Source organism: Micromonospora sp. NPDC002389, from assembly GCF_040296095.1.
In the GTDB taxonomy this organism is placed as follows: domain Bacteria; phylum Actinomycetota; class Actinomycetes; order Mycobacteriales; family Micromonosporaceae; genus Micromonospora.
This window is the reverse complement of sequence record NZ_JBEOWP010000025.1, coordinates 1-49,027: the sequence shown is the minus strand read 5'-3', so window position 1 is coordinate 49,027 and position 49,027 is coordinate 1. Positions and strand designations below refer to the sequence as shown.

Annotated in this window: 44 protein-coding genes, 1 tRNA gene and 1 pseudogene; 21 read left to right on the top strand and 25 right to left on the bottom strand. The window is 72.1% G+C overall.

What is annotated here, in order from left to right; all coding sequences use genetic code 11:
* Positions 1-110 precede the first annotated feature (110 nt).
* The 8 genes from ABT008_RS29040 to ABT008_RS29005 all read right to left on the bottom strand — a co-directional run bounded on the left by ABT008_RS29040 (position 111) and on the right by ABT008_RS29005 (position 8,843).
* Positions 111-884, bottom strand: a complete 774-nt coding sequence (locus ABT008_RS29040; RefSeq protein WP_350700278.1) for a 2-keto-4-pentenoate hydratase — start codon at positions 882-884, stop codon at positions 111-113.
* On the bottom strand, positions 881-1,942 hold the full coding sequence (gene dmpG, locus ABT008_RS29035; RefSeq protein ID WP_350700291.1) for a 4-hydroxy-2-oxovalerate aldolase: 1,062 nt from the start codon (positions 1,940-1,942) through the stop codon (positions 881-883). The genes ABT008_RS29040 and dmpG overlap by 4 nt, the downstream gene beginning before the upstream one ends.
* A gap of 38 nt (positions 1,943-1,980) precedes the next feature.
* The gene (locus tag ABT008_RS29030; RefSeq protein ID WP_350700289.1) at positions 1,981-2,934 is read right to left on the bottom strand and encodes an acetaldehyde dehydrogenase (acetylating); all 954 of its coding nucleotides are present in this window, start codon (positions 2,932-2,934) and stop codon (positions 1,981-1,983) included.
* Positions 2,931-3,725, bottom strand: coding sequence for a 2-keto-4-pentenoate hydratase (locus ABT008_RS29025; protein WP_350700276.1), 795 nt, complete (start codon positions 3,723-3,725; stop codon positions 2,931-2,933). The genes ABT008_RS29030 and ABT008_RS29025 overlap by 4 nt, the downstream gene beginning before the upstream one ends.
* Before the next feature lie 76 nt (positions 3,726-3,801).
* Positions 3,802-5,283, bottom strand: a complete 1,482-nt coding sequence (locus tag ABT008_RS29020) for a 2-hydroxymuconic semialdehyde dehydrogenase (protein ID WP_350700287.1) — start codon at positions 5,281-5,283, stop codon at positions 3,802-3,804.
* Positions 5,284-5,303: 20 nt separating this feature from the next.
* Positions 5,304-6,638, bottom strand: a complete 1,335-nt coding sequence (locus tag ABT008_RS29015) for an FAD-dependent oxidoreductase (RefSeq protein ID WP_350700274.1) — start codon at positions 6,636-6,638, stop codon at positions 5,304-5,306.
* Positions 6,635-7,936 carry a kynureninase gene (gene kynU / locus ABT008_RS29010; protein ID WP_350700272.1) on the bottom strand — a complete coding sequence of 434 codons (1,302 nt, stop codon included), beginning with the start codon at positions 7,934-7,936 and terminating at the stop codon, positions 6,635-6,637. The genes ABT008_RS29015 and kynU overlap by 4 nt, the downstream gene beginning before the upstream one ends.
* 7 nt (positions 7,937-7,943) lie before the next feature.
* A complete protein-coding gene (locus tag ABT008_RS29005) occupies positions 7,944-8,843 on the bottom strand; it encodes a tryptophan 2,3-dioxygenase (protein ID WP_350700270.1) in 900 nt (299 codons plus the stop codon).
* Positions 8,844-8,989: 146 nt separating this feature from the next.
* Here ABT008_RS29005 and ABT008_RS29000 point away from each other — a divergent pair, with 146 nt between their 5' ends.
* From ABT008_RS29000 to ABT008_RS28990, 3 genes are all read left to right on the top strand, one after another.
* A complete protein-coding gene (locus ABT008_RS29000) occupies positions 8,990-9,430 on the top strand; it encodes an Lrp/AsnC family transcriptional regulator (RefSeq protein ID WP_350700268.1) in 441 nt (146 codons plus the stop codon).
* A 72-nt stretch (positions 9,431-9,502) separates the two neighbouring features.
* Positions 9,503-10,015: a hypothetical protein gene (locus tag ABT008_RS28995; RefSeq protein WP_350700266.1), complete on the top strand. Its 513-nt coding sequence runs from the start codon at positions 9,503-9,505 to the stop codon at positions 10,013-10,015.
* A gap of 12 nt (positions 10,016-10,027) precedes the next feature.
* The gene (locus ABT008_RS28990) at positions 10,028-10,861 is read left to right on the top strand and encodes a class F sortase (protein WP_350700264.1); all 834 of its coding nucleotides are present in this window, start codon (positions 10,028-10,030) and stop codon (positions 10,859-10,861) included.
* A gap of 147 nt (positions 10,862-11,008) precedes the next feature.
* Here ABT008_RS28990 and ABT008_RS28985 read toward each other — a convergent pair whose 3' ends face one another.
* Positions 11,009-11,542 (bottom strand): HNH endonuclease, encoded by a 534-nt coding sequence (locus ABT008_RS28985; RefSeq protein WP_117230470.1) that lies wholly within the window; start codon positions 11,540-11,542, stop codon positions 11,009-11,011.
* Between the two features lie 245 nt (positions 11,543-11,787).
* Here ABT008_RS28985 and ABT008_RS28980 point away from each other — a divergent pair, with 245 nt between their 5' ends.
* The 3 genes from ABT008_RS28980 (at position 11,788) to ABT008_RS28970 (ending at position 14,916) form a co-directional block, all read left to right on the top strand.
* Positions 11,788-12,849: a mechanosensitive ion channel family protein gene (locus tag ABT008_RS28980; RefSeq protein ID WP_350700263.1), complete on the top strand. Its 1,062-nt coding sequence runs from the start codon at positions 11,788-11,790 to the stop codon at positions 12,847-12,849.
* A 223-nt stretch (positions 12,850-13,072) separates the two neighbouring features.
* Positions 13,073-14,428 carry an MFS transporter gene (locus tag ABT008_RS28975; RefSeq protein WP_350700261.1) on the top strand — a complete coding sequence of 452 codons (1,356 nt, stop codon included), beginning with the start codon at positions 13,073-13,075 and terminating at the stop codon, positions 14,426-14,428.
* Positions 14,429-14,490: 62 nt separating this feature from the next.
* On the top strand, positions 14,491-14,916 hold the full coding sequence (locus tag ABT008_RS28970; RefSeq protein WP_350700259.1) for a globin: 426 nt from the start codon (positions 14,491-14,493) through the stop codon (positions 14,914-14,916).
* 64 nt (positions 14,917-14,980) lie between these two features.
* Here the strand turns inward: ABT008_RS28970 and ABT008_RS28965 are convergent, their stop codons facing one another.
* The 4 genes from ABT008_RS28965 to ettA all read right to left on the bottom strand — a co-directional run bounded on the left by ABT008_RS28965 (position 14,981) and on the right by ettA (position 18,530).
* Positions 14,981-15,565 (bottom strand): type III secretion system chaperone family protein, encoded by a 585-nt coding sequence (locus ABT008_RS28965; protein WP_131056278.1) that lies wholly within the window; start codon positions 15,563-15,565, stop codon positions 14,981-14,983.
* A 131-nt stretch (positions 15,566-15,696) separates the two neighbouring features.
* On the bottom strand, positions 15,697-16,395 hold the full coding sequence (locus tag ABT008_RS28960; protein WP_350700257.1) for a DUF8185 domain-containing protein: 699 nt from the start codon (positions 16,393-16,395) through the stop codon (positions 15,697-15,699).
* Positions 16,392-16,838, bottom strand: a complete 447-nt coding sequence (locus tag ABT008_RS28955; protein ID WP_350700255.1) for an acyl-CoA thioesterase — start codon at positions 16,836-16,838, stop codon at positions 16,392-16,394. The genes ABT008_RS28960 and ABT008_RS28955 overlap by 4 nt, the downstream gene beginning before the upstream one ends.
* A 15-nt stretch (positions 16,839-16,853) precedes the next feature.
* Positions 16,854-18,530, bottom strand: coding sequence for an energy-dependent translational throttle protein EttA (gene ettA, locus ABT008_RS28950; RefSeq protein WP_350700253.1), 1,677 nt, complete (start codon positions 18,528-18,530; stop codon positions 16,854-16,856).
* A 353-nt stretch (positions 18,531-18,883) separates the two neighbouring features.
* Here ettA and ABT008_RS28945 point away from each other — a divergent pair, with 353 nt between their 5' ends.
* The 3 genes from ABT008_RS28945 (at position 18,884) to ABT008_RS28935 (ending at position 24,307) form a co-directional block, all read left to right on the top strand.
* On the top strand, positions 18,884-20,284 hold the full coding sequence (locus tag ABT008_RS28945) for an alpha,alpha-trehalose-phosphate synthase (UDP-forming) (RefSeq protein WP_350700251.1): 1,401 nt from the start codon (positions 18,884-18,886) through the stop codon (positions 20,282-20,284).
* A 41-nt stretch (positions 20,285-20,325) separates the two neighbouring features.
* Positions 20,326-22,887, top strand: coding sequence for a trehalose-phosphatase (otsB, locus tag ABT008_RS28940; protein WP_350700285.1), 2,562 nt, complete (start codon positions 20,326-20,328; stop codon positions 22,885-22,887).
* 832 nt (positions 22,888-23,719) lie between these two features.
* Positions 23,720-24,307, top strand: a complete 588-nt coding sequence (locus tag ABT008_RS28935; RefSeq protein ID WP_350700250.1) for a hypothetical protein — start codon at positions 23,720-23,722, stop codon at positions 24,305-24,307.
* A 412-nt stretch (positions 24,308-24,719) separates the two neighbouring features.
* On the opposite strand, the gene cobA is transcribed toward ABT008_RS28935, so the two are convergent.
* From cobA to cobC, 3 genes are read right to left on the bottom strand one after another with little or no spacing between them, the layout of a single operon-like run.
* Positions 24,720-25,967 carry a uroporphyrinogen-III C-methyltransferase gene (gene cobA, locus ABT008_RS28930; protein WP_350700248.1) on the bottom strand — a complete coding sequence of 416 codons (1,248 nt, stop codon included), beginning with the start codon at positions 25,965-25,967 and terminating at the stop codon, positions 24,720-24,722.
* Entirely contained in the window at positions 25,964-27,046 is a 1,083-nt protein-coding gene (gene cobT / locus ABT008_RS28925; protein ID WP_350700283.1) for a nicotinate-nucleotide--dimethylbenzimidazole phosphoribosyltransferase, read from the bottom strand. Before cobT ends, cobA begins: the two co-directional genes overlap by 4 nt.
* Positions 27,046-28,128 (bottom strand): Rv2231c family histidinol phosphate aminotransferase CobC, encoded by a 1,083-nt coding sequence (gene cobC / locus ABT008_RS28920; RefSeq protein WP_350700246.1) that lies wholly within the window; start codon positions 28,126-28,128, stop codon positions 27,046-27,048. Before cobC ends, cobT begins: the two co-directional genes overlap by 1 nt.
* Before the next feature lie 121 nt (positions 28,129-28,249).
* On the opposite strand from cobC, the gene ABT008_RS28915 reads away from it, so the two are divergent.
* Positions 28,250-30,382: a transglycosylase domain-containing protein gene (locus tag ABT008_RS28915; RefSeq protein WP_350700245.1), complete on the top strand. Its 2,133-nt coding sequence runs from the start codon at positions 28,250-28,252 to the stop codon at positions 30,380-30,382.
* Between the two features lie 25 nt (positions 30,383-30,407).
* Here the strand turns inward: ABT008_RS28915 and ABT008_RS28910 are convergent, their stop codons facing one another.
* Positions 30,408-31,862 (bottom strand): cobyrinic acid a,c-diamide synthase CobB, encoded by a 1,455-nt coding sequence (locus ABT008_RS28910; protein WP_350700243.1) that lies wholly within the window; start codon positions 31,860-31,862, stop codon positions 30,408-30,410.
* Positions 31,863-32,098: 236 nt separating this feature from the next.
* On the opposite strand from ABT008_RS28910, the pseudogene ABT008_RS28905 reads away from it, so the two are divergent.
* Positions 32,099-32,905 (top strand): annotated as a pseudogene (locus tag ABT008_RS28905) (SURF1 family cytochrome oxidase biogenesis protein); the annotation flags it as partial.
* 109 nt (positions 32,906-33,014) lie between these two features.
* Here the strand turns inward: ABT008_RS28905 and ABT008_RS28900 are convergent.
* The 4 genes from ABT008_RS28900 to ABT008_RS28885 all read right to left on the bottom strand — a co-directional run bounded on the left by ABT008_RS28900 (position 33,015) and on the right by ABT008_RS28885 (position 36,943).
* Positions 33,015-34,583, bottom strand: coding sequence for an ATP-dependent DNA ligase (locus ABT008_RS28900; protein WP_350700242.1), 1,569 nt, complete (start codon positions 34,581-34,583; stop codon positions 33,015-33,017).
* 63 nt (positions 34,584-34,646) lie between these two features.
* Positions 34,647-34,853, bottom strand: a complete 207-nt coding sequence (locus ABT008_RS28895; protein WP_350700240.1) for a hypothetical protein — start codon at positions 34,851-34,853, stop codon at positions 34,647-34,649.
* 63 nt (positions 34,854-34,916) lie between these two features.
* The gene (locus ABT008_RS28890) at positions 34,917-36,272 is read right to left on the bottom strand and encodes a dipeptidase (RefSeq protein WP_350700281.1); all 1,356 of its coding nucleotides are present in this window, start codon (positions 36,270-36,272) and stop codon (positions 34,917-34,919) included.
* Between the two features lie 11 nt (positions 36,273-36,283).
* Positions 36,284-36,943: a uridine kinase family protein gene (locus ABT008_RS28885; RefSeq protein ID WP_502890516.1), complete on the bottom strand. Its 660-nt coding sequence runs from the start codon at positions 36,941-36,943 to the stop codon at positions 36,284-36,286.
* A 93-nt stretch (positions 36,944-37,036) separates the two neighbouring features.
* On the opposite strand from ABT008_RS28885, the gene ABT008_RS28880 reads away from it, so the two are divergent.
* Positions 37,037-37,438 carry a rhodanese-like domain-containing protein gene (locus tag ABT008_RS28880; protein WP_350700279.1) on the top strand — a complete coding sequence of 134 codons (402 nt, stop codon included), beginning with the start codon at positions 37,037-37,039 and terminating at the stop codon, positions 37,436-37,438.
* 63 nt (positions 37,439-37,501) lie between these two features.
* Here ABT008_RS28880 and ABT008_RS28875 read toward each other — a convergent pair whose 3' ends face one another.
* From ABT008_RS28875 to ABT008_RS28865, 3 genes are all read right to left on the bottom strand, one after another.
* The gene (locus tag ABT008_RS28875) at positions 37,502-39,040 is read right to left on the bottom strand and encodes a cobyric acid synthase (RefSeq protein WP_350700238.1); all 1,539 of its coding nucleotides are present in this window, start codon (positions 39,038-39,040) and stop codon (positions 37,502-37,504) included.
* Entirely contained in the window at positions 39,037-40,023 is a 987-nt protein-coding gene (locus tag ABT008_RS28870; protein WP_350700236.1) for a cobalamin biosynthesis protein, read from the bottom strand. The genes ABT008_RS28875 and ABT008_RS28870 overlap by 4 nt, the downstream gene beginning before the upstream one ends.
* Positions 40,024-40,095: 72 nt before the next feature.
* Positions 40,096-40,986, bottom strand: a complete 891-nt coding sequence (locus tag ABT008_RS28865) for a single-stranded DNA-binding protein (protein ID WP_350700234.1) — start codon at positions 40,984-40,986, stop codon at positions 40,096-40,098.
* 334 nt (positions 40,987-41,320) lie between these two features.
* Here ABT008_RS28865 and ABT008_RS28860 point away from each other — a divergent pair, with 334 nt between their 5' ends.
* The 9 genes from ABT008_RS28860 to ABT008_RS28820 all read left to right on the top strand — a co-directional run bounded on the left by ABT008_RS28860 (position 41,321) and on the right by ABT008_RS28820 (position 47,880).
* Positions 41,321-41,746, top strand: a complete 426-nt coding sequence (locus ABT008_RS28860) for an HPF/RaiA family ribosome-associated protein (protein WP_350700232.1) — start codon at positions 41,321-41,323, stop codon at positions 41,744-41,746.
* Positions 41,747-41,806: 60 nt separating this feature from the next.
* Positions 41,807-42,013 carry a hypothetical protein gene (locus tag ABT008_RS28855; RefSeq protein ID WP_350700231.1) on the top strand — a complete coding sequence of 69 codons (207 nt, stop codon included), beginning with the start codon at positions 41,807-41,809 and terminating at the stop codon, positions 42,011-42,013.
* 82 nt (positions 42,014-42,095) lie between these two features.
* The gene (locus tag ABT008_RS28850) at positions 42,096-43,115 is read left to right on the top strand and encodes an alpha/beta hydrolase (protein ID WP_350700229.1); all 1,020 of its coding nucleotides are present in this window, start codon (positions 42,096-42,098) and stop codon (positions 43,113-43,115) included.
* Between the two features lie 222 nt (positions 43,116-43,337).
* Positions 43,338-43,410: transfer RNA gene (locus ABT008_RS28845), tRNA-Arg, on the top strand.
* Between the two features lie 235 nt (positions 43,411-43,645).
* Positions 43,646-44,161 (top strand): RNA polymerase sigma factor, encoded by a 516-nt coding sequence (locus ABT008_RS28840; RefSeq protein ID WP_350700227.1) that lies wholly within the window; start codon positions 43,646-43,648, stop codon positions 44,159-44,161.
* 264 nt (positions 44,162-44,425) lie between these two features.
* The gene (locus tag ABT008_RS28835; protein WP_350700225.1) at positions 44,426-44,848 is read left to right on the top strand and encodes a hypothetical protein; all 423 of its coding nucleotides are present in this window, start codon (positions 44,426-44,428) and stop codon (positions 44,846-44,848) included.
* Between the two features lie 237 nt (positions 44,849-45,085).
* A complete protein-coding gene (locus tag ABT008_RS28830) occupies positions 45,086-46,594 on the top strand; it encodes an alpha/beta hydrolase (RefSeq protein WP_350700223.1) in 1,509 nt (502 codons plus the stop codon).
* A gap of 62 nt (positions 46,595-46,656) precedes the next feature.
* Positions 46,657-47,124 carry a winged helix DNA-binding protein gene (locus ABT008_RS28825; protein WP_350700221.1) on the top strand — a complete coding sequence of 156 codons (468 nt, stop codon included), beginning with the start codon at positions 46,657-46,659 and terminating at the stop codon, positions 47,122-47,124.
* Positions 47,125-47,148: 24 nt separating this feature from the next.
* Complete coding sequence (locus ABT008_RS28820; protein ID WP_350700219.1) at positions 47,149-47,880, top strand: helix-turn-helix domain-containing protein; 732 nt, start codon at positions 47,149-47,151, stop codon at positions 47,878-47,880.
* Positions 47,881-48,003: 123 nt separating this feature from the next.
* On the opposite strand, the gene ABT008_RS28815 is transcribed toward ABT008_RS28820, so the two are convergent.
* Positions 48,004-48,579: a dihydrofolate reductase family protein gene (locus ABT008_RS28815; RefSeq protein WP_350700217.1), complete on the bottom strand. Its 576-nt coding sequence runs from the start codon at positions 48,577-48,579 to the stop codon at positions 48,004-48,006.
* Positions 48,580-49,027: the final 448 nt, after the last annotated feature.

The following is a 49,027-nucleotide window of genomic DNA, read 5'->3' as shown; positions in this document are numbered from 1 at the left end:
ATTTCCGGGCAGCCCGACCGGCGCAGGGATCAAGCCTGACCGCCCGGAGCCGGTCGGGCTGCCCGGAACCCCCACCGCGCAACCAACGCCCGAACCCAAACCCACAGACATCACGACCCAGCCCGAACCGAAGCCCCACCAAGCTTCTCCACAACCGCCCGCACCCGAACCCCAGCCCGCAACGGCACCGCCGCCGTAGCCGCCCCCGCCAGGAACACCCACCCTTCCCGCAGCCGTACGCCGTGCCGACCGGCCAGCCGGATGCCCTCGTCGAGGGCCCGCCGCGGGTCGCCGAGGATGGCCGCCGTCGAGCCGACCTGGGCCACTCGTCCGTCGATCTCCAGCAGGACGCCGAGGTTCTCCAGCCCGTCGGGCACCGGTGACCAGGGGCCGATCACGAACGCGCCGGCCGAGGTGTTGTCGGCGATGACGTCCGGAAGCGAGAAGGTGAAGTTCGCGTACCGGCTGTCGATCAGCTCGATCGCCGGGGCGACCGCGCGGACCGCGTCGGTGAAGTCGCCGACCGGCTCGCCGGGTTCGGGCAGCCGGTCCAGCAGGAACGCCACCTCGGGTTCGACCCGGGGGTGGATGAAGCCGGTCACGTCGACCGTGCCGCCGTCGGGGACCCGCATCGCGTCGGTGAGCCGTCCCCAGATCACCTCGTCCACACCGACCTGGGCCATCTTCGCCTTGCTGGTGAGCCCCATCTTCAGCCCGACCAGCCGCTCGCCCCGGTCGAGCCGATGCTGCACCAGCGCGGCCTGCACCGCGTACGCGGCGTCGACGTCGAGACCGTTCTCGGCGGCGACCTGCGGTACGGCGGTGGCCGTGTCGGCCGCCCGGTCCAGTGTCGCCGCGATCTGCGCGATGTCCGGCCCAATCATGATTTCTCCTGCCCGGCGAGGTCCAGCGCCACGTCGACGATCATGTCCTCCTGCCCGCCGACCATCCGCCGCCGGCCGAGTTCGACCAGGATGGAGCGGACGTCCACGCCGTACCGGGCGGAGGCCCGTTCGGCGTGCCGGAGGAAGCTGGAGTAGACCCCGGCGTAGCCGAGGGAGAGGGTTTCCCGGTCCACCTGGACCGGCCGGTCCTGGAGCGGGCGGACGATGTCGTCGGCGGCATCCATCAGCGCGAACACGTCGCAGCCGTGCTTCCAGCCGTGCAGTTCGGCGACCGCGACGAAGACCTCCAGCGGCGCGTTGCCGGCCCCGGCGCCCATTCCGGCGAGCGAGGCGTCCACCCGGACGGTACGCCCGTGCGGGGCGTCCGGGCCGACCGCGTCGGCGCCCACGATGCGCCCGTGCTCGACGGCCAGCACGCTGTTGGCCACCCCGAGCGAGAGGTTGTGGTGGGCGTGGATGCCGATCTGCGTGGTCGGTTCCAGCACCTGCCGGTACGCGTCGACGCGCTGCGCCACGTCGGACATCAGCAACCGGCCGCCGGAGTCGGTGACGTAGACGCAGTGCGCCCCGTACGACTCCATCAGCTTGGCCTGCGCGGCCAGCCCGGCCGGGTCGTTCATGTGCGACATCATCAGGAAGCCGGAGACGTCCATGCCGTTCTCGCGGGCCCACGAGATGTGCTGGGCGGAGATGTCGGCCTCGGTGCAGTGGGTGGCGATCCGGACGCTGGTCACGCCGAGCGCGCGGGCCGCCTTGAGGTCAGCGATGGTGCCGATGCCGGGCAGCAGCAGGGTGGTCAGCTTCGCGGTGGTCATCACCTCGGCCGCCGCCGCGATCCAGTCGGCGTCGCTGGCCGCGCCGTGGCCGTAGTTGACGCTGGAACCGGCGAGACCGTCGCCGTGCGCCACCTCGATCGCGGCGACCCCGGCGGCGTCCAGCGCGGCGGCGATGGTGCGGACCTGGTCGACGGTGTACCGGTGCGCGATGGCGTGCATGCCGTCGCGCAACGTCACGTCCTGGATGTACAGCTCGGTCACCGGTCCGCCCTCCACGACCGCAGCGGCGTTCGTCGTCGTCACGCCCGCACCCCCTCGGCGCGCAGGGCGACCAGGCGCTGCGCGGTCCGCAGCGCGGCCGAGGTAATGATGTCCAGGTTCCCGGCGTACGCGGGCAGGTAGTGCCCGGCACCGGCGACCTCCAGGAAGACCGTCACCTGTACGCCGGTGAGCTGCCGCCCCAGCGTCGGCACGTACGCGTCCACCCGGTCGAACTGCACGTCCTGCTTGAGCCGGTAGCCGGGGACGTACTCCTGCACCTCGGCGACCATCGCGGCGACCGACTCGGCGATGGCGGCCCGGTCGGCGTCCGGGTCGGGGCAGAGGCAGTACACGGTGTCCCGCATCAGCAGCGGCGGCTCCGCCGGGTTCAGCACGATGATCGCCTTGCCGCGTTCCGCGCCGCCGACCACTTCGATCGCCCGGGCGGTGGTCTCGGTGAACTCGTCGATGTTGGCCCGGGTGCCCGGACCGGCGGACCGCGATGCGATCGAGGCGACGATCTCGCCGTACGCCACCGGGGTGACCCGGCGGACCGCCGCCACGATCGGCACGGTCGCCTGCCCGCCGCAGGTCACCATGTTCAGGTTCGTCTCGTGCAGGTGCTCGTCGAGGTTGACCGGCGGCACCACGTACGGGCCGATGGCGGCCGGGGTCAGGTCGACCACCGTGCGCCCGTGGCTGCGCAGCACCGCGTCGTTGTGTCGGTGCGCGCCGGCCGACGTGGCGTCGAAGACCAGGTCGACGTCGGCGAACTCGGGCATCGCGACCAGCCCGTCCACCCCCTCGGCGGTGGTGGCCACGCCGAGGCGTCGAGCGCGGGCCAGACCGTCGGAGGCCGGGTCGATGCCGGCCATCGCCACCATCCGCAGGCCCGCCGCGCCACCGTCGGCGTCACCGCCCGAGCGGAGCACCTTGATCATCAGATCGGTACCGATGTTGCCGGACCCGATCACCGCCACTCCGGCCATCAGGACGCCTCCTTCGCGAAGCAGGCCCGGACCGAACCGAGCCCGGAGATCCGTGCCTCGTACGCCGCGCCGGGCGTCACCGGCACCATCGGACCGAGCGCACCGGAGAGCACCACGTCACCGGCGCGCAGCGGGTCACCGGCGCGGGCCAGCGTGCCGGCCAGCCAGGCCAGCGCGTGCAGCGGGTTGCCGAGGCAGGCCGCCCCGGCACCGACCGACACCGGTTCCCCGGCGTGTTCCAACACCATCCCGGCCAGCCGCAGGTCCACGTCGCTCACCCGACGCGGTGAGGTGCCCAGCACGAACAGTCCGCTGGAGGCGTTGTCCGCCACGGTGTCCACGATGGAGATGTCCCACCCGGCCACCCGCGAGTCGACGACCTCGATGGCCGGCAGCAGGTGGTCGACGGCGCGCAGCACGTCCACGGTGGTGACCCGGGCGTCGGGCAGGTCGGCGCCGAGCACGAAGGCGATCTCGGCTTCGACCCGGGGCTGGAGCAGCCGGTCCAGGGCGATCTCGGCCCCGTCGGGCACCGCCATGACGTCGGTGAGCACACCGAAGTCCGGCTCGTACACGCCGAACGCCTCCTGCACCGCCCGGGAGGTCAGCCCGACCTTCGCGCCCACCCGGCGCTGGCCGGACGCCAGCCACTCGCGGACCTGGATCTGCTGCACCCGGTACGCCGCCTCGACGTCCCCTTCGGGCAGCAGCCGCCCGCGCAGCGGCGGGCACGGCTTCCCACTCGCCCGAGCCTCGATCAGTTCCCGGGCGGCCAGTTCGACATCAACGGTCATGACAGCTCCTCGCTGCGCTCGGACCCGCCACGAGCCTCGACCAGCACTGCATTGATGATTCGCTCGCTACGCTCGCTCATGAGAGATCCACACAGACGTTGGTGAGTTCGGAGTAGAAGTCGAGCGAGTGCACGCCGCCCTCGCGGCCGATGCCGGACGCCTTCACCCCGCCGAACGGGGTACGCAGGTCGCGCAGGAACCACGTGTTGACCCAGACGATGCCGGCGTCCAGCCGGGCGCCGGCCCGGTGCGCCCGACCCACGTCCCGGGTCCACACGGTCGCCGCCAGGCCGTACTCGGTGCCGTTGGCCAGGTCGTACGCCTCGTCCTCGGTGTCGAAGGGCGCGACGTGCACCACCGGTCCGAAGATCTCCTCGCGGTTGGTGCGGGCGTCCGGGCCGAGCCCGGTCAGGACGGTCGGCTGCACGTACGCGCCACCGTCGCGGACATCGCCGAACTGCGGCACCCCGCCGCCGGTCAGCACCTGCGCCCCCTCGGAGCGGGCCAGGTCGTAGTGGCCGAGCACCTTGTCCCGGTGGGTGTGCGAGATCAGCGGCATGTTCACGGTCGCCTCGTCGGCGGGCCAGCCGTACGCCAGCTCGGCGGCGCGGGCGGCCAGCCGCTCGGTGAACTCCTCGAACACCGGCCGCTGCACGAGGATCCGCTCGGTGCAGAGGCACACCTGGCCGCCGTTGGTGAAGCTGGACCGGACCGATCCGGCGACCGCCGCGTCCAGGTCGGCGTCGGCGAAGACCAGCCCGGCGTTCTTACCGCCGAGCTCGAAGCTGACCGCCTTCACGCCGTCGGCGGCGGCGCGCATGATGGCGCTGCCGGTGGCGGACTCCCCGGTGAAGGTGATCGCGTCGACGCTCGCGTGCCGGGTGAGGGACTCCCCGGCCGAACCAGGACCGAAGCCGTGCACCAGGTTGAACACCCCCTCGGGCACACCGGCCGCCGCCATCACCTCGGCGAGCAGCGTGGCCGAGGCGGGGGTCTCCTCGCTGGGCTTGACCACCACGGCGTTGCCGCAGGCCAGCGCCGGTGCGACCTTCCAGGTCAGCAGCAGCAGCGGCAGGTTCCACGGCACGATCACCGCGACCACGCCGACCGGCTTGCGGACCGCGTAGTTGAGTGCCCGGCCGCCGGTCGGGGTGACCGTGGTGAACGACTCGGTCGGCGCGGTCGCCACGATCTCGGCGAAGGCCCGGAAGTTGGCCGCGCCACGCGGGATGTCCAGGGTGCGGGCCTGCGAGATGGCCTTGCCGGTGTCGGCAACCTCGGCGGTGACCAGGTCGTCGAAGCGGCGCTCCAACTCGTCGGCGACCCGACGCAGGACCTCGGCGCGTTCCCGCTCCCCCATCCGGCCCCACGGCCCGCGCAGCGCCGCCCGGGCCGCCGCGACCGCGTCGTCCACCACCGACGCGCCGGCCTCGACCACCTCGAAGACCGGTTCGCCGGTGACCGGGCTCCGTCGGGTGAAGCGGGGGCCCTCGTCGTGGAACTCGCCGCCGACGAAGTTGCGCAGCAGGACAGGGCCGTCCGGCGCGTGCCCGGTCATCAACCGGGGGTCCCAGCGGGTCATCGACGTCTCCCGCGCCCGATCGCCACCGCCGCACCGGCCACCGCCGCCAGCACACCGGCGGCCACCGCGCCGAGCACCTGGTACTGCCGGCGAACCCGGCGGCGCACCTGCGCGTACGGGACGGTGGAGAAGGAGACCATCTCGTACTGGGAGACGTACCGTCCGGGCAGCGCCCGCTCCAGGGCGTGCTCGACCTTCTTGCGGGTCCGGAAAACCGGCGAGGCGACCTTGTCGCGCATCTCCACGAAGTTGGCCAGTGCCATCCGGGCGATCGCCTCGGCGTTGCCCTGCCGGCGCTGCTGGAACAGCGGCAGCGCGGCGGACCAGTCGTCGTCGCACTCGGACAGGCAGCGGTCCAGCTCCACCACGTCCTCGAAGGCACAGTTCGCGCCCTGGCCGTAGAACGGGACGATGGCGTGCGCCGCGTCGCCGAGCAGGCCGACGCGTCCGTTCACCTGCCACGGGTCGCAGCGCACCGTGCCGAGAACGCCGACCGGGTTGTGCTGGTAGTCGTCGACCAGGTCGGGGGCGAGCGGCAGCAGGTCCGGGTAGTGCTGGGCGAAGTGCCGTTCGATCGCCGCCTTGCTGCCCAGCGACGCGAAGCTCGCGGTGCCGTGGGTGGGCCAGAACAGCGTGCAGGTGAAGGAGCGGTCCGGGTTGGGCAGCGCGATCATCATCGAGGTGCCGCGCGGCCAGATGTGCAGCGCCCCCTCGTCGAGGGCGAAGTCACCACCGGCCGGCGGGATGCTCAGTTCCTTGTAGCCGTAGTCGAGGAAGTCGACGCTCTCGGTGAGCAGGCCGTGTTCGAGCAGTTGTCCGCGTACCGCCGAGCCGGCACCGTCGGTGCCGAGGACGACGCGCGCGTCCGCGGTGACCGCGCCCTGCGGGGTCTCGAAGGTCATCCGCGCGGTGTCCGGGTCCAGGCCGACCAGCCGGTGGTCGAAGGCGATCCGCACGCCGGGCAGCTTCGCGGCGGCCTCCAGCAGCGCGTTGTTCAGCGCACCCCGGCTGATCGAGTTGATCGCCCGGTCGCCGGAGACGCTGTACGACTGGAAGCCGGGCTCACCGAGCACCGGGTGCACCATCCGGCCGCGCATCGGCAGCGCGTCGGCCATCACCTGCTCGTCGAGCCCGATCCGGCGCAACGCGTCGAGCCCGCGCTCGGAGAGCGCCAGGTTGATCGACCGGCCCCGTTCGACGGTCCCGGTACGCGGGTCCGGCCGCCGCTCGTACAGCGCCACCGGATAGCCCCGGCGGGCCAGGAAACAGGCCAGCAGGCAGCCGGCCAGCCCGGCGCCGACCACGGCGATCTCGTCGCGTTCCCGGTTCATCCAGCTCTCCCAACGGTCGCGGCCAGCGCGTCGGCGACCCGCCAGCAGTCGTGGTACGTCGAGTAGAGCGGCACCGGGGCGAACCGGACGACGTCCGGCTCCCGGGCGTCGGCGATCACTCCGTGCTCGTACCGGAGCCGCTTGGTCAGCTCCCTGGCGCTGCCCTCGCCGAGTCTGACCGAGAGTTGGCAGCCACGGCGACCCGGGTCGCGCGGGGTGATCACGGTCAGCGGCCGGTCGACGGTCACCTCGTCCAGCAGCCGCTCCAGGTAGCCGGTGAGCCGCAGGCTGCGCTCGCGCAGCGTGGGCATCCCGACCGCGTCGAACAGCTCCAGCGAGGTACGCACCGGCCCCATCGAGAAGATCGGCGGGTTGGAGATCTGCCACGCCTCCACGGTGGACGGTGGGCGGCTGACCGGGGTCATCTCGAAGCGGGTCGCCGCCGCCGTGCTCCACCAGCCCTCGAAGCGGGGCAGGTCCGCATCGCCGTGGTGCCGCTCGTGTACGAACACCCCGCCGAGCGCGCCCGGCCCGGAGTTGAGGTACTTGTACGAGCACCAGGCCGCGAAGTCGACGTCCCAGTCATGCAGCGACAGCGGCACGTTGCCGGCGGCGTGCGCCAGGTCCCAGCCGACCACCGCCCCGGCGGCCCGGCCGGCGGCGGTGATCGCCGGGATGTCCATCAGCTCGCCGGTGAGGTAGTTGACGCCGCCGAGCAGCAGCAGCGCGACGGTGTGCCCCTCGGCGGCCAGGAACGCGGTGACGTCCTCGGTGCGCAGGGTGTCCTCGCCCGGTCGCGGCGTCAGCCGGACCACGGTGGCGTCCGGGTCGAGGCCGTGGAAGCGGGCCTGGCTGCGCACCGCGTAGCTGTCCGAGGGGAAGGCGCTGTCCTCGATGACGATCCGGGTCCGCGTGCCGCTCGGCCGGTAGAAGCTGACCATCAGCAGGTGCAGGTTGACCGTGAGCGAGTTCATCACCACGGTCTCGGTGGGCAGGGCGCCGACCAGTCGCGCGGCCGGGGCCGTCAACAGCTCGTGGTACGGCAGCCAGGGTCGTTCCGCCTCCAGGTGCCCCTCGACACCGAGCCGCCCCCAGGCGTCCACGTCGGCCAACAACTCGTCCCGGGTGGCCCGGGGTTGCAGGCCGAGCGAGTTGCCGGCCAGGTAGGCCGCCTCGGGATGGTGACCACCGTCGGCCGGTGGCACATGGAACAGGTGCCGGTGTCCGGGGTCGGTGGCGTCCAGCCGGAGGGCTTCGGCCTCGTCGAGGCGTGGCGCCTCGGCCTCGTTCGTCGTCATCGTCGCCTCACATCGCGGTACGGGCGGACCACAGCTCGGGGAAGACCACCCGGGCCATGCTGCGTTGCAGCCAGGCCAGCCCGGCGGAGCCGCCGCTGCCGACCTTGGCGCCCATGGTGCGCTGCACCGCCTTGATGTGGTGGTGCCGCCAGTCGCCGAACTGTTCGGCGACCTCGGTCAGCGCCTCACCGAGCATCCGCAGGTGGTTGTCCGGGCCGGAGTCGGCGTAGATCCGCACCCAGGCCGCCTCGACGGCGGGGTGCGGCTCGTGCTCGACCGCCACGTCCCGCTCCACCAGGTCGGCGGGCAGCTCATGGCCGTGCCGGGCGAGCAGGGCGACCACCTCGTCCCAGACGCTCGGCGTGCCGAGACCGGCGGTCAGCTCGGCGTGCACCTCGGTCTGCCGACGGAACGGCCGGATCAGCGCCGGGTCGCGCAGCCCGAGCAGGAACTCCAGGTGGCGGTACATGGCCGACTGGAAGCCCGAGCCCTCGCCGAGCAGGTTGCGGAAGCGGTTGAAGTCGGCCGGGGTCATCCAGCGCAGTCCCCGCCAGGCGGCGTTGAGCCCTTCCAGGTGCAGCGCGGCCCGACGCAGCGGGGCGAGCGCCTCCCAGACCCGGTCGCCGCGCAGCAGCCGGGCGGCGTCGCGCAGTTCGTGGCAGGTCAGGCCGAAGTACAGCTCCATGATCTGGCTGACCATCAGGAACGACATCTCGCCCGGGTCGTCGCTCAGCGGCTGCTGCAACCGGTGCAGCGTGCTGGCCTGCACGTACGCGTCGTACGGCACCCGCTCGGCGAACTCCAGCGTCGGCTCGCCGCCGTTGCGTGCGGCACGGGCCGCGCGCTGGCGGCCGGTGACCGGACGCACCGCCGCCCGGGTACCCGGGCGCAGCTCCGTCTGCTCCATGCGTCCGCTCCTTCCTGGCGTCGGTCCAGACATGATCTCGCGGTCTGATCGCCGGACGGAATGCCTCTTCAACGGCGGTTACGCAGGTCGACCTGCCGAACGAAAGGCACTGGCAGCAGTTCGGTTGCCGGACGTAAGGTCGCCGCGTGGACGAGATGGACTGGGCCCTGCTCCGTGAGCTGCAGGCCGACGCGCGACTGTCGTTCAGCGAGCTGTCCCGGCGGGTGCACCTGTCGCCCCCGGCGGTCGCCGAACGGGTCCGGCGGCTGGAGGAGACCGGCGTGGTCACCGGCTACCACGCCCACGTCGACCTGGCCCGGGCCGGTCGCACGGTGGTGGCGCTGATCCGGATGTCCTGTTACGGCGCCCGGTGCATCCTGCACGTCCCGGAGGTCGCCGACTGGCCGGAGATCCTGGAGATCCACCGGATCACCGGCGACGCGTGCAGCGTGCTGAAGGTCGCGGCCTGCTCGATCGGGGAGTTCGAGGCGGTCATCGACCGACTCGCCCCGTACGGGCAGCCGTCGAGCACGATGGTCCTCTCCACTCCGCTGGGCTGGCAGCCGGTCACCCCGCTGTCGGGTTAGCCGCCCCGGCAGGGGGAATGCGCCGCGGGTCGCCCCAGCAGGACCGGTGCACCGGTGCCGGGAGGGAGGATCATGCGGGGTCTGCTTCCGTACCCGTCGACCATCGTCCGACTGTTCGGCGCGTTCGCCCTGATCGGGGCTTTCGTCCTGGTCGGCGCCGCGCCCGCGCGAGCGGGTGAGAACGCCTTCGTCGAGGTGACGCCGAACAGCGTGCAGGCCGGCTCCCGGGTGCACCTCAAGGCAAGCTGCGACAACGCCAACAACCGGCAGGCCGAGGTGACCTCGGACGCGTTCCGTCAGGTCTTTCTCCGCCCGGACAACGGCTTCCTCACCGGGGACGTCACCGTGCCGAGCGACAAGCAGGCCGGCGACTACCCGGTCAACCTGCGCTGCGAGAACGGTCAGACGGCCCACACCACGCTGACCGTGCTGAACATGGAGCAGCCCACCAAGGGACCGGCGACCGGTGGCGGCGGCACCGCAGACGGCGGGACCGGCTCGATGCTGCTGCTCGGCGGCGCCGCCACGGTGGCCGCAGTGGTGGTGTTCGGGCTGGTCAGCAGCCGGCGTCGGGCCGGTTCCTGACCCGCTGTCGCGATGAGCGGCCCTCGCGTACCCGCGCCGGAACCCGGTCCGGGCCCACGCCGGACCACCGCCCGTCGGGTGCCTCGCGCCTGGCGACGAGTGGTGGGCACGGCGTGGGGCCGGCTGGGCCGGGTCACCGCGCAGATGGGGTCGGCCAGCGTCAGTACGCCCGACCCGGCGACCCCGCCGCTGCCGCCTCGGGGTCGACAGGTCGGCCGGTACCGGCGGTTCGGCCGCTCCACTCCCGGGGTGCCGGTCCTGGTGATCGGCGCGCTGATGCTGCTGATCGTCACGATGATCGGCGTCGAGCGGCTGACCGGGGTGAACCTGCTGCCGGACCGGTTCATCGCCGGGCTGGCCCGTCCGCCGAAGGACTACCCGACGCTGTCGGCGAGCGAGCCGGTCAGCATCGAGATCAGCAAGATCGACCTGACCGCCCCGGTGCACAACGTCGGGATCGCGCCGGACGGCAGCGTCGCCGCCCCGCCGGCCGAGCGGGCACAGGAGGCCGGGTGGTACGACCAGGGCCCGACCCCCGGCCAGTACGGCCCGGCCGTCATCGTCGGGCATGTGGACACCAGCACCGGCCCGGCCGTCTTCCAGGACCTGCGGGAGCTGCGGTCCGGCGACCGGGTCGAGGTGGCCCGCTCCGACGGCTCGGTGGCGGTGTTCGAGGTCGAGCGGGTCGGCCGGTACGACAAGGAGCAGTTGCCGGCGGACGACGTCTTCGGCGACTTCAGCCGGCCCCAGTTGCGGCTGATCACCTGCGGTGGGCGCTGGGTCGGCGGCGAGACCGGCTACGCGGACAACGTGATCGTCTTCGCCTCGCTGGTGCAGGCCCGCTGACCGGGCCTGCGGTCGACCGACATCGGACTTCGCAGGCGGCGCGACTCGGGGACGCCGCTCCGGCGGCGTCGGCCTCGGCTCAGGCGGCTCCCGCCGGGCGGCTCAGGCGGCTCCGGCCGGGCGCGACTCGGGCTTCGGCCGGGCGGCTCAGGCGGCTTCGGGCTCGCGCAGGTCGAGCCAGTCCGCCCAGCGCGGGTCGGGGGCGCGGTGCCCGAGCACCCGCCAGGCGATCCCTCTCGGGGCGGCCGGCGGGGAGTGCAGCCGCCAACCCATCTCGGCCGGGGTCTTGTCGCCCTTGCTGTGGTTGCAGCGGGCGCACGCGGCGACCACGTTCTCCCAGGCGTGCCGACCGCCCCGGCTGCGCGGGAAGACGTGGTCGATGGTCTCGGCCGGGCCTCGGCAGTAGGCGCACCGCCAGCCGTCCCGGGCGAAGATCGCCCGCCGGGACAGGCCGACGTGGGTGCGGTACGGCACCCGGACGAACCGGGTGAGCCGGACGACGGAGGGCACCGGGAGCGCATTGCGTGCGCTGTGCAGGATGCCCTCGCCGTCGGCGACACAGACCGCCTTGGCGGAGAGCACGAGGATCGCGGCACGGCGTACCGACACGACACACAGCGGCTCGTAGGTGGCGTTGAGAACCAGCGCGCCAGAGCCCACCGTGGGTCGTATGTCAGGCATCGCGTCACCCTCCCGGTCAAGCGGCAGTCACACTCGCCACCGCCGACCGGTGTCGGACACAGCCCTACACCATGTCGACGCCGGCCGGATCACCGACGTCCGTTGCGCCAATCGTCCCTGATCGGAACCGCGAATGCACGCACTAATCCTGGGTAGCCGGGGCGGCTTTCCGACCGGCCGGGTCCGACGTCACCGTCCGGTGGGGCGGCGGTGTACTCGCCGGGCGGTTGCGGTACGAACACAGGGTGATTGTCAGCATCCTTCGTACCGTCGCGCCCACACCGACCCCGGCAGCGCCGGAAACGGACGAGACGCCCAGCCCGGAGTGTCTCGACGAGGTGGTCTGCAACTGGGTCTGGAAGTTCTCCGACTCGGTGTGGTTCGCCGAGGGCAGCTACTGGATCCTGATCAAGCCGCTGCGGATCATCCTGATCCTGCTGCTCGCGATGGCCGCACGATGGCTGGTGCACCGCACCATCCGCCGGTTGGTCCGCACCACCAGCGACGCCGGGGTGCCCACCATGCTCCGCCCGCTGCGCGAGCGCATCCCGACCGCCGCCGCCGAACCTGGCGAGTTTGTGCCAGAACGCCGCCGGCAACGCGCCGAGGCGATCGGCTCGGTGCTGCGCAGCATCAGCACGGCGTTCATCTACGGCATCGCGGTACTGATGGTGCTCAAGGAGTTCAGCTTCGAGCTGGCACCGCTGCTGGCCAGCGCGGGCATCGCCGGCGTGGCACTCGGCTTCGGCGCGCAGAGCCTGGTGAAGGACCTGCTCGCCGGACTCTTCATGCTCCTGGAGGACCAGTACGGGGTCGGCGACAACGTCGACCTGGGCGAGGCGAGCGGTGTGGTCGAGGCGGTCGGGTTGCGCGTCACCACCGTGCGTGACGGTCGGGGTGTGCTCTGGTACATCCGCAATGGCGAGATCGTCCGGGTCGGCAACAAGAGCCAGGGCTGGGCGTTGGTGGTGGTGGACCTGCCGATCGGTTTCGCCGGCACCGAGGAGGCCATGGCGGTGCTGCGGACCGCCGCCGCCTCGGTCGCGGTCGACCCGGAGCTGGCCCAGTCGATCGTGGAGCCGCCGGACGTACTCGGCGTCGAGCAGGTGACGGTGGAGGGCACGGTCATCCGCACGGTGGCCAAGACCACCGCCGAGGGGCAGTTCGCCGTCGGCCGGGAACTGCGTCGCCGGCTCGCCGAGGCGCTGGAGAACTCCGGCATCACGGCACGGATCGCGGCGGGCCGGTTCCTTCCCGGGCTACCTACTCGTTCCGATAGTGAGACCGGTCAGGGGGGTGCCACCTGAGCGGGGCGACGGGGGTCGCGGCCGAGTGGCCCCTCGGGTATCGTCCGTTCGTTCAGTCGGAGATGCGACCGTCCACCCGTTCGCCCTAGCCAGTTGTCAGACGATCGGGCAGAATCCGGTTCACGCGCTACCAAGCGCGGTCACGTCCTCGCTGATCCGACAGATCTGACGATGGTTCCGGGACAGCCATCACGAGTGGCCGGCCACCGGGACGATGGAGGCGATGGTGTCCGACGAGCGACCTTCTCCGGAAGGGCCGGCCACCTTCCGTGAAGTTTTCGCCCAGAGTGAGTACCGCGCCGTCTTCGCGGCCAACACGCTGACCTGGATCGGCGACTACGTCGCCAAGGCGGCGGTCACCCTCCTGGTCTACCGGACGACCCAGTCCGTCGCGCTCTCCGCCGCCGCCTTCGCGGTGAGCTACCTGCCCTGGCTGATCGGCGGGCCGCTGCTGGCCACCGTCGCCGAGCGACACCGGTACCGGCAGGTGATGGTCATCTGCGACGTCATCCGCATGTCGCTGATGCTGCTCATCGCCATCCCCGGCATCCCGGTGCCGGTGATCCTGGCGTTGCTGTTCGCCACCACTCTGGCCAACCCGCCGAGTCAGGCCGCCCGGTCCGCGTTGATGCCGCTGATCCTGCCCGGCGACCGGCTCGTCGTGGGGCTCTCCATCAACGCCAGCGTGGGGCAGGCCGCCCAGGTGGTCGGCTATCTGCTCGGCGCCGTCGTGGCGACGGTGAGCCCGACCGCCGCGCTGCTGATGAACGCGGCCGCCTTCGCGCTCTCCGCGCTGCTCGTCCGCTTCGGCGTCCGCGACCGGGCACCGGCGATGAACACCGCCCACCGCAGTCACCTGCTGCGCGAGACCGCCGACGGGTTCCGGATCGTCTTCCGTACGCCGGTGTTGCGGGCGATCGCCGTCCTGGTCTTCAGCGCCATGCTCTTCTCGATCGTGCCCGAGGGGCTCGCCGCCGCCTGGGCGAACGAGAGCGCGGGCGGGATGAACACCGGCCTGGCACAAGCCGTGATCATGGCCTCGCACCCGCTCGGCTTCATCCTCGGCGGCCTGCTGATCGCGCGGCTCGTCGGGCCGGCCCGTCGGCTGGCCCTGATGCGACCGCTGGCCGTCTTCGCGCCGCTGGCCCTGGTGCCCTCGCTGCTCGACCCCTCACCGGTGATGGTGGCCCTGCTCGCCGCCGTCTCCGGATTCGCGGTCGCCGGCATGCTGCCGGTGGCCAACGGACTCTTCGTGCAGGCCCTGCCGGACGGCTTCCGGGCCCGGGCCTTCGGCGTGATGGCCACCGGCGTACAGGTGATCCAGGGCGCGGCGGTGCTGGTGACCGGGTTGCTCGCCGAGCGCTTCCCGATCCCCGTCGTGGTCGGGGTGTGGAGTATCGCGGGGGTGCTGCTGATGTCGATCGTGGCGCTCCGCTGGCCCGACCACCGGACGGTGGCCGCCTCCGTCGAGGCGGCCCGGCGCGCCGGTGCCGACCCCGCTCAGGGCGATGCCGGCGGGTCCGAGGTGCCGGGCTCCGAGCAGGTAGGTCCGGGCCGGCCACAGCACGCGGTGAGCTGAACCACCCTCGGCGGGCCGTCCCGGTCGGGCCGTCGGTCGATGGCGCCTGGCAGGATGGAACGGTGAATCCCGCAGGTGAGTCCGAGCGCAACGGCGAGACGGTCACGCTCTTCGAGGCCGTCGGCGGCGAGCCCACGTTCCGCAAACTGGTCGACGAGTTCTACGCCGGTATCGCCACAGATCCGCTGCTACGACCGATGTACCCGGAGGACCTGGGCCCGGCCTCCGACCGGATGAGGCTGTTCCTCATGCAGTACTGGGGCGGCCCGAACACCTACTCCTCGCAGCGGGGGCACCCCCGGCTGCGGATGCGGCACGCACCGTTCCGGATCGGCGCGGCCGAGCGCGACGCCTGGTTGCGGCACATGCGCCGGGCGGTCGAGCGCCTCGACCTGCCGCCGACGATCGAGACCGAGCTCTGGAACTACCTGGAGCGGGCGGCCCTCTTCATGGTCAACACGATGGAGGACCCGGCCGCGCCCGCGTGAGGCACCGCCGTACCGTCCGGGGCGCGCCCGCCACCTGCGCGGCGGCGGGCCGCACCCGTCGGGGTCAGAGCAGCGCGCCCTCGTCGTGCAGCCAGTCGACGAAGCTGGTGGCCACCGCCGCCCCGCAGTCGAGCAGCTCGACCAGGAGGGCGTCGTGGGCCCCTGCGGCGAGCGGCACCTGCAACTCGGCGTAGATCGGCAACTGGCCGCGTTCGGTGGCGTCACCCACGTACGCCTTGCAGAAGCGCCGGGTGTGGTTCCACTCGTTGACCACCCGGTAGGCCCGGTCCGCCCAGTCCGGCGGCACGGTCGCGTGCGGCCTGGCCCGTAGCACGAGAATCTCGTCCTCCGGCCCTTCCAGCGTGACCAGCACCGCGTGCCGCTCCCACATCGCCAACAGGTTGCCGTCACCGTCGGCGAGATAGCGCACGTCGAGCAGGTCGAGCGCGTCGCAGACCCGGCCCAGGGTGACCGGTTCGACGGTTGCCGGCATGTCGGCGATCAACGGATGCTCCCCGCCCGACCGGTCGTCCCCCGGTTGGCGGGGCGGAGGCGGCCCGACCCGGACCGTGCCTTCCACCGTGATCCTGCTTCGAGTTTCCGGGTCACCGCCACTGGCGGGACCGGGGCGCCATGACCACCACGGCATCGCTCGCGCACCTCACTCCCCAGCGGATCCAGTCGCCTACGGTGGGTTGGATCCGAGGATGGACGGTACCCGGACAGCCGGAACGAAGCATCCCCCCAACGGCAGCCCCAGCCCAGAAGGATGAACCAGGGTCATCCGTTCGCATGAGCCACGGAGGGCCGTACGACAAGATCCGTGGCCTTCTGCGACCAAACAGCTCCATACGGTCCCACCAGCCCGACCCATCGGCCAGCCGCACGGACCTGGACCGCGCCCGATTCCGGCGAATCCCCGGCAGGACCTAGGAAACCCATCCGAACCAGACCCTGCACCAATCGCTGGGTCACCTCCACCGGACGGCCAGGCTCGTCGTCCGGCGTCACCACCACCGCCACGTGGTCCAGCAGGGCGTCCCGCAGGGCCCGCTGCCCGACCGCCCGACCGGCCACCCCGTGCGCGGCGGCCTCGCGCAGGGTGCCCGCCGCCGCCGAGGCGAGCCGGCGCAGATCCCCGCCCGGCAGCGTCTCCACCCACCGGCTCCCGGCCGGCGGCAACGCCCAGCGCCACTGCGCGTCCTGGCGTGCGGGCAGCGCGGTCCCCCCGGCCGCCAGCTCGGCCAGCAGGCTCCCGGCGGCCACCGTGACGTCCCCGGCGCCCGGCCCGGCCACCGTGCGCGCCGCCAGGACGCCCCACGGCAGCCGGGCCCAGAGCGAGGTACGGCCCGGTGCGCCGGCGGGCCGCAACCGGACCAGGGCGGCGCTCTCCAACCGCACCAGCCGGGACAGGAACGCCCCGGCGTCGGCAACGTCGGCGATCCCGTGCCCGGTGCCGCCGCCCTGTGGTCCGGTCACGGTGTCCCGCCGTCGAGGGCGTACCCGAGCAGGAAGGCCCGTTCCTGCTCGGTCAGCCGGCGAGCCGCCTGCTGGGCCAGGTCGAACGGCACCAGCACCGAACGCGCCCGGCTGACCAGCAGGTCACCGTCGTACATCTCGTAGCCGATGGTGAAGGAGGCGGCCCGGATCTGCTCCACCCAGAGGTCGATCCGCACCGTGGGCGCGCCCTCGGCGGTGGCGCGGTGCAGGGCGAAGTCGACCGGGCGCAGGTAGTCGATCTCGTGCCGACGGATCACCACGCCGTTGGTGAACGAGTCGATCCCCTGGGCCTGGGCGCCGGCGAACATCAACGCCACCCGGGCCTCCTCGTAGAGCGTGAGGAAGCGGGCGTTGTTGACGTGACCGTACGCGTCCTGGTCGGACCAGCGCAGGGTGCAGTGATAGACGAACCGGTCAGCCACGACGATCCACCCCGCTCAGTCGCGGGTCAGCTTGCGGTAGGTCACCCGGTGCGGCCGGGCCGCCTCGGCGCCGAGCCGGTCGACCTTGTTCTTCTCGTACGCCTCGAAGTTGCCCTCGAACCAGAACCACTTGGCCGGGTTCTCGTCGTCGCCCTCCCAGGCCAGGATGTGCGTGGCCACCCGGTCCAGGAACATCCGGTCGTGGGAGATCACCACGGCGCAGCCGGGGAACTCCAGCAGCGCGTTCTCCAGGCTGGACAGCGTCTCCACGTCCAGGTCGTTGGTCGGCTCGTCGAGCAGGATCACGTTCCCGCCGATCTTGAGCGTGAGCGCCAGGTTGAGCCGGTTGCGCTCGCCGCCGGAGAGCACCTTGGTCGGCTTCTGCTGGTCCGGCCCCTTGAAACCGAACGCGGCGATGTACGCCCGGGACGGCATCTCGACCTTGCCCACCATGAGGTGGTCCAGCCCGTCGGAGACGACCTCCCAGACCGACTTGTCACCGGCCAGGCCCTGCCGGTTCTGGTCGACGTACGACAGCGAGACGGTGTCGCCGACCTTGACCGAGCCGTCGGTCGGCTGCTCCAGCCCGACGATGGTCTTGAACAGCGTGGTCTTGCCGACGCCGTTCGGGCCGATGATGCCGACGATGCCGTTGCGCGGCAGCGAGAACGACAGGTTGTCGATGAGCACCCGGTCGCCGAAGCCCTTGGTCAGGTTGTGCGCCTCGATGACGGTGTTGCCCAGACGCGGACCCGGCGGGATCTGGATCTCCTCGAAGTCCAGCTTGCGGGTCTTCTCCGCCTCGGCGGCCATCTCGTCGTACCGGTCGAGCCGGGCCTTGGACTTGGTCTGCCGCGCCTTGGCGTTGGAGCGGACCCACTCCAGCTCCTCCGTGAGGCGCTTCTTCATCTTGGCGTCGCGGCGTCCCTCGACGGCGAGCCGCGCGGCCTTCTTCTCCAGGTAGGTGGAGTAGTTGCCCTCGTAGCCGACGGCCCGGCCACGGTCCAGCTCCAGGATCCAGCCGGCCACGTTGTCCAGGAAGTACCGGTCGTGGGTGATCGCCAGCACGGTGCCGGCGTACTTGGCCAGGTGCTGCTCCAGCCACTGCACGCTCTCCGCGTCCAGGTGGTTGGTGGGCTCGTCGAGCAGCAGCAGGTCGGGCGCCTCCAGCAGCAGCTTGCAGAGCGCGACCCGGCGGCGCTCACCACCGGAGAGCGTGGTGACGTCGGCGTCCGGCGGCGGGCAGCGCAGCGCGTCCATGGCCAGTTCGAGCTTGGAGTCGATGTCCCAGGCGTCGGCGTGGTCCAGCTCCTCCTGGAGCCGGCCCATCTCCTCCATCAGCTCGTCGGAGTAGTCGGTCGCCATCTGCTCGGCGATCTTGTTGAACCGCTCCAGCTTGGCCTTGGTGTCCGCGACCGCCTCCTCGATGTTGCCGAGGACGGTCTTCGCGTCGTTGAGCGGCGGCTCCTGGGCCAGCAGCCCGACGGTGTAGCCGGGCATCAGCCGGGCCTCGCCGTTGCTCGGCCGGTCCAGCCCTGCCATGATCTTGAGGAGGCTGGACTTACCGGCGCCGTTCGGGCCGACCACACCGATCTTGGCCCCCGGCAGGAAGCTCAGCGTCACGTTGTCGAGCACGACCTTGTCGCCGTGCGCCTTGCGCGCCTTTTCCAGGACGTAGATGTACTGGGCCACGGTACGGGCTACCCTCCGTCGGTGGTGATCGCCGAATGTCGTGTGGTGCGGGTGCGGGCCGGTTGACCGCCCGCCGCCGGCCGGAAGCCGGCCGCGCGCACGCCATCGTCAATCCTGACAGGTACGCCGCCCCGCGCCCACATCGCCCCGCCCGGCGCTGCCGGGCAGGCCACCGGGCCGACGCGCAGCAGCCCAGGGTGTCGGGGCAGGCGGCGGACCATGTCACCATGATCACGTTCAAGGTTGACGGAGTCTGGGAAGGGTAGGTGACTCCGGCACGGGGGAACAGACGCCGCAGCTACGCTCAGTACGCTCATCGCGGTGGACCCGTCAGCACCCGGAGGTGGCCGATCGTGACCGTCCGTAGCTCCTTTGTCGTAGTGGCGAATCGACTGCCGGTCGACGAGGTGAGCACACCTGAGGGCCGGCAGTGGCGACGCAGCCCGGGCGGGCTGGTCACCGCACTGCATCCCGTCCTCGCCGAGCATCAGGGCACCTGGGTCGGCTGGGCCGGCGGCACCGGCGCGGCCCCCGAACCGTTCGACCTGGAGGGCATCCGCCTGCACCCGGTGCCGTTGAGCGCCGAGGAGTTGGAGCGCTACTACGAGGGCCAGTCCAACGCCACCATCTGGCCGCTCTATCACGACGCCGTCGAGACGCCCGCCTACAAGCGACGCTGGCGCGAGGCGTACCGGCTGGTCAACGCCCGCTTCGCGGAGGCCGCGGCGGAGGTCGCGGCCGAGGGTGCGACGGTGTGGGTGCAGGACTACCAGCTCCAGTTGGTGCCGGCCATGCTCCGGGAACTCCGCCCCGACCTGCGGATCGGGTTCTTCCTGCACATCCCGTTCCCGCCGATCGAGCTGTTCATGCAGATGCCGTTCCGCGCCGAGATCCTGCGCGGACTGCTCGGCGCCGACCTGGTCGGGTTCCAGCAGCGGCTGGCCGCGCAGAACTTCGTCCGGCTGGCCCGCCACCTGCTCGGCCTGCGCTACGAGGGCCAGATGATCCAGGTGGACGGTCGGCAGGTCAAGGCCGGCGCGTTCCCCATCTCCATCGACACCAAGGAGATGGAGCGGTTGGCCGCCGACCCGGCGATCCAGGCCCGGGCCAAGGAGATCCGCGAGGAGCTGGGCAATCCCAAGACGATCATCCTCGGCGTGGACCGGCTCGACTACACCAAGGGCATCGAGCTGCGCCTCAAGGCCTTCCGCGAGCTACTCGCTGACGGAAAGTTGACAGTCCCGGACGCCGTTATGGTGCAGGTCGCTACGCCGAGCCGCGAACGGGTCGAGCACTACCAGGCACTTCGCGTCAAGGTCGAGCGCGAGGTTGGTCGGATTAATGGCGAATTTGGGCGGGTCGGTGTGCCGGCGGTGCATTATCTGCATCAGTCGTACAGTCGGACCGAACTGGCTGCGATGTACGCCGCCGCTGACGTGATGATGGTGACTCCACTGCGAGACGGTATGAACCTCGTGGCCAAGGAGTATGTCGCGTCGAGGGCGGACCACGGGGGCGCGCTCGTACTCAGTGAGTTCGCCGGCGCAGCCACCGAGCTGCGTCAGGCGTTCCTGTGCAACCCGCACGACCCCGACGCAGTCAAGGACGCTCTGCTACGGGCCGTGCATGTGGAGAAGCCGGAGGCTCGTCGCCGTATGCGGACTATGCAACGCCATCTGCGCACCCACGACGTGGGGCACTGGGCAAAGTCCTTCCTCACCGAACTAGGTGTGCCTGACATGGAGGCGGCGTGAACGCCGGCTCAAACGAGATCATCACCCCGGCGGCGGGCACCATGGACCCGGAGCTCCGGTCCGCCATCGGCCGGATCGCCCGGGTCCCCCAGCTCCTGGTCGCCTGCGACTACGACGGCACCCTCGCCCCCATCGTGGAGGACCCGAGCAAGGCCGTACCCCTGCCGGAGTCGGTGGCGGCGGTGCGTGCCCTGGCCGCTCTGCCGCAGACCACCGTGGCCGTCGTCTCCGGTCGCGCGCTGCGCGACCTGGCCGCGCTCTCCCGGCTGCCCAGCGAGGTCCACCTGGTCGGCAGCCACGGCTCCGAGTTCGACATCGGGTTCGTCGAGCGGCTCTCCCCCGAGCTGATCGCGGTCCGCACCCGGCTGCGGGACGCGCTGCGCGAGATCGCCGCGGACCACCCGGGCGTACGCCTGGAACGCAAACCCGCGAGCGTCGCGGTGCACACCCGTGGGGTCGCCCCCGAGATCGCCGGCGCGGCCATCGAGGCGGTCCGCAACGGCCCCGCCACCTGGCCGGACGTGACGGTCACGCAGGGCAAGGAGGTGATCGAGCTGTCCGTGGTGGCCACCCACAAGGGCACTGCGGTCGACCAGCTCCGCACCCAGCTCTCCGCCAGCGCGGTGCTCTTCATCGGCGACGACATCACCGACGAGAACGCCTTCGGCAACCTGCACGGCCCCGACGTCGGCATCAAGATCGGGCCCGGCGAGACCAAGGCCGGCTACCGGGTGGGCGAGCCGATCGAGGCCGCCCGCGCGCTCGGACTGCTCCTGGAGACCCGACGACACTGGCTGTTCGGCGAGCGGGCGGTGCCGATCGAGCGGCACTCGATGCTGGCCAACGGGCGGACGGTCGCCCTACTCACGCCGGACGCCAAGGTCTCCTGGCTGTGCAACCCCAAGCCCGACTCGGCGGCGATCTTCGCCGATCTGGTCGGCGGCAGCCCGGCCGGTCACTTCAGCGTCGCCCCGGAACGCGGCGGCATCCCGCTGGGCCAGCGCTACCGGTCCGGCACCATGACCGTGGAGACCCGCTGGTCCGGGCTGACCGTCACCGACTGGCTCGACAGGCCCGACCCCAAGGCAACGCCGGACGGTCCCGCGATCATCGCCGGCGACTCGACGCTGATCCGGGTGCTGGCCGGCACCGGCCGGGTCCGCGTGGAGTTCGCTCCCCGGCCCGAGTTCGCGCAGGTCGCCGTCCAGCTCCAGCCGGTCGGCGACGGCCTGCTGGTGCTCGGTTCCAACGAACCCATCGCGCTCTACTCCCCCGGCGTGCAGTGGGAGGTCGGCAACGACGGCGGGTACGAGACCGCCAAGGCGGTGGTCGACCTCTCGTCGCTCGGCGGGCAGGTCGTCCTGGAGCTGCGGTTCGGTACGCACAGCCTGGAACACCACCGGCTGCCGATCCACGAACGGCAGGCCGCCGCGGAACGCCCCTGGAAGGACTGGGTCGCCTCGCTGCGGCTGCCGACCACCGCACGGGACCTGGTCGCCCGCAGCGCGCTCACGCTGCGCGGGCTCTGCCACGAGGCGACCGGCTCGATCCTCGCCGCCGCGACCACCTCGCTCCCCGAGGAGCTGGGCGGCGTCCGCAACTGGGACTACCGCTACTGCTGGCTGCGTGACGCCGCGATGACCGCCCGCGCCCTGGTCGACCTCGGCTCGATCACCGAAGCCGAGGCGTTCCTGCGCTGGGTGGACGGTTGTGTCGAGCGCACCGGCGGACACCCCGAGCGGCTGCACCCGCTCTACACCGTCGACGGGTACGAACTGGGCGCGGAAGCCGTCATCGACACGCTGCCCGGCTACGCCGGCTCCCGGCCGGTACGCGTCGGCAACCTCGCCAACCACCAGCTCCAGCTCGACGTGTTCGGCCCGATCGCCGACCTGATCGCCGCCACCGCCGACGCCCGAGGGTCGGTCCGCCCCGAGGAGTGGCGGGTACTGGAGAACATGGTCGAGGCGGTCCGTCGCCGCTGGCACGAGCCGGACCACGGCATCTGGGAGGCGCGGCTGCCTCCCCGGCACCACATCTTCTCGAAGGTGATGTGCTGGATGACCGTCGACCGGGCACTGCACGTCACCCGTCAGCACGGCGGCGAGGACCGCGCCGAGTGGGTGGAACTGCGCGACCGGATCGGCGCCAACGTCCTCGAGCACGGCTGGCACGAGCACGCCGAGGCGTACAGCGTCGCGTACGGCGACGAGGACATGGACGCCTCCTCGCTGTGGATCGGGCTGTCCGGGCTGCTGCCCGGCGACGACCCGCGCTTCCTCTCCACCGTGCTCAAGATCGAGGCGGACCTGCGCAGCGGCCCGGTCGTCTACCGCTACCACTGGGACGACGGCCTGCCCGGGCGGGAGGGCGGCTTCCACATCTGCACGTCCTGGCTGATCGAGGCGTACCTGCGCACCGGTCGGCGTACCGACGCCGAGGAACTCTTCCTCCAGATGATCGACACGGCGGGCCCGACCGGACTGCTCCCCGAGCAGTACGACCCGCTCGCCGAACGCGGCCTGGGCAACCACCCCCAGGCGTACAGCCACCTCGGCGTGATCCGCTGTGCACTGCTGCTGGACAACATGCTCAAGCAGTAGCCCCTCGTACGCACACCCGGAGCGGCCGGAGACCCCCAGGTCCCCGGCCGCTCCGCCGTCTCTCTTCCCCCGGGCTCCCGCCCTCCTCCCCGCCCCCTCCCCGCCCCCTCCCCGCCTGCTCCCCGCCCTCCCCTTCCCTCTCCTTCCCTTCTCGACAATCCTTCACATATCGCCCACCAGGCCCTCCCGGGGACACGGTTGATCAAGGAGTTTTGGTCCGAATCCGCCGCCCATCCAGACCAAAACTCCTTGATCAACGGGGCGATCTTGGGAGGCGACCTTGGGGCGCCGTCGTGTGGTGGCCGGGGCAGAGCCTCGCGTGGTCGGGCGCGGGCTTTCGGGCGCGTGGTCGGTGTTCGGCAAGAGAACTGCGAGCTGCGAGATACCTGGGCGGTCGGGCAGGACTGGCGTCGGCCGTATGGCGACGTGACGGCCAGCAGGAGATGGGGGTTTGGGTGACTGTGAGTCGAATGTTCGGTTTTGGGCGTATGTGAGTCGGCGCTGGGCGGAATCGGGGGCGGGTCGGTGGAGTTGTAATCGGGTGGCTGACCGAGGAGTACCCCGCGCCCTGGCAGGTGGCCGGCTGATGTCGGAATGACCTGGGCCGGTCGGTCGTTATACCTGGTCCCGGCGCCGCGAGGGCTCGCGGATATCCCCGGGAATGATGCGGCCGGGTCGGTGGTTGTGATCCCGACGCCGCAAGGACCGGATCCGTTGACCCCCCTGCGGCCTCGTGCGTTTCTTCTCTTGTCTTCTTGGCGCCTGACGGCGTTCGCGTCGCCTGTCCGTCCCCCTTGGGCTGGTGGCGTCTACCCCCGAATGGAGCTGTCTCATGAACTCGAAGTTGCTGCGTAAGAGTGTTCTGGGTGTTGCTGGTCTGGCGTTTGCCGGTGGTGTGTTCGCCGGCCCGATCGCGCACGCCGACGCCACCCCCGTCACCGCTGGTTCGCTGGTGGCGGTGCAGGCGGACAAGCCCGACACGGGCAAGTTGATCCCGCACGGTGTGCAAGGTGCCCAGTCCCGCATCGATCTGGACGACGAGCAGGTCGCCAACGCCAAGGCGATCATCGCCGCGACGAAGAAGGCCGGCATGGACGAGCGTGCCGCCGTCATCGCGATCGGCACCGCGTTCCAGGAGTCGAAGCTGGAGAACCTCGGTCACCTGGGTGACCGCAACGACCACGACTCGCAGGGTCTGTTCCAGCAGCGCCCGTCCAGTGGGTGGGGCACGGTGGAGCAGATCACCGACCCCGAGTACTCCACCCTGGCGTTCCTCAAGGGTTTGAAGCAGGTCGACGGTTGGCAGGACATGCCGCTGACGGTGGCGGCGCAGACGGTGCAGGTGTCGGCGTTCCCCGACCACTACGCCCAGTGGGAGCAGCAGGCCGCCGACCTGGTCGCCGAGCACTGGAACAGCTGACCCCCACACCACGCACAGACTTTCCTCGAATGAGGGGGAGCAAGAATGCCGCCGGCCGGTACCCGCAACCTGAGGTGCCGGCCGGCGGCATTTCCCGTGCACCCGGGGATGCGGCGTGTTGCGGGGTGGGGTGTAAGGAGGGGTCCCTTCCTATACACCAGGCGTTAGCAGGGGACCCCTCCTTACACACAGCCAAACCAAAACAACACCAACCCACCGCGCGACCGGGGAACAACGAGCGGTGGAGCGTCGTTGTACCGGGCGTCGGTGTGATCCAGTGTCCCCGGGCCTCACCTAAATTGCCGTCGCGGAATACCGTTCGGCTGGAGCCGCGTCGCGCCACTCGCCGAGAGGCGACCTGCACACCGACCTGCTGGCCGGCACCCCACTCGGGGTGCCGGCCGGTCGCGTTTCAGTCGGACAGGTCGAGGGCGGTGACCACGTCACCGAGTACGACCACGGCGGGCGGACGCAGTCCCGCGTCGGCCACGGCGGCGGCCACCTCACCGAGCGTGGCGCGTACGACCCGCTCCGAGCCGGTCGTGGCTTCCTGGATCACCGCCGCCGGGGTGTCGGCCGGTCGGCCGTGGGCCAGCAGGGTGGCGGTGATCGCCGGCAGGTTCTTGAGCCCCATCAGGATCACCAGCGTGCCCCGGAGACCGGCCAGGGCCTCCCAACGCACCAGCGAGTCCGGCGAGTCGGGCGCGACGTGGCCGGACACCACCGTGAACTCGTGGGCCACGCCCCGGTGGGTGACCGGGACGCCCGCCGCTGCGGGGGCGGCGATCGAGCTGGTCACGCCGGGCACCACGGTTACCGGTACGCCGGCCTCCGCGCAGGCCAACAGTTCCTCGCCGCCCCGGCCGAAGACGTACGGGTCGCCGCCCTTGAGCCGGACCACGAAGGACCCGGCCAGTGCCCGGTCGACCAGGATCTGGTTGATCTCCTCCTGCGCGCGGGATGGGCCATACGGGATCTTGGAGGCGTCCACCAGTTCGACGCCGGAGCGCAGCTCGTCCAGCAACAGGCCGGGCACCAGCCGGTCGGCGACCACGACGTCTGCCTCGGTGAGCAGCCGCCATCCCTTCAGGGTGATCAGTTCGGCGTCGCCCGGCCCGGCACCCACCAGGGCGACCTCGCCGCCCCGAGCAGTCCGGGTGTTAACAAGGGGCCCTTCCTCTACCGGAGGCGTTAATAAGGTGCCCTTCCTTACATGCAGCAGGGTGCGGATGGCGTCTCGGACGGTCATCGCGCGGTGCGGGTCGCCGCCGCCGAGGACGCCCACGGTCACCGGGCCGTGCCGGGTCACCGCCGGGGTCCAGGCGGTCGCCGCCTCGCGGTCGTCGGCGCGTACGCAGAAGATCCGGCGCTCGGCGGCGGCGGCGCTGACCGTGGCGGCGGCGACCGAGTCGTCGATGGCGACCTGCACCAGCCAGGCGCCGTCGAGGTCCTCGGGGACGAAGCGACGCTCTGCCCAGCGCAGCCGTCCGGCGTCGGCGTGGGCGCGCAGGGCCGGACTGATCTCGGGTGTCACCAGCAGCACGTCCGCACCGGCGTCGAGCAGGGCGGGTACCCGGCGGGTGGCCACCGCTCCCCCGCCCACCACGACCACCGGGAGGCCGGCCAGGCGCAGTCCGAGCGGATAGGGGTTGACGGTCACTTCTCGGCCACCCCGGCGGAGTCGAAGGTGGCGACCTCGTGCAGCACCCGGGCCGCGCCGGTGACCACGGGCAGGGCCAGCAGGGCGCCGGTGCCCTCGCCCAGCCGCAGGCCGAGGTCGATCAGCGGGTCGAGGCCGAGCCGGCGCAGCGCGACCGTGGCGCCCGGCTCGGCGGAGCGATGACCGGCGATCATCGCGCCGACCGCGTCGGGGGCGAGCGCCGCGGCGACGAGGGCGGCGGAGACCGCGATCACGCCGTCCAGCAGCACCGGTACGCGTCGCGCGGCGGCGCCGAGCACGAACCCGGTCAGGGCGGCGTGCTCCAGCCCGCCGACGGCCGCGAGCACTCCCAGCGGGTCGTCCGGGTCGGGGGCGTGTCGGTGCAGCGCGGCCCGCACCACCTCGATCTTGTGCTGGTACGTCGGGTCGTCGACGCCGGTGCCCCGGCCGGTCGCCTCGGCGGCGTCGACCCCGGTGAGGGCGGCGATCAGGGCGGCGGCCGGTGTCGTGTTGCCGATGCCCATGTCGCCGGTGAGCAGGATCTTCGCGCCCGCGTCGATCAGCTCTCCGGCGATCCGGATGCCGACCTCGATCGCCGCCGTGGCCTCCTCGCGGGTCAGCGCGGCGGTGACGGTCAGGTCGCGGGTGCCTCGGCGTACGGGGGTGGTGACCAGTCGGGGCAGCCCGTTGTTGGCGTCCGCGTCGGTCGGGTCGGGGGCGGGCAGCGGGGTGGCCACCCCGACGTCGACCACGGTGACCGAGGCGCCGGCCTGCCGGGCGAACGCGTTGACGACGGCACCGCCGGCCAGGAAGTTGCCGACCATCTGCCCGGTGACCTCCTGTGGCCAGGGGCTGACCCGCTGGGCATGCACGCCGTGGTCCCCGGCGAAGATCGCCACTGCGGCCAATGTCGGCAACGGTGGCGGGCAGGTGCCGGCCAGGCCGGCGAGGCGTACGGACAGCTCCTCCAGGGCGCCCAGCGAGCCGGCCGGCTTGGTCAGCCGGGCCTGCAACTGGCGGGCCGCGGTCATCGCCGGCTCGTCGAGCGGGCCGATCGCCGCGATGGTGGTCTCCAGCATCATGCCTCCAGGATCTCCGCCAGCACCTCGATGAACGCGTCCGTGGTCGCCCGATCCCGTACGGCGATCCGCAGCCAGTCTGGTCCGAGCCCGGGGAAGGTGTCGCCCCGGCGTACCGCCCAGCCACGTTCCCGCAGGTCGGCGCGGAGCCGGTCGGCACCGGGCCGGTGCACCAGGACGAAGGCGCTGGCCGGGCGGCCGGCGACGCGTACGCCTGGCAGGGTCGACAGCCGGTCGACCAGGTAGGCGCGGTCGTCGGCGAGTTGTGCGGCGATGGCGCGTTCGGCCTGGACCGCGACGTCGGTGGCGCAGGCGGACGCGGCGGCCAGGGCGGGGGTGGCGACCGCCCAGAGCGGCTGTACGGCGGCCAGCCGCTCCAGCAGCGCCGCCTCGCCGAGCAGGTAGCCGATCCGGAGTCCGGCGAGTCCCCAGGTCTTGGTGAGGCTGCGGACGACCAGCAGCCCGGGCAGGTCACGCCGGGCGGCCAGCGACTCGGGTTCGCCGGGTACGCCGGGCGCGGTGGTGGTGTCGGCGAACGCCTCGTCGATCACCAGGACCCGGCCGGGGCGGGCCAGGGCGGCCAGGTCGGCGGCGGGGTGCAGGACCGAGGTGGGGTTGGTCGGGTTACCGATCATGACGAGGTCGGCGTCGGCCGGGATCCGGTCCGGGTGCAGCCGGAAGTCGTCGGCCGCGTCGAGCAGTACCCGCTCCACGGTGTGCCCGGCGGCCCGCAGCGCGGCCTCCGGTTCGGTGAACTGCGGGTGCACCACCACCGGTCGGCGTACCCCACGCAGCGCCTGGGCGAGCAGCACGAAGCCCTCGGCGGCACCGGCGGTGAGCAGCACCTCCTCCGGCGGGCGGCGGTGCCGGGCGGCGACGGCGGCGCGGGCCGGACGCGGATCCGGATAACCGGCGAGGTCGGCCAGGGTGGCTCTGATCGGGTCGGCCAGCCAGGCGGGCATCGGGGCGCGCCGGACGTTGACGGCGAGGTCGACCAGGCCGTCGCCGACCTCCGCGTCACCGTGGTGCGCGAGGTCGGGTTCGGGTGTCGGATGGGACGCTCCGGTGAGCGGACCGTGCATGCCCGCGATCCTGCCGGGAAGGCGGCGCGGGCGACAGCAGCCCGTGGAGTGCTCCGCATCACCACTGATCACTTCATGAGTATTTCTCATGTACGAATCGGAAATGTCATAACTTATCCGTGTGAGTAATCGACCCCTTGCCGCCGCAGGTCGACTCGTTCCTCTCCTCCGCGCCGGATTGATCGCCGGTGTCGTCGTCGCCGCCGTCGCGTACCCCGTGGTCGCAGTGACCGGCCTCGGCGCCAAGGCCACCGCGCACGCCGTGGAGAGCAAGACCCGCCTGCTGGCCACCGCCCTGCCCGCCGAGACCTCCTACCTGTACGCGCCCGACGGCAAGACCGTGCTGACCATGTTCTTCGAGGAGTACCGGCAGTACACCAAGCTGGCCGACATCTCCCCGCACATGCAGCAGGCGATCGTCGCCGCCGAGGACAACCGCTTCTACCAGCACCACGGCGTCGACCCGAAGGGCGTCGCCCGCGCCTTCGTGGCCAACGCCCGCTCCAGCGGCGTCTCCCAGGGCGCCTCCACGCTGACCATGCAGTACGTGCGGATGGCGCTGCGGGACAGCGCCACCACGCCCAAGGAGGTGCAGGAGGCCACCGCGCAGACGCCGATCCGCAAGGTCAAGGAGATGCGGATGGCGGTCGACCTGGAGAAGGAGTTGGGCAAGGAGGACATCCTGGAGCGCTACCTCAACTCGGCGTACTTCGGTCACCGCGCGTACGGCATCTACGCCGCCAGCGAGATCTTCTTCTCCAAGACGCCGAAGGAACTCACCCAGGTCGAGGCGGCCACCCTCGCCGGTCTGGTGAAGTCCCCGTCGCAGTACGACCCGGCCAGCTCCGACCAGAAGGACGCCACCACCCGGCGCAACTACGTGCTCGACAACATGGCACGGCTGGGTTACCTGTCGCCGAACGCCGCCGAGGCGGCCAAGGGCGAGCCGATCCGGTTGCGGCTGACCTACCCGCCCAACGACTGCGCCGCCGTACCCGAGAAGTGGAACAGCTGGGGCTTCCTCTGCGACTACCTCAAGAACTGGTGGAGCGCCCAACCCGCGTTCGGCAAGAACCGCCTGGAACGCCTGGACAAGCTGCGGCGGGGCGGCTACCGCATCGTGCTCAGCATGGATCCGAAGGTCCAGCAGGCGGCGGAGAAGAACGTCGGCACCGAGGGCAACACCGGCAGCCCGTTCGCCAACGGCATCGTGGTCTCCGAGCCGGGCACCGGCCGGGTCAAGGCGATGGCGGTGAACCGCACCTACTCCCTGCAGGTGGACGAGAACCCGCTCAGCTCCAACCCGGAGGCGGGCCCGAACGTCCGGGCCAACTACCCGAACACGGTGGCGCCGCTGATGGGCGGCGGAGACCTGCCGGGCTACCAGGCCGGGTCGACGTTCAAGATGTTCCCGATGCTGGCCGCGCTGGACGCCGGCATGACGCTGAACACCACCTTCAACGCGCCGCACAGCTACCGCTCCGAGATCTACGACGGCTGGCAACCGTCGAACGCCAGCGGCGCGATGAGCGGTACGCAGACCATGTGGTCCGGCTTCGGCAAGTCGGTGAACACCTACTTCGTCTGGCTGGAGGAACAGGTCGGGGCGGAGAAGGCCGTCCGGCTCGCCGAGCAGTTGGGCCTGCGCTGGCGTACCGACGTGGACCGCGACCACGCCTCACCGGCGAAGGCGAACAAGTGGGGCGCGTTCACGCTCGGCGTCTCCGACGCCACCCCGTTGGAGATGGCCAACGCGTACGCCGCGATCGCCGCCGACGGGCGCTACTGCGAGGCGATCCCGGTGAACGCGATCTACAACCGGGACGGTACGCCCGCGATGTTCACCACCCCGGGCGGTATCGAACGCGAGATCGCCAAGCCACGGTGCCGCCAGGTGGTCAACGCCGACGCCGCGCGGGCCGCGACCGACGCCGCCCGCTGCCCCACCGGGGACACCCCGGCCAAGGGAAGCTGCGGTGGCTGGTCGACCGCGGACAGCGTGCGCGGCACGGTGGGCCGCCCGGTGGCCGGCAAGACCGGTACCACGGACAGCACCCGGTCGGCCTGGTTCGTCGGCTACACCCCGGAACTGGCGGCCGCCAGCTTCATCTCCGACCCGGACAACCCGTTCAACGCGGTCGGCGACGGCCAGTCACAGATCCCGATCGCGGCGGTCTCGAACACGCTGCGCGACGCCCTCAAGGGCACCCCGACGCGGGACTTCGTACCCCCGTCGGACCGCATAGTCGGCTGAGGACCGGCACGCGCCGGAGCGCCGCTCAGGCCGGCGCTCCGGCGGCCGGTTCGGCCGCCACCACACCGACGGGCGCGATCGGGACGCCCAGGTCGGGACCGGCCGGGATCGCGGCCGGCTCGGTGGCCGCGGCGGCCACCAGACGCCCGGCGATCCGCGGGTACGCGGCCCAGTGCGGGACGAGCTGGGAGGCGTGCACGCCGCGCCAGACGAAGCCCTCCGGCGCGCCGCCCGCCCAGCCCCACGCCGGACGCGGCCCACCCCGTGGGGTGAGCACCGCGCGGTGCTCCTTGTGCCCGGTCACCACCTCGCCCCGGGTCGCCACCACACTGTCGCTCTGGGCGGTCGCCTCGCGGTAGCCGACCACCAGACCGTCCCGGATACTGCCGATCGCGTCGAGCACCCCGCACATCGGCAAGCCGTCGAGTTCCCGGGCCAGCCAGAGCAGCCCGGCCCCCTCGGCGACGACCGGCCGACCGGTACGCGCCAACTCGGCCACCGCGATGCAGAGCCGCCGATTGGCGGAGAGCTGCTCGGCGTACGACTCGGGCAGCGCGCCGCCGACCACCAGCGCCCGGGTGCCGGCCGGCAGCACCTCGTCGACGAACGGGTCGAGCGTCACCACGTCGGCACCGGCGGCGCGCAGCAGCTCGGCGGTCTCGGCGTGGCTGAAGCTGCCGCCCGGTCCACCGGCCACCGCGACCAGCGGACGTCCGGCGCCAGCCGGCACCGGCGGGTCGGCCGCCTCCGGGTGCGGCGACCACGGCGACACCGCGAGTTCGGGGGCGGACCGGGCCAGCCCGAGCAGCCGTTCCAGATCGACGGTGGCGGCGACCGCCTCACCGAGTCGGCGGACGGCCCGGGCGGCCTCGCCGCCGTTCTCCAGCACCGGCATCACCCCGTGCCGACGACTCGGCAGCACGGCCGGCAGATCCTGGCGGCGCAGCGCGCCGTAGACGGGTACGCCGATGTCGTCGAGCGCCTCGCGCAGCAGCGTCTCGTGTCGGGCGGAGGCGACCCGGTTGAGGATCACGCCGCCGATCCAGAGCTGCTCGTCGTACGCCCGGAAGCCGTGCACCAGGGCGGCCACCGACTGACCCATCGCGGCGACGTCGACCACCATCACGACCGGGCTGCGCAGGGCGGTGGCGACCGCTGCGGTCGACTCGGTCTCGCAGCGTCCGCTGAGGCTGTCGTAGAGGCCCATGCTGCCCTGCACCACGGCGAGCCCGGTGTCGGCGGCACCGTGCAGCAGCAGCGGCGCGAGCCGGTCGGTGCCCATCAGCCGAGGGTCCAGGGTGCGCCCGGGTCGGCCGGCGGCGAGCCCGAGATAGGCGGCGTCGACCGGATCCGGGCCGATCTTGAACCCGGCCACGTCGAGACCACGATCGGCGAACGCGGCGAGGATGCCGATCGCCAACGCGTTCTTGCCGTGCCCCGACGAGGGGGCACTGAGCACCAGACGCGGCACGACGGTCATCATCGACTCCTCGCGGGCGGCGAGCGTGCCGACCGTCGGCGCGCCCCGTGCGCGTGACGATAGCCCACGTCGGTCGCCCGTAGGCGCCGCCCGCCGTCCCGATCCGCTTCGATCCGCCCGACCGGAGCGGACCGCCCCGGCACCGACACGCTCCGTCGTCGATCGGCCCTTTCCCGGCCGTCACGTCGACGGGCGGGGCGGCGCAGTGGTGACGGTCATACGGGTAGCCTCGTGGCGTGTACCGGTTCCTGCTGACGCCGCGCTGGCTGGGCATCCTCGCGCTGACCCTGGTCCTCGCCACGATCATGGTGATGCTCGGCAACTGGCAACTGGACCGCTACCACGGTCGGACGGCGGTCAACGAGCGCATCGACGCCGGGTTGCGGATGGACCCGGTGCCGCTGCGCGAGGCGGTGCCCGCGCCGACCGGTGGCCCCGGCAGCGTCGGCCCGGCACCGGCCGATGACCGGACCTTCATCCGGGTGATCGCGACCGGCCGGTACGACACCGACAACGTGGTCCTCGTCCGGGGCCGGACGGTGGAGAGCAAGGTCGGCTTCGAGGTGCTCACCCCACTGGTGCTGGCCGACGGCACCGCCGTCCTGGTGAACCGGGGCTGGATCCCACCGGCGCCGGGCGGGGCGATGGCCCAGCCCGAGGTGCCGGCGGCACCGCCCGGCGAGGTGACCGTCGAGGGCCGGGTGCACGCCAGCGAGAGCGGTTCCGGCAACGTGGCCCGCCGGGAGGGCCGGCTGGAGACCCGCCGGGTCGCCGTGCCGCAGCTCGCCGCGCAGATGCCGTACCCGGTGCACGGGGCGTACGTGCTGCTCGACGAGCAGACCCCGGCCGCCGACCCGGTCTTCCGCGCGGTGCCGGTGGGGCACGCCAACAACTGGCAGAACCTCGGGTACGTCGTGCAGTGGTGGATCTTCGCGGCGATGACGCTGTTCGGCTACGGCTGGATCGCCCGTCGGGAGGCCCGCCGGCTGGCCGGTGTGACCGACGACGACCTCCCCCGCGACCGGGCCGCCGAACCGGCATCGAGCAGCCCCGCCACGAGCAGCTCTGCCCCGACCAGCCCAGCCCCGAGCAGCCCAGCCCCGAGCAGCCCGGCCTGAGCCCGGTCTGCCTGAGCCGGTCAGCCTGAGCCGGTCAGCCGCCCGCGCGGCCGGCGTGGATGGCGCGTACGGCGTCGATGGTGTCGGCCTCGGCGGCGGTCTTGTCGTCGCGGTAGCGGACCACCCGGGCGAACCGGAGCGCCACCCCGCCCGGATAGCGTGAGCTGGTCTGCACCCCGTCGAAGGCGATCTCGACCACCTGCTCGGGCCGGACCCGCACCACCCAGTCGCCGCGCTCGACGGACAGCTCCAGGAAGCGTTCGGTCTGCCAGCGCAGCAACTCGTCGGTGAGCCCCTTGAAGGTCTTGCCGAGCATCACGAAGCCGCCGCTGGCCGGATCCCGCGCCCCGAGGTGCAGGTTCGACAGCCAGCCCTTGCGCCGGCCACTGCCCCACTCGACGGCGAGCACCACCAGGTCGAGGGTGTGCCGAGGCTTCACCTTCACCCAGGCCGCACCGCGCCGACCGGCGTCGTAGGGCGCGTCGGGCGACTTCACCACGACGCCCTCCTGGCCGGCGTCGAGCGCGGCGGCGAACGCCGCGCCGGCCTGCTCCGGCCCGTCCACCTCGATCCGCCCGACCAGCACCGACGCGTCGACGGTGGCGGCGAGCGTGGCCCACCGCTCGCGGCCGGGCAGGTCGATCAGATCCGCGCCGTCGAGGTGCAGCAGATCGAAGAAGTACGGCGTGAGCAAGGTCTCGCCGGTCCGGGCGGCGGCGGCGCGGACCGCCGGGGCGACGGATGCCCCACTGCCCCGGCGGGCGGCGGCGCTCGACGTCTGCTGGAACGGCAACGGTCGGCCGGTGGCGTCCAGCCCGATCGCCTCCCCGTCGAGCACCAGCTCCCGGGCGGGCAGGGCGCGGACGGCGGCGACCACCTCGGGCACCCGGCCGGTGATCTCGTCGAGGCTGCGGGTGAACACGGCGATGTCGTCGCCGCTGCGGTGCACCTGGATGCGGATGCCGTCCAGCTTCACGTCGACCACGGCGGGGGTGCCGGTGGCGGTGAGCGCCTCGTCGACCGTGGCGGCGCTCTGCGCCAGCATCGGCGCCAGCGGTCGCCCGACCCGCAACCCGAACTCGGCCAGTGCCGGGGCACCGCCGTCGAGCGCGGCCACCGCGACCGCCCGCAGGTCACCGGCGAGCAGCAGGGCCCGGCGTACCGCGCCGACCGGCACCTCGGCGGCCCGGGCGATCGCGTCGGCCAACAGCCCGGCCTGGGCGCCCTGACGCAGCTCGCCGAGGAAGAGGCCGGTCAGGACGCGTTGCTCCTCGGCGGTGGCGGCGGTGTAGAGCGCGGCCACCAGATCGCGGCGGCGGGCCTGCGAGCCCGCGCCGTGCACCGCCGCGATCTCGTCGATCGCCGCGTCGACCCCGGCCACGGTCAGCGTCGCCTCCGTCGCCGGTGGCGGCAGGTCGCGCAGCGCGGCCCAGCCGACCCCGGTCTGTCGCTGGCGCAGCTCGCCCGCGAGCCAGCCGGCTCCGGCCGCGACCTCGTCCGGATCGAGCCGACGCAGGGCGTCGGCGAGCAGCTCGACCTTGGCCCGTCGGCCACTGACGGCACCGACGGCTGCGGAGGTGGCAGCCAGGTCGAGGAAACGCACGACCTCATCCTGCCAGCCACCCCCGACAGCGGGTGTCACCTGCGCGGGAGCTGCTCCAGCGGGTCAGGCCGGGACCGGCTCCTCGACCCGCAGGCCGCGGGCGCGGACCTCCTCGGCGATGCGGGACAGCGACGCGTCCACGGCGACCAGAGCGGCGGACAGCTCGGCGAGCTGTTCCTTGAGCGTGGCCTCCGGCCACGCGGAGACGTCGACGTCCCCCAGAGCGCTGACGGCGGCCTCCATACGGGCCATCACCTCGTTCGTACGCATGTTCGAGAGGCTACAACAGCCGCGCGTCCGACACGCCGGAAAGAGCCACCATTCGCGCGAAAGTCACCGAGTCGGTGCCGGGCCCGCCTCGGCCACCTTGGCCAGCAACAACGCCTCGGCCAGGCAGACCCGGGCGAACTCGCCCAGGTGCAGGCTCTCGTTCGGCCCGTGCGCCCGCGCGTGCGGGTCCTCCACGCCGGTCACCAGGATCGCGGCCTGCGGGAACATCTCCTGGAAGGTGGCGATGAACGGGATCGACCCGCCGACGCCGATGTCCACCGGGTCGGTGCCGTCCCAGGCGGCGCGGAAGGCCGCGCGGGCCGCGTCGAAGACCGGGCCGGAGGCGTCGATGACGCAGGGCGCCCCGTCGTGCTCGAAGGTGACGTCGACCTGGGCGCCCCACGGGGCGTACCGCTCCAGGTGGTCGCGCAGCGCGAGGTACGCCTGCTTCGGCTCGTCGCCCGGCGCCAGCCGGAGGCTCAGCTTGGCCTTGGCGGCCGGCACCAGCGCGTTCGGCGCCTCGGCGGTGGCCGGGGCGTCGATGCCGAGCACGGCCAGCGCGGGCCGGGTCCAGAGCCGGTCGGTGATCCGGCCGGAGCCGATCAGGCGTACGCCCTCGGCGAGCCCCGCCTCGGCCCGGAACCGGTCCTCGGGGTAGTCGACGATCGCCTCGTCCCGACCGACCAGGCCCTCCACCACCACGTTCCCGGCGTCGTCGTGCAGGGTGGCCAGCAGCCGGACCAGCGTGGTGAGCGCGTCCGGGACGGCACCGCCGAACATCCCGCTGTGCACCGCGTGGTCCAGGGTGCGGACCTCGACGAAGCAGTTGACGATGCCGCGCAACGAGGTGGTCAGCGCCGGTACGCCGACGTCCCAGTTGGTCGAGTCGGCGATCACGATGACGTCCGAGGCGATCGTCTCGCGGTGGTCGGCGAGCAACTGCTCCAGCGAGTCGGAGCCGTACTCCTCTTCCCCCTCGACGAACAGCACCACGCCGACGGGCAGGCGGTCGCCGAAGGCCCGCAACGCGGCGACGTGCGCCATGATGCCGGCCTTGTCGTCGGCGGCACCCCGGGCGTAGAGCCGGCCGTCCCGCTCGACCGGCTCGAACGGGTCGGACTCCCACAGCGTCCGGTCCCCGACCGGCTGCACGTCGTGGTGGGCGTAGAGCATGACGGTGGGCGCACCGGGCGGGGCGGCCCTACGGCCGATCACTGCGGGCTGGCCGCCGGCCCGCAGGATCTCGACGTCGAGACCGCAGCCGCGCAGCAGCTCGGCCACCGCCTCGGCGGAGCGCTCCACGTGCGAGTGGTCGAAGCCCTCGAAGGCGATGCCCGGGATACGGACGAGGCGTTCCAGGTCGGCCCGGACGCCGGGCAGTTCCCGGGTCACGGCCTCCCGCAACTCGGACTCGGTCATGATCGGTGAGGTCATGACCGGCATGGTATGCCGCCCCGACCTGGGGTTCCCGGCCGAGCCAGATAGTAGTGACGGTCATCGTGCGGCAACCCGGGGTCACCGTCGACCACCAGGTCGGCCCGCGCCTGCGTGTCGTCGGCGGCGAAGTGCGCCTGCTCGGTGTCGTGCCACCGGCGCAGCTCCGGCAGGATCTCCGGGCCGTCGCGCGCCACCGCCCGAGTCAGCCGCAACGGGTGCGGGGCGGTGACGAAGACGGCCAGCGTCAGGTCCGGACCGGCGGCGGCCCGGGACGTGCTGACCCCCTCGACGATCAGCACCGGCGTCACCGGCACCGACACCGGCTCGGGCCGGAAACACCGGCGTACCCAGTCGTAGCACCGGTACGACCCGGCCCGGCCGGACCTCACCGGCCGCAACACGTCGCGCTCCAGTCGCGTCCAGAAGGTGAGCTGGTCGTCCCACCCGTCGAGCAGATCGTCGGTGTGCACCACCGGCGGTCGTACCGCCTCCGGCCCGATGCCGCCGAGAGCGTCGGCCAGGCGCGCGGCGAACAGCGTCTTGCCCGCCCCGCTCGGCCCGTCCACGGCCACCAACCGGGTACGCCCCAACCGGGCCCGTGCCGCCAGCACCCGCCCCGCCAGTCCGGCGTACGACTCGAAGACCGCCACCACGGAGACCGACGTTACCGATCGGGTTGTCCCACACCGCTTCGGACCGCCTGTCGAGTAGCCGCACGGCATGATCGTGGCGTGTCCCATTCCGTGATGAGTCCCGGCGTCGAGGCGTTGCTGGAGCAGGCCCGTTCGGGCATGACCCGGCTGACCCCACAGGAGACGGTGCAGGCCGCCGCCCGGGGTGCCCTCGTGATCGACACCCGCACCGACGGGCAGCGGCGGGAGCAGGGCGACCTGCCCGGCGTCATCGTGATCGACCGGACCGTCCTGGAATGGCGGCTCGACCCGGCCAGCGACTGGCGGATCCCCGAGGCCACCAACTACGACATGGAGGTCGTCGTGGTGTGCCGCCAGGGCTACAGCTCCAGCCTGGCGGCGGCCAGCCTGCGCGCGCTCGGGCTACACAAGGCGACCGACATGATCGGCGGCGTGGAGGCGTGGCGCTCGGCCGGAATGGCCTTCTCCGACCAGCCCGCCGACGTCCGCTACTGAGGCCGGGCAGCGCGAGACGCTGACGCTGGGCGACGGCACCGCCTCGGCTGGTGCAGGTGGCGGCTAGCCGGGGACGCCGGGCGGGATGAAGGGCAGGTCGGCGGGGGGCCCGGACTCGACGAGCCGACGCAGGGCGGCGGTGTCGAGGTGTTCTTCGACCAGGTCGCCGAGCAGGTCGAGGGTGCGTTCGCGGGCGGCGGCGAAGGACGTGTCCGGGGCGACCCGGAAGCCGGTCCGACCGGCCATTTGAGCTGCCCGGTCGAGGAACCAGCGGCGGAACTCGTCGGACTCGAAGGTGCCGTGCCAGTGCGTACCGTGCACGACCCCGGACACCATGCCCTCGCCGGCACCGGTCGCGTCCCACAGCAGCGGGGGCGCCTCCGGGTCGGCGGCGGAGACGTACCCGTGGTGGATCTCGTAGCCCCGGACCGGAAGCTGGTCGGCGGCGGTGCCGACCGCCTGGCGGACGGTCTTGCGCGGGTCGAAGGTGATCTCGATGGGCAGCAGCCCGAGGCCGTCGACGCTGCCCCGGCGGCTCTCCACCGGGTCGTGGATGGCCCGGGCCAGCATCTGGAAGCCGCCGCAGATGCCGAGCAGCGGTCGACCGGCCGCGACGTGCGCGGTAACCGCGTCGGCGAGGCCGGTCTCGCGCAGCCAGGCCAGGTCGGCCACGGTCGACTTGGAGCCGGGCAGCACGACCAGGTCGGCGGCGGCCAGCTCGGCCGGCTCGACGGTCAGCCGGACCCGCACGCCGGGCTCGGTGGCGAGCGCCTCCACGTCGGTGGCGTTGCTGATCCGGGGCAGCCGCACCACCGCCACGTCGAGCCACTCGGTGCCGTGCGGGGCGGCCGGGCGGCCGAGCACCCGGCCGTAGGCGAGCGAGTCCTCGGCGTCCAGCCACAGGTCCAGCGCCCAGGGCAGGACGCCGTACGTCGGGCGGCCGGTGAGGTGACGCAGCGAGTCCAGCCCGGGGGCCAGCAGGCCGAGGTCGCCTCGGAACTTGTTGACCACGAACCCGGCGATCAGGGCCTGGTCGGCGGGTTCGAGCAGGGCCAGCGTGCCGAACATGGCGGCGAACACGCCACCCCGGTCGATGTCACCGACCACGATCGTCGGGAACCCGGCGTGCCGGGCCAGCCCCATGTTGACGTAGTCGCCGTCGCGCAGGTTGATCTCCGCCGGGCTGCCCGCCCCCTCGCAGATCACCACGTCGTACGCCGAGCGCAACTCGGCCAGTGCCGCGTATGCGGTCTCGGACAACCGGGGACGCAGGGTCCGGAACGAACCGGCGGTCATCGTGTCGACCGCCTCGCCCAGCAGCACCACCTGACTGCTCAGGTCGCTGCCCGGCTTGAGCAGCACCGGATTGAACCGCAGGTCCGGGGCGAGCCCGCAGGCCGCCGCCTGCATCGCCTGCGCCCGCCCGATCTCGCCACCCCGGCCGTCCGGCCCGACGACCACGGCGGAGTTGTTCGACATGTTCTGCGCCTTGAACGGCGCCACCCGTACGCCCTCGCGGTGCAACCAGCGGCAGATGCCGGCGGTGAGCACGCTCTTGCCGGCGTCGGAGGTGGTCCCGGCGACCAGCAGGCCACCGCTCACCGCGTGCCCGTGAGGCGTCGGGCCACCGCGCCGACCAGCCGGCCGACGGTCACCGGGTACGCCGCCGCGAGGCCGAGCGCGGCCAGGCCGACGGCACCGGAGATCCGGGCGGCCCGAGGCAGGTGCCGGGCTTCGGGACGGGGACCGTCACCGAGGAACGGCCGCACCTCGGACCGGCCGAAATAGACGTTGCGCCCGCCGAGCCGCACACCCAACGCACCGGCCATCGCCGCCTCGCACTGCCCGGCGTTGGGGCTCGGGTGGTCGTCGCGGTCCCGACGCCACACCCGCCAGGCGCGCTCCCGGTCCCCCTTGCCGGCCGGTGCCAGCGCGACGGTCAGCAGGCCGGTCAGCCGGGCCGGCACCAGATTCAGCAGGTCGTCGAGCCGGGCGGCCGGGGTGCCGAACCGGGCGTAACGCGCATTGCGGTGGCCGACCATCGCGTCGAGGGTGTTCACCGCCCGGTAGCCGAGCAGGCCCGGCAGCCCGGCCACCGCGCCCCAGAACAGCGGGGCGACCACCGCGTCCGAGGTGTTCTCGGCCACCGACTCGACCGTGGCCCGGGCCAACTCCGACTCGTCGAGGGTCGACGGGTCCCGACCGCACAGGTGTCCGAGCCGCGCCCGGGCGGCCGGCAGGTCGCCACCGCGCAGCGCACGTCCCATGGTCTTCGCCTCGTGCCGCAGGCTCTGCCCGCCCAGCACCGCGAACGTGCCGGCGGCGACCAGTGCCGCGCGGGCCAGCGGTTGCCGCCGGGTCGCGTACGCGAGGGCGGCCCCGGCCAGCACCGGCCCGCCGACACAGAGCGCGGTGTGGGTGCCACCGGCCAGCCGGTGCGGCCGGTAGAGCCGACGTTCCAGGGCGGCGGCGGCCCGGCCGAAACCGGCGACGGGATGGCCACGACGTGGGTCACCGAAGTACGCGTCCAACGCGTACCCGGCGACGAGTCCCGCCGCGTTCGCCACTGCACCCGCATGCCGCACCCGCACCACCTCCGGCCGGCCAGCCTAGCCGAGCCCGGCCACCGGAGCCGCCGCTCGACCGAGCCGCCCAGGTCAGACGGGCTGCGGCAGTCGACCCCGCCCACGCCGGCCACGCCCGGTCGCCGTCGCGCCGGTGCCGGACTCCGCCGGTGCGTTCGCAGAGGCCGCAGTGGGCTCCTCGGCATCACCGCCCGCCTCGGCCGACTCGGACCCACCCGGCGTGCTGTCACCCGTGTCCGGGAGACCGCCCGTAGCCGAGAAGCCGCCCGTGCTCGGGAGGTCGCCCGCGAGGCCGTCCGTGATCCGGAGGTCGCCCGTGCCGGAGAAGCCGTCCGCCCCGGTGCGACCGCCCGTGCCGGAGGTGCCGTCCGCCCCGGCGATGTCGCCCGTGCCGGGGAGGTCGTCGAAGGGGTCGGCCTCGCCCAGGCGCTGCGGGTAGCCGGTGCCCGCCGGAACGTACTCGGACAGCTCGAAGTCGTCGTCCAGCGGCCCGTCCTCGGGCAGAGCGGGCGCGTCGTCGTCCGAGACGGCCTCGGTCAGCTCGCCGTGCACCCGCTGCTCGGCCTCGGCGTCCGAGATGGTGCTGGTCGCCAGGTTCGGCTTGTTGCGCAGGAAGCGCCCGCGCCCCCGGGACAGGTCGTGACCCACCGCCACAGCCTCCAGCTCGTAGAGGGTGCGGTGGTTGCCGGCGTCGTCGGTCCAGTCGCGGGTGTAGAGGCGACCGCAGACGACCACCGGGTCACCGACCATCACCGACGACGCCACCCCCTCGGCGAGCTTCCGCCAGCAGTTGACGCGTACGCGCAGGCTGTTGCCGTCCACCCAGCGCCCGCTGTCCCGGTCGAGGCGGCGGGCGGTGGAGGCGACCTTGAAGTTGGCCACCAGGGTGTTGCTCTGCGTGGTGCGACGCCACTCGGGGGCGGTGAGCACGTTCCCTACAACGGTTACGTAGGTGTCGAACATCGTTCCTCCAGCGGAGTTCCGGGTCGGCTGGTACCGACTCGCCGCCCAGCCTCGGGCCAGGCGGCCCACCCGAGCAGCCCCTCCGGTCGTACCTGTGGACAACCTGGCGGCCTGTGGACGAACGCCTGATCAAGGTCCCCATGTGCTAGGCCGACCGACCCTGCCCGGCCCACGCCCGGCGGCGGACGATCGATTCGCACAGGAAACCGTCAGGTTCCGGAGCGGTCCGCCTGGGTAGGAACTCGCCAACCGCACCTGCGACGTCGAACGAAAGGTCAGCGATCATGATGATGAGCATCGCTTGTTCCGCCCGCGTCCCTGGTCAGGTGCAGCGATGAGCGAGAACCCGGCCACCGTGGAAAAGTGTCTGCGAATGGGCGCCGGCTTCTCGCAGGCCGACCGCGACTGGATCGTGACCCAGTTCGCCACGCTCGACGCCCGACTGGCCGGCTTCCACGCCGACTCCACCGAACTCGAACTCTCGGTCAAGGACCGGGAGGCCAAGGGCCAGCGGGTCACGCTGGAGTGCTGGATCGCCGGCCGGCAGAAGATCGTCACCACCTCCTCCGAGGAGGACCTGCGCGCGGCGCTCAACGACGCCCGTGACGACCTGCGCCGCAAGCTCAACGACTCCAAGACCCGTCAGGAGCCGCGCAACAACAAGCACCTGCGGGTCACCACCCCGCCCGGCGAGCCGACCCCGGTCGAGGAACTGGCCGAGGAGCTGGCCACCGCCGGGACGAAGACCGACGAGAGGTGACCGTGTCGCCGGCCGGGCACGCGTCCGGCCGGCGGCGCTGAACAGGGAGAGGTGAACGGCATGCCCAACGTGCAGCAACCGGAGATGCGCCGCAGCGGCGAGACCCGGCTGGTCCAGGACAGCGACGGACCGATCCCGGGGGGTGGCTCCGCGACCAAGCAGGAGCACCGGACGGTCCCGGTGGACCAGATCTCGCCGTACGGGCCGGATCGTGGGCGGGCCGCGACCTCGCACGAGCCGACCGACCGCGACGCTCACGGCGACTGACCCGCCGCACGGTAGTAGCCCCCGTCCCACGCAGGGCGGGGGCTACTACCGTGCGGTAGCTTCCCGGCGTACCGTCGGTCCGGTGGAACCCGACGTGCTGGGCCCGCCCTACGAGCGGCACACCATCGACCTTGGCCGCGACGACGAGGGACCGGTGGTCGCGACCCTGGTCCGCCGCCGGGCCGAGCGACCCACCGGGCGCGCGGTGCTCTACGTGCACGGCTTCGTCGACTACTTCTTCCAGACCCACGTGGCCGACTTCTTTGCCGCCCGGGGCTGGGACTTCTACGCGCTCGACCTGCGCAAGTACGGCCGCAGCCTGCTCCCCCACCAGACCGCCAACTTCTGCCGCGACCTCGCCGACTACTTCCCGGAACTGGACGCCGCCGCCCAGATCATCCGTACCGAGGACGACCACCACACGCTGCTGGCCATGGGCCACTCCACCGGCGGGCTGATCGTCTCGCTCTGGGCAGACGCCCGCCGCGACACCGGGCTGGTCGACGGCATCTTCCTGAACAGCCCCTTCTTCGACCTCAACGCCCCCTGGGTCGTGCGTCGACCCCTCGCAGCCGCCGTCGCGCGCCTGGGCCGTCGGGCACCCCACCGCGTCCTCCCCTTCGGCCTCGGCACCGTGTACGGCGAGAGCCTGCACGCCGACCATCGCGGCGAATGGAGCTACGACCTGGCCTGGAAGCCGCTCGCCGGATTCCCCGTCCGGGCCGGCTGGCTGAACGCCGTCCGCACCGGCCAACGACGCCTGCGCGCCGGACTGGACATCCCGGTGCCGGTGCTGCTGGCCTGCTCCACCCGGTCGTTCCGGGGCGTCAAGTGGCACGATTCGGCGACCCTCGCCGACGCCGTCCTCGACGTCGAACACATGGTCCGCTGGGCGCCCCGCCTCGGCCAGCACGTCACACTCGCCCGCTTCGACGGCGGCCTGCACGACCTGACGCTGTCCGGCCCCGCCATACGCAACAAGGTCCTCACCGAGGTCGGCCGCTGGGCGGACGCCTTCCTCGACGCCGGACCGACGCCCCCTCCCCCACCGGCCCCGCGCCGCCCGGCCGACAGCGAGCCCACCCCGCACGCCGCCACCTGAGCCACCGGCCCACCTGAGCCACCGGCCCGCCGAGGCCTGCCGAACCGTCCGGGCCTGTCGCCGCGCCTGAGCCGCCGCCTCGCCTGACCCTGGCCCGCCTGGGTCTGCCGACGCCGTGGATTCGCAGGTGCGCGGCGTCCATGGCGCGTGCGACGCTGACCGGGCACCCGTTCCGTCGCGCCGGGCCGGTGCGGCGGTACCCTTCTCGCGCGATACCACAGCGCGCCCGTAGCTCAGCGGATAGAGCAGGGGACTTCTAATCCCAAGGCCGCAGGTTCGAATCCTGCCGGGCGCACCTCTGTTCGCACTGCTCAGCGGCTTGTCGCCGCCCCTCGGTCCCCCGCTCACCCGGCATCCCGCAGTCCGACCTACGCCGCTGGCGCCAAGGCCGAGGCTGACCTCACCCACCCCGTGAGCGCAGCCGGCCGGACGCTGGCGACCACCATCGGCGGCCTGAGACGCTACCGGTGGGTGAACGATGCCGGGGGGTTCTGCGTCCAGGTCCTCAAGGGCGACGGGAGGGAGTGCCGATGAGGCCGCCGGTGCGCAGATCGCTGGAGGACGACCCGTCATCGGGCATCGACGTCAGGCGGGTCCGAGCCGTACTGATCATGGGTGGTGTGCCGTGGCAGGACCTGGATGATGCGATGCAGCAGGTCCGGCTCAAGCTCCTGGAGCAATCGTCGGCAGAGACGATAAACAACTCAGCCGCCTGGACGGCTGTCGTCGCGTCGCGGGTCGCCGTCGACTGGCACCGTCGTCGGCGGCGCCATGAACAGCGACGCCAGCGGCTCGTGGCGCTTCGGGCGCCTGCCTTCGCCGACACGCTGCCCGACCCGGACCGCGATCTCGCGATGGTGGTGGCCGGGGAACTCGATGAGCTTCCAGCGGACCAGCGCCAACTTCTGGTGCTGCGGTTCTATGTCGATCTGACCGTGCCGCAGATCGCCGACGTGCTCGGCGTCGCGTCGGGAACGGTGAAGAGTCGGCTGCATGCGGCGGTCGGTCGGATGCGGGCCAGGTTGAACGCGAAGGGAGTGGTGTGAGATGTCTCGGGTGGAGAGCGGTGGCAACTCCCATCGCGACGATGCGCTGATGTCCGCCGTCACCGGCGAGCAGCCGGCTGACGCGATTGCGGGCACCGACGAACTAGCCGAGGCGACGGCAGCCGTAAACGCGTTACGGCGTGGCATGGCAGCACTCGGCACCGAACTGGCTGCGGCGACGGATTCGCGTACCCCGTTCATTGCGGCCCCGACGGACCACGGGCCCGACCGGCCGCCAGCCAGGCGGATGTCGACAGGTCATGGGTGCTCGCCATCGCTGCGGGGGTCGTGGGTGTGGCTCTGGTCGGCGGCTACGCGCTGACGGTGTCCGACCCGGCTGACACGTCGGTGAGTCGGAGCCTTCCGGGTGTCGTGGCGTGCGCCGAAACCATCGCGGTGGGAAGTGTGGCGTCGGTGAGCCGTACGGGTGACCGGTTCACGGTGACGCTTGACTCGGTGCGCTACCTGAAGCCGGACAACGGGCCCGCAGTCCTCACGGTCGATGATGCACAGTTGGCCGTCGGTGGATCGAGCACTACACCAGTCACGGGTCAGCCGGCCCTGGTAGTGGTTCACGACGCGGCCAAGGGCGATGTCGACCTGAAGCGTCGCTCCGGCGCAGGTTCACACCTCGGCCGCAAGATCATGCTCGATCCGGGATCGAGTGGTATCCAAGCGCCGCGATAGCCACTCGATCCCGGATCGAGCGATGCTGCAGTACGACGAGCCGCCGCAGGCCGACATCGAGCGGCCTGCGGCCGCGATCGCCGCTCGGCCGGTCGTCGCGCAGGCCGAGCCAATGACCAGGCATTTTGATCTCGAATCGCGGATTAGACACTGTGTGTATAGCCTGTGTGTATAGCGGCCCGACCATCGTCGAACTCCGGCGGCCACGGGAGGACCGCGAGAGACGGAGGCTGTGACGTGAGACGACAGACGCTGACCGGTACGGCGGCCGCCGCGCTGGCGACCATGGTGGCGCTCGGGCTCACACCCGCCCAGGCGAACCCACGGACCGAGGCACCGGCCGCCGGTACGGGCATCGCGTGGGAGCCGTGTGCCGACGAGCCTGCGGCGGAGTGCGGCAGCGTGACCGTACCCGTCGACTGGTCCACGCCGGACGGCCCGACGATCGACATCGCGCTGGCCCGTCGTGCCGCCACGGACCCGACCGCCCGGATCGGCACGATCCTCACCAACCCCGGCGGACCGGGTGCCTCGGGGGTGCAGGACGCCATCCTCGGCGGCATCGGCGGCAGCTTCAGTGAGGAGGTACGCCGCCGCTTCGACGTGGTGGGCTTCGATCCTCGGGGCGTGGGCGGCAGCGACCCGATCCGGTGTCAGGTGCCGGAGGGCCCGGAGCCGAAGCTGTTCCCCACCACCGCCGAGGAGTTCGACGGCCTGCGCGCCTGGACCCGGGCGTACGGCGAGAGCTGCCGGGAGCACAGCGGCCCGCACGTGGACTTCCTCGACAGCCGGACCGTCGCCCGCGACATGGACGCCATCCGGGCCGCGCTCGGCGAGAAGAAGCTGACCTTTTACGGCAACTCGTACGCCACCATGATGGGCCAGCAGTACGCCACGCTGTTCCCGCAGCGGGTGCGGGCGATGGTGCTCGACAGCACGATGGACCACAGCGCGGCCACCACCTGGGAGTTCCTGCGCAGCGAGACGAAGGCGACGCAGGACAGCTTCGACCGGTACGTCGAGTGGTGCCGCACCTCGACCGAGTGTGCGCTGCACGGCCAGGACGCCCGCAAGGTCTTCCGGGACCTGTACGCCAAGGCCGAACGCGGTGAGCTGGTCGACCCGGTCAGCTCGCGGACGATGAGCCCGACCGATCTGCTGGACGACATCCAGTGGACGTTCCTCGGCCCGTACTGGACGCAACTGTCGGAGCGGCTGGCCGGCCTGTCGGCGGGCGAGCCCGGCCCCGCGACGGACGCCGCCCGCCCCACCACGGCCCGGACGGCGACGACGGAGCAGGAGCCGGTCGAGGATCCGAGCCTCGCCATCTTCTGCCAGGACTGGAGGTTGCCGGTGCGGGACGTCGACCAGCTGCGGGCGTACCAGGACCGGCTGGCCCGGGTGGCACCGGAGATGAAGCTCAACCTCCAGGCGTGGGGCTCCACGATGGCCTGCCTGGGCTGGCCGACCGAGGTCCGCAACCCGCAGGCACCGCTGCGGTGGAAGGGTGTGCCGCCGGTGCTGGTGCTCAACAGCCGGTACGACCCGGTCACGCCGCACGAGTGGGCTCGGAACGTGGCGCGTCAGTCGGGTGCCACCCTGCTGACCTACGACGGCGCGGGGCACGGGGTCTACTCGTTCGACAGCGACTGCGTCGGTGACGCCACCACGCGGTACCTGATCCACGTCAAGACGCCGCCGCCGGGCACCCGGTGCCCGGCGGTGGAGCAGTCACCGGCGTCTTGACCTGAATCGGACGTGAAGTTCTACGTTCCTCCTCCTACCGTTCTGCACTCGGAGTAAGACCCATGACGACGGAACAGCTCTCCGACACCGAGCTCGTCGCGCAGCCCGCCGCCTACTGGACGGGCGTCGCGTACAAGTCCCTGATCACGTTCACCCGTGCCCGGCACGTCGAGCTCGGCTTCACGCAGCCGCAGTTCTGGCTGCTGCGCAACCTCTCCGTGCACGACCTGCGGCCGGACGGCAGCGGGATGACGGTGTCCGAACTCGAACAGGCGATGAGTTCGTACCTGTGTCCCGAGGACGATCTGGACGCCGAGGCGAGAGTGTTGCAGGAGCGCGGGTGGCTGACCCGGGACGGTGACGGACGGCTGTGGATCACCGAGGCGGGCGAGGAGGCGCGCGTCAGCCTCAAGCAGCACGCACCGTCGATCCGGGCCCGCATCCACCAGGGCATCGACGACGCGGACTACGTGACGGCCCTCAAGGTGCTCCGGCAGTTGATCCGGAACACCGGCGGCTCGGTGGACTGACAGCCACGTCGTAGGGTTGCCGCCGTGGGGCTGGTGAACACGTCGCGTTCCTCGGACTCACCGTGGATCTCCTCGGTGTGGACCGGTCACAGCACCCAGGTCTCGCAGATGACGTCCGTCGCCAGCGAGACCTGGGGGCTGGTGTTCTGGGAGTCCGGGGGTACGCCGTTCGCGGCGGTCGTCGGCCCGGAGGACCGCACCGTCTCGGCACCCGTACCGCAGGACGCCCGGTTCGTCGGCGTCCAGTTCGCGGTCGGCACCGTGCTGCGGGCGGCCCCCACGTCGACGCTGCTGAACTCGGGGATCGAACTGCCCGACACCACCTCCGGGCGGTTCTGGCTCGACGGCGAACGCTGGCACACGCCGCGCGTCGACGACGACGTCGAGGCCCTGGTGGCGCGGCTCGTCCGCAGCGGCGTCCTCGTCCGGGACCCGCTGGTGCAGGAGGCGGTGGCCGGGCGGCTGCCGGCCACCGCGAGTCGGACCGTGGAGCGCCGCTTCCGGGCCGCCACCGGCCTCACCCGGGGCACCGTCGCGCAGATCGGACGCGTCCGGGCCGCCGCGGAACTGCTGTCGGCGGGCGCGCAGGTCAGCTCCGTCGTGCACCGGCTCGGCTACTACGACGAGCCGCATCTCGCGCGGGCGTTGCGACGGTACGTGGGGCGCACCGCCGGTCAGCTTCGCAGCGGTGCCGGCGGCGCGATCGCGTTGCCCGCGCCAGGTCGTGTCTCGACGCCAGGTGGCGCACATCGGTGATCGAAGGGTGCAACCCCCTCTTCAAGGTCTCCCGCGTGACGATGGCCGGCAGGTACTGACCCCGGCCCCTTCGCCGTGCGCGCCGTCCGAGTGGTGCGGACAGCGCGCACGGACCGCTGACCCCTAGCGGACGACGTCGTAGACGGCCTTGAGCACACCGTTGCCGTAGGCGGCGGACTCGCGCAGCGCCAGCCGCTGCTCCCGCTGCTCGCGTCGGGGGAACACACTCTTGCCGTCACCGAGCAAGACCGGAAAGACCAGGAGGTTGTACCGGTCGACCAGGCCCGCCTCGGCCAGCCTGCGCGCGAGTTCCGCGCTGCCGTGTACGAAGATCGCCCCGCCCTCGGTCTCCTTCAGCGCGGCGACGTCGTCCGTGGACCGCAGGATGTGCTGGTCACCCCAGTCGCCGACAAGCGCGTCCGCACCGAGCGTCGACGACACCACGTACTTCGGCAACTCGCGGTAGGCCTCGTGGTCCTCGGACTGCGGCCAGATCGGCGCGAACGCCTCGTAGCTGCGGCGTCCGAACATCAGCGCGCCGGTCTCCGCGAGTTCCTCACCCTTGAGCGAGTACGCCTCGGGGTCGAACGCCGTCCGGAACACCCATCCCCCCGCGGGGTGCCCTTCGACCGTCCCGCCGGGCGAGTCGACGATCCCGTCGATCGAGATGAATCCGGTCCACACCAGTTCGCGCGTCACCACAGTCTCCGCTTCGGTCCTCGTACCCTGCACCTCGGCCCGAAGGTCCACCACCCCGCGCCACACCAGGGACGCTATCGCCCCCACCCCCACCGGTCTTGTACGAAACCGACACCACCCCCGGACGGCCGACGCCCACCCGACGGACCGGGCCCACCGGAGTTGACCAAGAGGTTCGCGCCCTCCGCCCTCCCCCTCCGCGACCAAAGTCCTTGATCAAGATTCCGAATCTGTCGGACGGTGCCGGGGCGGTGGTGTGCATGTGTTCCCGGGGAGGGTGGGTAGTTCTGTTGTCGCTGGAGCGACAACAGAACTACCCACCGCCCTACACCGGGGGCGACCGACCCCGATCCGCTAGTGCGGTGTCCAGGAACGTTGGCGGTGTCGCGGCGAGGTCCAGGCGGCGGTCCGGCAAGGCGGAGTCGGGCCTGGATACCGGTGTTGTATC

Coding starts and splice junctions, on each gene's coding strand:
- ABT008_RS29005 (WP_350700270.1), bottom strand. CDS start 8,843: ATGGAGCAGACGGAGCTGCGCCCGGGTACCCGGGCGGCGGTGCGTCCG.
- ABT008_RS28990 (WP_350700264.1), top strand. CDS start 10,028: ATGAGCGGCCCTCGCGTACCCGCGCCGGAACCCGGTCCGGGCCCACGC.
- kynU (WP_350700272.1), bottom strand. CDS start 7,936: ATGACGACGAACGAGGCCGAGGCGCCACGCCTCGACGAGGCCGAAGCC.
- otsB (WP_350700285.1), top strand. CDS start 20,326: ATGGACCCGGAGCTCCGGTCCGCCATCGGCCGGATCGCCCGGGTCCCC.
- cobT (WP_350700283.1), bottom strand. CDS start 27,046: ATGCTGGAGACCACCATCGCGGCGATCGGCCCGCTCGACGAGCCGGCG.
- ABT008_RS29025 (WP_350700276.1), bottom strand. CDS start 3,725: ATGACCGTTGATGTCGAACTGGCCGCCCGGGAACTGATCGAGGCTCGG.
- ABT008_RS28880 (WP_350700279.1), top strand. CDS start 37,037: ATGAGTCCCGGCGTCGAGGCGTTGCTGGAGCAGGCCCGTTCGGGCATG.
- ABT008_RS28890 (WP_350700281.1), bottom strand. CDS start 36,272: ATGACCGAGTCCGAGTTGCGGGAGGCCGTGACCCGGGAACTGCCCGGC.
- ABT008_RS28975 (WP_350700261.1), top strand. CDS start 13,073: ATGGTGTCCGACGAGCGACCTTCTCCGGAAGGGCCGGCCACCTTCCGT.
- ABT008_RS28995 (WP_350700266.1), top strand. CDS start 9,503: ATGCGGGGTCTGCTTCCGTACCCGTCGACCATCGTCCGACTGTTCGGC.
- ABT008_RS28910 (WP_350700243.1), bottom strand. CDS start 31,862: ATGACCGTCGTGCCGCGTCTGGTGCTCAGTGCCCCCTCGTCGGGGCAC.
- ABT008_RS28825 (WP_350700221.1), top strand. CDS start 46,657: ATGACGACGGAACAGCTCTCCGACACCGAGCTCGTCGCGCAGCCCGCC.
- ABT008_RS28985 (WP_117230470.1), bottom strand. CDS start 11,542: ATGCCTGACATACGACCCACGGTGGGCTCTGGCGCGCTGGTTCTCAAC.
- ABT008_RS29015 (WP_350700274.1), bottom strand. CDS start 6,638: ATGAACCGGGAACGCGACGAGATCGCCGTGGTCGGCGCCGGGCTGGCC.
- ABT008_RS28965 (WP_131056278.1), bottom strand. CDS start 15,565: ATGCCGTGGTGGTCATGGCGCCCCGGTCCCGCCAGTGGCGGTGACCCG.
- ABT008_RS28895 (WP_350700240.1), bottom strand. CDS start 34,853: ATGCGTACGAACGAGGTGATGGCCCGTATGGAGGCCGCCGTCAGCGCT.
- ABT008_RS28855 (WP_350700231.1), top strand. CDS start 41,807: ATGCCCAACGTGCAGCAACCGGAGATGCGCCGCAGCGGCGAGACCCGG.
- cobC (WP_350700246.1), bottom strand. CDS start 28,128: ATGCACGGTCCGCTCACCGGAGCGTCCCATCCGACACCCGAACCCGAC.
- ABT008_RS29040 (WP_350700278.1), bottom strand. CDS start 884: ATGATTGGGCCGGACATCGCGCAGATCGCGGCGACACTGGACCGGGCG.
- ABT008_RS29020 (WP_350700287.1), bottom strand. CDS start 5,283: ATGACCGGGCACGCGCCGGACGGCCCTGTCCTGCTGCGCAACTTCGTC.
- ABT008_RS28860 (WP_350700232.1), top strand. CDS start 41,321: ATGAGCGAGAACCCGGCCACCGTGGAAAAGTGTCTGCGAATGGGCGCC.
- ABT008_RS28865 (WP_350700234.1), bottom strand. CDS start 40,986: ATGTTCGACACCTACGTAACCGTTGTAGGGAACGTGCTCACCGCCCCC.
- ABT008_RS28935 (WP_350700250.1), top strand. CDS start 23,720: ATGAACTCGAAGTTGCTGCGTAAGAGTGTTCTGGGTGTTGCTGGTCTG.
- ABT008_RS28840 (WP_350700227.1), top strand. CDS start 43,646: ATGAGGCCGCCGGTGCGCAGATCGCTGGAGGACGACCCGTCATCGGGC.